45 protein-coding genes (2 of these 45 cut by a window edge) are annotated in these 57671 nt (G+C 35.0%); 32 read left to right on the top strand and 13 right to left on the bottom strand.

Features of this window, described 5'->3' with window-relative positions:
• From LNP23_RS11380 to uvrB, 10 genes are all read left to right on the top strand, one after another.
• Nucleotides 1-1259: the 3' portion of a TonB-dependent receptor gene (locus tag LNP23_RS11380; protein ID WP_230004978.1), read on the top strand. It extends 1123 nt beyond the left edge of the window; only the last 1259 of its 2382 coding nucleotides appear in the window; the start codon falls outside the window, past its left edge; the stop codon is at nt 1257-1259.
• Nucleotides 1260-1296: 37 nt separating this feature from the next.
• The gene (locus tag LNP23_RS11375) at nt 1297-2118 is read left to right on the top strand and encodes a DUF4249 domain-containing protein (RefSeq protein ID WP_230004977.1); all 822 of its coding nucleotides are present in this window, start codon (nt 1297-1299) and stop codon (nt 2116-2118) included.
• 11 nt (nt 2119-2129) lie between these two features.
• Nucleotides 2130-2612, top strand: a complete 483-nt coding sequence (locus LNP23_RS11370) for a GyrI-like domain-containing protein (RefSeq protein ID WP_047775426.1) — start codon at nt 2130-2132, stop codon at nt 2610-2612.
• A gap of 5 nt (nt 2613-2617) precedes the next feature.
• On the top strand, nt 2618-3070 hold the full coding sequence (locus tag LNP23_RS11365) for a DinB family protein (protein WP_230004976.1): 453 nt from the start codon (nt 2618-2620) through the stop codon (nt 3068-3070).
• 104 nt (nt 3071-3174) lie between these two features.
• Nucleotides 3175-3633 carry a RidA family protein gene (locus LNP23_RS11360; protein WP_230004975.1) on the top strand — a complete coding sequence of 153 codons (459 nt, stop codon included), beginning with the start codon at nt 3175-3177 and terminating at the stop codon, nt 3631-3633.
• Nucleotides 3634-3698: 65 nt separating this feature from the next.
• On the top strand, nt 3699-4361 hold the full coding sequence (locus LNP23_RS11355; RefSeq protein ID WP_230004974.1) for a thiamine diphosphokinase: 663 nt from the start codon (nt 3699-3701) through the stop codon (nt 4359-4361).
• A gap of 299 nt (nt 4362-4660) precedes the next feature.
• A complete protein-coding gene (gene rlmF / locus LNP23_RS11350) occupies nt 4661-5611 on the top strand; it encodes a 23S rRNA (adenine(1618)-N(6))-methyltransferase RlmF (RefSeq protein ID WP_230004973.1) in 951 nt (316 codons plus the stop codon).
• 182 nt (nt 5612-5793) lie between these two features.
• On the top strand, nt 5794-6483 hold the full coding sequence (locus LNP23_RS11345; RefSeq protein WP_230004972.1) for a DUF3800 domain-containing protein: 690 nt from the start codon (nt 5794-5796) through the stop codon (nt 6481-6483).
• Nucleotides 6484-6584: 101 nt separating this feature from the next.
• Nucleotides 6585-7523 carry an alpha/beta fold hydrolase gene (locus tag LNP23_RS11340; RefSeq protein ID WP_230004971.1) on the top strand — a complete coding sequence of 313 codons (939 nt, stop codon included), beginning with the start codon at nt 6585-6587 and terminating at the stop codon, nt 7521-7523.
• A gap of 82 nt (nt 7524-7605) precedes the next feature.
• Nucleotides 7606-9597 carry an excinuclease ABC subunit UvrB gene (gene uvrB, locus LNP23_RS11335; protein ID WP_230004970.1) on the top strand — a complete coding sequence of 664 codons (1992 nt, stop codon included), beginning with the start codon at nt 7606-7608 and terminating at the stop codon, nt 9595-9597.
• Here the strand turns inward: uvrB and LNP23_RS11330 are convergent.
• On the bottom strand, nt 9594-9995 hold the full coding sequence (locus tag LNP23_RS11330; RefSeq protein WP_047775411.1) for a TerB family tellurite resistance protein: 402 nt from the start codon (nt 9993-9995) through the stop codon (nt 9594-9596). The genes uvrB and LNP23_RS11330 overlap by 4 nt on opposite strands.
• A 56-nt stretch (nt 9996-10051) precedes the next feature.
• Here LNP23_RS11330 and LNP23_RS11325 point away from each other — a divergent pair, with 56 nt between their 5' ends.
• The 4 genes from LNP23_RS11325 (at nt 10052) to LNP23_RS11310 (ending at nt 13862) form a co-directional block, all read left to right on the top strand.
• Nucleotides 10052-10852 (top strand): alpha/beta hydrolase, encoded by an 801-nt coding sequence (locus tag LNP23_RS11325; protein ID WP_230004969.1) that lies wholly within the window; start codon nt 10052-10054, stop codon nt 10850-10852.
• 13 nt (nt 10853-10865) lie between these two features.
• Complete coding sequence (locus LNP23_RS11320; RefSeq protein ID WP_230004968.1) at nt 10866-11879, top strand: dipeptide epimerase; 1014 nt, start codon at nt 10866-10868, stop codon at nt 11877-11879.
• Nucleotides 11880-12028: 149 nt separating this feature from the next.
• Nucleotides 12029-13066: an aminotransferase class I/II-fold pyridoxal phosphate-dependent enzyme gene (locus LNP23_RS11315; RefSeq protein ID WP_230004967.1), complete on the top strand. Its 1038-nt coding sequence runs from the start codon at nt 12029-12031 to the stop codon at nt 13064-13066.
• 331 nt (nt 13067-13397) lie between these two features.
• Nucleotides 13398-13862 (top strand): DUF1456 family protein, encoded by a 465-nt coding sequence (locus LNP23_RS11310; protein ID WP_230004966.1) that lies wholly within the window; start codon nt 13398-13400, stop codon nt 13860-13862.
• 82 nt (nt 13863-13944) lie between these two features.
• On the opposite strand, the gene LNP23_RS11305 is transcribed toward LNP23_RS11310, so the two are convergent.
• Both LNP23_RS11305 and LNP23_RS11300 read right to left on the bottom strand, forming a co-directional pair.
• Entirely contained in the window at nt 13945-14649 is a 705-nt protein-coding gene (locus LNP23_RS11305) for a LytR/AlgR family response regulator transcription factor (protein WP_230004965.1), read from the bottom strand.
• 254 nt (nt 14650-14903) lie between these two features.
• Entirely contained in the window at nt 14904-15692 is a 789-nt protein-coding gene (locus LNP23_RS11300; protein WP_230004964.1) for a sensor histidine kinase, read from the bottom strand.
• Nucleotides 15693-15912: 220 nt separating this feature from the next.
• Here LNP23_RS11300 and LNP23_RS11295 point away from each other — a divergent pair, with 220 nt between their 5' ends.
• Nucleotides 15913-16713, top strand: coding sequence for a DUF5694 domain-containing protein (locus LNP23_RS11295; protein WP_230004963.1), 801 nt, complete (start codon nt 15913-15915; stop codon nt 16711-16713).
• A gap of 353 nt (nt 16714-17066) precedes the next feature.
• Here LNP23_RS11295 and sucC read toward each other — a convergent pair whose 3' ends face one another.
• Complete coding sequence (gene sucC / locus LNP23_RS11290; protein ID WP_047775398.1) at nt 17067-18263, bottom strand: ADP-forming succinate--CoA ligase subunit beta; 1197 nt, start codon at nt 18261-18263, stop codon at nt 17067-17069.
• Nucleotides 18264-18677: 414 nt separating this feature from the next.
• Here sucC and gltB point away from each other — a divergent pair, with 414 nt between their 5' ends.
• Both gltB and LNP23_RS11280 read left to right on the top strand, forming a co-directional pair.
• Nucleotides 18678-23195, top strand: coding sequence for a glutamate synthase large subunit (gene gltB, locus LNP23_RS11285; RefSeq protein WP_230004962.1), 4518 nt, complete (start codon nt 18678-18680; stop codon nt 23193-23195).
• Nucleotides 23196-23341: 146 nt separating this feature from the next.
• A complete protein-coding gene (locus tag LNP23_RS11280; protein ID WP_047775752.1) occupies nt 23342-24796 on the top strand; it encodes a glutamate synthase subunit beta in 1455 nt (484 codons plus the stop codon).
• A gap of 121 nt (nt 24797-24917) precedes the next feature.
• On the opposite strand, the gene LNP23_RS11275 is transcribed toward LNP23_RS11280, so the two are convergent.
• Together LNP23_RS11275 and LNP23_RS11270 are read right to left on the bottom strand one after the other, a co-directional pair.
• On the bottom strand, nt 24918-27470 hold the full coding sequence (locus LNP23_RS11275) for a TonB-dependent receptor (RefSeq protein ID WP_230004961.1): 2553 nt from the start codon (nt 27468-27470) through the stop codon (nt 24918-24920).
• A gap of 274 nt (nt 27471-27744) precedes the next feature.
• Nucleotides 27745-29877, bottom strand: a complete 2133-nt coding sequence (locus LNP23_RS11270) for a TonB-dependent receptor (protein ID WP_230004960.1) — start codon at nt 29875-29877, stop codon at nt 27745-27747.
• Nucleotides 29878-30010: 133 nt separating this feature from the next.
• On the opposite strand from LNP23_RS11270, the gene lysA reads away from it, so the two are divergent.
• From lysA to LNP23_RS11245, 5 genes are all read left to right on the top strand, one after another.
• Nucleotides 30011-31291: a diaminopimelate decarboxylase gene (gene lysA / locus LNP23_RS11265; RefSeq protein ID WP_255663877.1), complete on the top strand. Its 1281-nt coding sequence runs from the start codon at nt 30011-30013 to the stop codon at nt 31289-31291.
• A gap of 1412 nt (nt 31292-32703) precedes the next feature.
• Entirely contained in the window at nt 32704-33153 is a 450-nt protein-coding gene (locus tag LNP23_RS11260) for a hypothetical protein (protein WP_230004959.1), read from the top strand.
• Nucleotides 33154-33166: 13 nt separating this feature from the next.
• Nucleotides 33167-34084: a hypothetical protein gene (locus LNP23_RS11255; protein WP_230004958.1), complete on the top strand. Its 918-nt coding sequence runs from the start codon at nt 33167-33169 to the stop codon at nt 34082-34084.
• Between the two features lie 92 nt (nt 34085-34176).
• Nucleotides 34177-34542 (top strand): hypothetical protein, encoded by a 366-nt coding sequence (locus LNP23_RS11250; protein ID WP_230004957.1) that lies wholly within the window; start codon nt 34177-34179, stop codon nt 34540-34542.
• A 341-nt stretch (nt 34543-34883) separates the two neighbouring features.
• Nucleotides 34884-36065 (top strand): hypothetical protein, encoded by a 1182-nt coding sequence (locus LNP23_RS11245; protein WP_230004956.1) that lies wholly within the window; start codon nt 34884-34886, stop codon nt 36063-36065.
• 128 nt (nt 36066-36193) lie between these two features.
• Here LNP23_RS11245 and LNP23_RS11240 read toward each other — a convergent pair whose 3' ends face one another.
• The gene (locus LNP23_RS11240; protein ID WP_230004955.1) at nt 36194-36679 is read right to left on the bottom strand and encodes a hypothetical protein; all 486 of its coding nucleotides are present in this window, start codon (nt 36677-36679) and stop codon (nt 36194-36196) included.
• A 144-nt stretch (nt 36680-36823) separates the two neighbouring features.
• On the opposite strand from LNP23_RS11240, the gene LNP23_RS11235 reads away from it, so the two are divergent.
• From LNP23_RS11235 to LNP23_RS11210, 6 genes are all read left to right on the top strand, one after another.
• Nucleotides 36824-37177 carry an ArsR/SmtB family transcription factor gene (locus tag LNP23_RS11235; protein ID WP_255663875.1) on the top strand — a complete coding sequence of 118 codons (354 nt, stop codon included), beginning with the start codon at nt 36824-36826 and terminating at the stop codon, nt 37175-37177.
• Nucleotides 37167-37667, top strand: coding sequence for an SRPBCC family protein (locus LNP23_RS11230; protein WP_047778277.1), 501 nt, complete (start codon nt 37167-37169; stop codon nt 37665-37667). The genes LNP23_RS11235 and LNP23_RS11230 overlap by 11 nt, the downstream gene beginning before the upstream one ends.
• Before the next feature lie 177 nt (nt 37668-37844).
• Entirely contained in the window at nt 37845-38270 is a 426-nt protein-coding gene (locus LNP23_RS11225) for a DoxX family protein (protein ID WP_230004954.1), read from the top strand.
• Nucleotides 38271-38315: 45 nt separating this feature from the next.
• Nucleotides 38316-39185, top strand: coding sequence for a class I SAM-dependent methyltransferase (locus LNP23_RS11220; protein ID WP_230004953.1), 870 nt, complete (start codon nt 38316-38318; stop codon nt 39183-39185).
• Nucleotides 39186-39357: 172 nt separating this feature from the next.
• On the top strand, nt 39358-40965 hold the full coding sequence (locus LNP23_RS11215; protein WP_230004952.1) for an ABC-F family ATP-binding cassette domain-containing protein: 1608 nt from the start codon (nt 39358-39360) through the stop codon (nt 40963-40965).
• A gap of 46 nt (nt 40966-41011) precedes the next feature.
• Entirely contained in the window at nt 41012-41383 is a 372-nt protein-coding gene (locus LNP23_RS11210) for a nuclear transport factor 2 family protein (protein WP_230004951.1), read from the top strand.
• 308 nt (nt 41384-41691) lie between these two features.
• On the opposite strand, the gene LNP23_RS11205 is transcribed toward LNP23_RS11210, so the two are convergent.
• The 3 genes from LNP23_RS11205 to LNP23_RS11195 all read right to left on the bottom strand — a co-directional run bounded on the left by LNP23_RS11205 (nt 41692) and on the right by LNP23_RS11195 (nt 44391).
• Nucleotides 41692-43227 (bottom strand): YifB family Mg chelatase-like AAA ATPase, encoded by a 1536-nt coding sequence (locus tag LNP23_RS11205; RefSeq protein ID WP_230004950.1) that lies wholly within the window; start codon nt 43225-43227, stop codon nt 41692-41694.
• A 178-nt stretch (nt 43228-43405) separates the two neighbouring features.
• Complete coding sequence (locus tag LNP23_RS11200; protein ID WP_230004949.1) at nt 43406-43873, bottom strand: transcriptional regulator; 468 nt, start codon at nt 43871-43873, stop codon at nt 43406-43408.
• A gap of 5 nt (nt 43874-43878) precedes the next feature.
• Nucleotides 43879-44391 (bottom strand): hypothetical protein, encoded by a 513-nt coding sequence (locus tag LNP23_RS11195; RefSeq protein ID WP_230004948.1) that lies wholly within the window; start codon nt 44389-44391, stop codon nt 43879-43881.
• A 452-nt stretch (nt 44392-44843) separates the two neighbouring features.
• On the opposite strand from LNP23_RS11195, the gene LNP23_RS11190 reads away from it, so the two are divergent.
• From LNP23_RS11190 to LNP23_RS11180, 3 genes are all read left to right on the top strand, one after another.
• Nucleotides 44844-46271, top strand: a complete 1428-nt coding sequence (locus tag LNP23_RS11190) for a S41 family peptidase (RefSeq protein WP_230004947.1) — start codon at nt 44844-44846, stop codon at nt 46269-46271.
• A gap of 168 nt (nt 46272-46439) precedes the next feature.
• Nucleotides 46440-49436 (top strand): amidohydrolase family protein, encoded by a 2997-nt coding sequence (locus LNP23_RS11185; protein ID WP_230004946.1) that lies wholly within the window; start codon nt 46440-46442, stop codon nt 49434-49436.
• A 43-nt stretch (nt 49437-49479) separates the two neighbouring features.
• Nucleotides 49480-50787, top strand: coding sequence for an amidohydrolase family protein (locus tag LNP23_RS11180; protein ID WP_230004945.1), 1308 nt, complete (start codon nt 49480-49482; stop codon nt 50785-50787).
• 262 nt (nt 50788-51049) lie between these two features.
• Here the strand turns inward: LNP23_RS11180 and LNP23_RS11175 are convergent, their stop codons facing one another.
• Both LNP23_RS11175 and LNP23_RS11170 read right to left on the bottom strand, forming a co-directional pair.
• A complete protein-coding gene (locus tag LNP23_RS11175) occupies nt 51050-54058 on the bottom strand; it encodes a DEAD/DEAH box helicase (protein ID WP_230004944.1) in 3009 nt (1002 codons plus the stop codon).
• 221 nt (nt 54059-54279) lie between these two features.
• On the bottom strand, nt 54280-55290 hold the full coding sequence (locus tag LNP23_RS11170; RefSeq protein WP_047778259.1) for a PDDEXK nuclease domain-containing protein: 1011 nt from the start codon (nt 55288-55290) through the stop codon (nt 54280-54282).
• A gap of 760 nt (nt 55291-56050) precedes the next feature.
• On the opposite strand from LNP23_RS11170, the gene LNP23_RS11165 reads away from it, so the two are divergent.
• Nucleotides 56051-57367: an ammonium transporter gene (locus LNP23_RS11165; protein WP_230004943.1), complete on the top strand. Its 1317-nt coding sequence runs from the start codon at nt 56051-56053 to the stop codon at nt 57365-57367.
• 120 nt (nt 57368-57487) lie between these two features.
• On the opposite strand, the gene LNP23_RS11160 is transcribed toward LNP23_RS11165, so the two are convergent.
• Nucleotides 57488-57671, bottom strand: partial view of a protein-disulfide reductase DsbD family protein gene (locus tag LNP23_RS11160; protein WP_230004942.1) — the 3' end only. The gene runs 1910 nt beyond the window's last position; only the last 184 of its 2094 coding nucleotides appear in the window; the start codon falls outside the window, past its right edge; its stop codon occupies nt 57488-57490.

Below are 57671 nucleotides of genomic sequence, written 5' to 3'. Positions count from 1 at the left end.
ACTACAACATCAAATACGATTTCAAACATTATATTTCAGACAAGTTCAAATTGAATTATGGTATAAACGGAATCTACTACGGATTTAATCCCGGAACGATCAAACCGACCGGAACTACTTCAGGGATTAATCCTGATCAATTAGATAAAAAATATGCTTTTGAACCTGCGGTTTATATCGATGCCGAAAGTCAGTTTTCAAAAAGAATTACGGTTTCTTACGGATTGCGTTACAGCTTATTTTATCGTTTAGGCGAATCTACTATTAATTATTATGACAACGATAGTCCGGTTATTTTTGACTCTAATACGCAGATTTATAAAAAAGGAACTCCAATCTCAACGAAGTTTTATGGCAAAAATAAGGTTATTCAGAGTTACGATAATCTGGAGCCGAGATTCGCAATTTCTTATCAATTAAACGATGATGAGGCCTTAAAAGCCAGTTACAACAGAATGGCGCAATACCTTCAATTGATTTCGAATACCTCATCACCCACTCCGCTTGACGTCTGGATGCCTAGTGACAATTACATCAAACCTCAAATCGCCGATCAGGTTGCCTTGGGTTATTTTAGAAACATCAACAACGGAGCTTACTCGCTTGAAGTGGAAGCATATTATAAAAAAGTTCAAAACCGTTTAGACTATATCGATGGTGCAGATCTGATTGCCAATGATGCTATTGAACAGGTCATTCTAAACGGACGTATGAGATCGTATGGTCTAGAACTAATGCTTAAAAAAAATGAGGGTAAATTTAACGGATGGGTTTCTTATACCCTCTCCAAATCAGAACAACAAACACCGGGAAGAACTCCAGAAGAAACCGGAATAAACGATGGTCGCTGGTACAACTCTGTTTATGATAAAACACATAATTTAGCGGTTACATCGGCTTATAATTTAAACGAAAAATGGTCTTTTGGTGCTAACTTTACTTTACAGTCCGGACAGCCTGTTACCTATCCGAATGCGCAATACGAATATTTAGGAATAACGGTACCAAGCTACGGATTGAGAAATGAAAATCGTCTACCAGCTTACCATCACTTGGATATCTCGGCAACATTGACACCAAGAAAAAACAAAGACAGAAACTGGAAGGGAGAATGGGTTTTTAGTATTTACAACCTATATAATCGCCAAAATGCGGCTTCTATTAACTTCCGTCAAAATGTAGACACCGGTGCAAACGAAGCTGTGAAAACCTCCATTTTTGGGATGGTACCGGCAGTAAGTTACAATTTCAAATTTTAAAAATTATTTTCTTCCAAAGAAAAACAAAAGATAAACCATGAAAAAAGCAAGTTATTTAATCGTATTTTTTATATCCCTTTTCTTCACAAGCTGTGAAGAAGTTGTTGATGTAGAATTGGATACTGCACCTCCAAAATTAGTAATTGAAGCTGCCATAACCTGGCAAAAAGGAACCCCCGGGAATCAACAAATTATAAAACTAACCACTACAACGGGTTATTTTCAAAATGTAATTCCAACGGTTTCGGGTGCTGTTGTGTCTATAAAAAATAGCAAAAATGAACAATTCAATTTTATAGAAAGTCCTAAAAAAGGTCAATATGTTTGTACCACTTTTAAACCTGAAATTGAGGAAAATTATACTTTGACAGTAGTTAGTGGCGGAAATACGTATACGGCAAGTGAGATTTTAAAATCGGTAGCTCCGATCACTCGACTGGAACAAAACAACGAAGGCGGTATTACCCGAAAAGATATTGAAGTAAAAGCTTTTTATACAGATCCTGGCGACGCAGAAAATTATTATCTATTTAAATACACCTATTCCAGCAAAGTAACGTCTACCTTTTATGCTTCTGAAGATAAATTTTACCAAGGAAATGAAATTTTCAGCAGCTCGGATGATGATGAATTAAAACCCGGAGATCAAGTAGAAATTGTCCATTACGGAATCTCAAAATCGTACTATAATTATATGAATATTTTAGTGAGTATTGCCGGCAATAATAGCGGAGGCCCTTTTCAAGCTCCTCCTGCAACAGTAAAAGGAAACATCATTAATACAACCGATAAACCGAATTATCCTTTGGGTTACTTTTCTCTTACCGAAACGGATTCAAAAAAATATACTATCGAATAACACCCCGACAAATGGAAGCCAGAATTGAAATTGCAGCAGAAAAGAAACTCATCGGAAAATACATTGCCATGTCTTTCCTGGACAATAAAACCTTTCAGTTGTGGTCGTCTTTCATGCCGCATCACAAAGAAATAAAAAACAAAATTGGAACTGATTTGTATTCGTTGGAAGTTTTCCCCGTCGGTTATTTTAATGAATTTGACCCCAAAAATGATTTTGAAAAATGGGCAGCGGTTGAAGTTTCTAATTTCAGTGAAATACCGTCAGGAATGGAAGATCTCGTCATTCCTTCCGGACTATATGCTGTTTTTATTCATGAAGGAGAAAATACAAAAGCCCATAAAACCTATCATTCTATATTTGTAGAGTGGTTACCAAACTCGACTTACACGGTTGACGATCGCCCGCATTTTGCCATAATGGGAGAAAAGTATAAAAAAGACGATCCGAATTCGGAAGAAGAAATCTGGATTCCAATAAAAAATAAAATTTAGAAATCATGTCAATCAAAACACTACAATCACTTTTTGAACGGGATCTTACTAAATTGAAACTCGAAATTGAATCGTATCAGGATGAATCTAAAATTTGGGTCATCGATAAAAACATTCTAAATTCAGGTGGAAATCTTTGTTTGCATCTTATTGGAAACATCAATCATTTTATCGGTGCACAAATTGGCAAAACCGATTACATTAGAAATCGGGAGTTAGAATTTTCGCAAAAAGACGTACCAAGAACCGTATTGGTTCAAAAAATTAACGACACCTTAGCTGTAGTAAATCAAACTCTTGACACACTCGACGAAGCTGATTTAGAAACCATTTACCCGCTAATTGTTTTTGAAAAAGAAATGACAACGGACTTTTTTCTGGTGCATCTTGCGACGCATTTAGCGTATCATCTGGGGCAAATTAATTACCACAGAAGATTGCTGGATACAGCGAAATAAAAAAACAGGATTTCGAAAAAAAAATCTAAACCCTCAACCTATGTAAATGTTTTAAAAATTAGAATTAAGTAACCTTTGTCCTTCACAATTCTAATTTTTAAAACATGAAACATTTACTTTCAATCTTATTATTTATTTGGGGCTTATCTGCTAAAGCACAAACTTTCAAAAATCCTGAATCCCTATTTGACCCAACACCTTATGGTTTCAGTCATGCCTCTTCCGTAAAAGCAAATGGCAAACTCGTTTACATTTCGGGGCAAAGTGGCGGTCTAGGCAAGGAACATCATTTGAGTTCCGATTTCAGAGAGCAAGTTCAAATTGCCTTGAAAAATCTCACAACGGTTCTGGACAGTTACCATTTAAAACCGGAAAATGTCATGAAAGTGACCCTTCTGATCGTCGATCATTCTTCAGAAAAATTAAAAATATGGGAAGAAGAAATTCGCCAAACATGGAAAAACAAACCCTTTCCTGCCAGTACCCTAATTCCCGTCACCAAACTGGCAATTGACGGAATGTTAATTGAAGTAGATGCCGTTGCTTTCCAACCAATAAAATAAATTGGTACCCAGTCAAAGCCTATAACTTTCGTACATTTGCAGCACATTTCAAATCAAAACGCTAAATGTCTTCACACCATATCGTACGCGACGACCAGGAACCGGCTTTAATCATTGCTAACGGAGCAGCTTGCCATCCGGAATTATTAGGACAACTGCTCGAATGGTCTCCATTGGTAATCGTCCTGGATTCTGCCATCGAAAGAGTGATTGAATTAGGCATAAAAGTCGATGTCCTTTTAGGCGATTTTGATCGTGGTTTTGATCCTGAAATTTACAAAACCACTCAATATCCGATTGAGATTGTACACACCCCCGATCAAAACAAAACCGATTTAGAAAAAGCTTTTGACTATTTAATTGATCGAAAAATCCCTGCTGCTAATGTTGTTTGGGCCACCGGAAAACGTGCCGATCATACGATAACCAACTTAACCAATATTGTTCGCTATCGAAATTTGCTTAAAATCGTCATTCTCGACGATCATTCTAAGATATTTCTGCTTCCGAATAAATTTGAAAAATGGTATACGGCCAAAACACCCATTTCATTAATTCCGATTGGAGTTGTAAATAGTATTTTCTCCACTAATCTGAAATATCCATTAGAAAACGATACACTTACAATTGGTTACAGAACCGGCAGCAGCAATTCTGTTGCAAAAGACGGGTTGGTTACGATTACACATTCCGACGGTGATTTATTGCTAATGGAATGTATGGATTAATTTCCTTTAAATTGCATTGCTTATGTTACTGTGCTAATTACCGCAAGGCTCGCAAAGTTTAATTATAACATTATGACTCCTTTTTAATTTAGGCCTAGTTTTTTTTCACGCAGATTTAGCAGATTGCACAGATTTTTTATATGAGGTAAATAGATCAGCCTAATCTGCTAAATCTGCGTGCTTGAAAAAATCTTTGCGAGTCTCGTCTTTAATTTTTTAATCGCAACGTAAAGACAATCCTTTTCATAAGAGCATCTTCACAAAAAAGGAATGACTATCTTTGCACCCAAATTCACAAAATGAAAGCAATAGACAATTCCGAAAAAAACAACTTACATCCTAGAAATCTGCATCGCTCCCGATACGATTTCGAACTTCTTATTACCAATTGTCCGGAATTAAAAAAGTACGTGGCCGTAAATGTTCACGGAGTAGAAACTATTGATTTCAGTGATCCAAAGGCTGTAAAAGCGCTTAATAAAGCATTATTACAAACCTACTACGACATTCAGAATTGGGACATTCCTTCTGATTATCTTTGTCCTCCAATTCCGGGACGTACCGATTATATTCACTATCTGGCTGATTTATTAGCAGAAACGAATAACGGAATCATTCCTGAAGGAAATTCTGTTTTAGGTCTGGATATCGGAACGGGAGCAAATTGCATCTATCCGATATTAGGGAACGCTATTTACGATTGGAGTTTTGTGGGTACCGACATTGACCTAAAAGCAATTCAAAACTGCAGTAAAATTATCGAAGCCAATCCAAAACTTATTGACGCGATAAGTTTACAGCAACAAACGGAATCCAGATTTATATTCAAAAACATCGTCACACCGGAAGATCGTTTTACATTCACCATTTGCAATCCTCCTTTTCATGCTTCTGCCGAAGATGCCAATCAAAGCACCGTTAGAAAAGTTTCAAATCTAAATCCGAAAGAAAAAAAGAAAACAAATCCTGTTTTAAACTTTGGAGGTCAAAATGCAGAATTATGGTGCGATGGCGGCGAAATAGGTTTTGTCACACAGATGATTTATGAGAGTGCCAAATATCCAATGCAGTGTTTATGGTTTACTACTTTGGTTTCTAAAAGAGACAATCTTTCCAGTATTTACAGAACTTTAAATAAGGTAAATGCTGCTGCTATAAAAACAATAGATATGGCTCAAGGCCAAAAAACAAGTCGTATTATAGCATGGACTTTTTTGACTGAGGAACAAAGGAAAAACTGGAAAATATAAATAAAATTCTTACAAAATAACTTTTGCTTTGATTTTTATTATATCTTTGTATTCAAATAGGTAATACCTGTTCAAACGTGGCGGTGAAACATCTACCATAAATGTATTATTAATACATCGTTCACAGGGACTATTTTTTAACAAAAATATCTAAAAGGGCTTAGGCCCTTTTTTTTATACAGATGAAAATATACATAGATGAAAGTGGTGATTTGGGATGGACTCTTGATAAACCAAATAGACATGGAGGTTCAAGTAAGTACATTACAATTACCGGAATTATTATTTCTGCTAATGAGGAAAAATATATTTCGCGTTTCATCAATGGTATTTATAAAAAATACAACTTAACACCTAACATCGAAAAAAAAGGAGCCAATTTTATCCCTGAACACTCCTCTTATATCACTTCTCAATTAACTGCCAAAGTAATCAACAAAAGCTCTTCATTTAAAATAATTTCGATTACCGTAAATAAAACAAACATATACGAATCACTACAAAAAGATAAAAACATATTTTACAACTATGTTCTTGGATTATTATTAAAACCCGAAATTATTCAGCATAACAATATTGAAATTATATTGGATCGAAGAACTATAAAAGTCAGTCAGGGTGAAAGTTTTCCGGATTATATAAAAACAGAAATTTGGGGACAAGGCCATAATATAAATATCACATGTGAATTTTTAGAAAGCAGCAAGAATAAAATGATTTGGTTTGCAGATTGGTACGCTAATTTTATTTGGCGTAAACATGAGGATAATGAATCCAGTTCATATGAGCAATTAATAAATTTTCCCAAAGAACGATTTTTAGAGAAAAAACTCTTTTTTGAACTAAAACACACAAAGTATAAAAAAGTATAATTGTACTCCTAAAACCTTATAATTATGATAGTTTAAAATAAAATTCTAATACGATAATCCATTCCATCAGCGTAACTTTATAGGATATTGAATTTTTCATTATGCTAAAACTATCTCTACAATTTGCGTTATTATTTTTATTGGTCGGCTGTGCTTCTTCCAAAAAAGTAAAATTTGATGATTATATTTTTCAAACAAAAACGGAAAAGAGTGCTTACATCAACTCCTACGACAAAGCTTTAAAACTTTGGGATGTTCCGTATACGGAAGAAAATATTCAAACTGATTTTGGAATTGCTCATGTTATAATAGCCGGACCCAAAAATGGAAAAGATTTGGTTTTGCTACACGGCATGGATGCCAGTTCTACCATGTGGTATCCAAATATAAAAGTTTTAGCAAAAACACATCGTGTCTATGCCATCGACTTTCTGATGGAACCCGGCAAATCAACTTTAACAACAAAAGCACTTTCATCAGAAGAGATCGTGGTTTGGTACAATCAGATTTTCACTTATTATAAATTAAAAAACTTCGATATTGTCGCCGCTTCACGTGGGGGCTGGACGGCGACATTATTAGCTACTCAAAAAGAAAATTCAATTGACAAAATAGTTTTATTAAGTCCTGCACAAACGTTTAAATCTATTGATAAAATGAGAAAAACGACTTCTGCCTTACTGCTTAAGCTGTTCCCCAATGAAAAAAGATTCACTAAAACACTAAACGCCTTTGCTACACATCCCGAAAACATAAATCCTGCTTATAAAAGACAATTTTATCTGGCGAATAAATATGCCAAATCGAATTCAAATATGCTCAATATGCGACCTTTTTCGGATGACGAATTGAAGTCGATTCAAAATCCAGTTTTAGTTTTAATTGGAGATCATGACGTTATCAATTCTGATGAAAGTTTAAAACGTGCACAGAAACATTTAGTTAATAGCAAGACTAAAATCATCAAAGATGCCGGACATTTCTTAAGTACTGATCAGCCTAAAGTTGTAAATGAGGCTATTATTGATTTTTTGAAATAGCTTAAATTTTTAATTTCAAGTGACTCTCTTATAGCATTCAAACTTTGTATCTTTACAACACTAAAATTTTCATCAGACAAAAATGGAGTTTCAAGTTTCCTCAGATTATAGTCCAAAAGGCGATCAGCCGCAAGCCATTCAAAAACTCACACAAGGAGTTGTTGATGGCGAAAAATATCAAACTTTATTAGGAGTTACAGGTTCAGGAAAAACGTTTACTGTAGCCAATGTTATTCAGGAAGTGCAAAGACCTACTTTGGTTTTAGCGCATAACAAAACTTTGGCAGCCCAGTTGTATTCCGAATTCAAGCAGTTTTTCCCTGATAATGCGGTTGAATATTTCGTTTCTTATTACGACTATTACCAACCCGAAGCTTTTATGCCCGTAACCGGAGTTTTCATCGAAAAAGATTTATCTATCAATGAAGAACTGGAAAAAATGCGTTTGAGCACTACCTCTTCCCTACTTTCAGGTCGACGAGATATTTTGGTTGTGGCATCCGTTTCTTGTTTATACGGTATCGGAAATCCGGTTGAATTCCAAAAAAACGTAATTGCAATAGAAAAAGATCAGGTTATTTCCCGTACCAAATTATTGCATAGTTTGGTTCAGAGTTTATACGCCCGAACTGAAGCCGATTTTACACCCGGAACTTTCAGAATCAAAGGTGACACTGTTGAAGTTTATCCGAGTTATGCCGATGATGCTTTTAGAATTCACTTTTTCGGAGACGAAATCGAAGAAATAGAATCTTTTGATGCCAAGACTTCTCAAGTAATAGAGAAATTCAATAAACTGACGATTTATCCCGCCAACATGTTTGTGACTTCTCCGGATGTTTTACAAGGTGCTATCTGGGAAATTCAACAAGATTTAGTAAAACAAGTCGATTATTTTAAGGAAATCGGAAAACATCTGGAAGCAAAACGTTTAGAAGAACGTACCAATTTTGACTTAGAAATGATTCGGGAATTGGGTTATTGCTCCGGAATTGAGAATTACTCGCGTTACCTTGACGGAAGAGATGCCGGAACAAGACCTTTCTGCTTACTGGATTATTTTCCAGACGACTATCTGATGGTAGTGGACGAAAGTCACGTAACGGTCTCGCAAGTTCATGCCATGTACGGAGGCGACAGAAGCCGTAAAGAAAATTTGGTAGAATACGGTTTCCGTTTACCAGCTGCAATGGACAACAGACCTTTGAAATTCGAAGAATTTGAAGCCATGCAAAATCAAGTCATTTATGTTTCTGCAACTCCCGCCGATTATGAGTTACAAAAATGTGATGGTGTTTATGTAGAACAAGTTATTCGTCCGACAGGATTGTTGGATCCTATTATAGAAATTCGTCCAAGTTTGAATCAAATCGATGATTTAATCGAAGAAATTCAGGTGCGTTGTGAATTAGACGAAAGAGTTCTGGTCACTACTTTAACCAAAAGAATGGCCGAAGAATTGGCCAAATATTTAACCAAAGTGAATATTCGTTGTCGCTACATTCACTCCGATGTTGACACTTTAGAGCGAATCGAAATCATGCAGGATTTGCGAAAAGGTATTTTTGATGTTTTAATTGGAGTCAACTTACTTCGTGAAGGATTGGATTTACCTGAAGTCTCCCTGGTTGCCATCCTTGACGCTGATAAAGAAGGATTTCTGCGAAGCCACAGATCGTTGACACAAACTATTGGTCGTGCGGCAAGAAATCTAAATGGTAAAGCCATTATGTATGCGGATAAAATCACTGCCAGTATGCAAAAAACAATTGACGAAACCAACTATCGAAGAACCAAACAGATCAATTTTAATACTGAAAACAATATTATACCACAGGCCTTAAAGAAAAAAATCGAAAGTGCCTTTACTAAAAATCCGTTGGTGGAATATGAATTGGGGCATACTCTGACTACTGCAGCAGAACCTAATACGGCTTATATGTCTAAGGCTGATTTAGAAAAAATGATTCGCGAGAAACGAAAATCAATGGAAAAAGCAGCCAAAGATCTGGACTTTTTACAAGCAGCCAAATTGCGTGACGATATCAAAAAACTACAGGAACAATTGCCTTAATTGTGTTGTTCCTGAAAAACTTTTAGCAACACTTTAGGATCAATCAAAGCGTTTGGTGCTTTTTGCATCAGATCTAAAATTCGTTTTGTTGCAATTGGATTCAAACCCATCTCAATTGCGATCTGCTGTATTGCTGATGCTTCCTTTTCGTGTAAAACGCCATCACAATGCATAATCAAAGCCAACCTGTAAAATTGCTGAATACGCTGAAACTCCGATTTTATGGCTAACGGTGAAGTTTCCTGATGAAATAAATCCTGAAATTCTTTTTTATCGATATTCAATTCCTGCGCTACCAGCCACAAAAACTCCAATTCGCGTTTGTGCAACTGACCATCAACTGTTGAGAACGCAATCATTTCTAAAAGTAAACTTCTCTTTTGTTCTTCGGTATTCATCAATTTATTATTTTTAGCTAAATTATTGTTTTTAAATCTAAAACACAAAAAAACACATGATTCGGCTATTCTTCTTTTTCATTTTCCTTGGGACAATCTCTAGCAGTAATGCGCAAGAAAGCACGGCATCAAAAAATGTTTCGACTTTCACGATTGAAGCTCCTCAGCTAAAAACCACCAAAAAAATATGGATTTACTTACCTGAAAATTATTCCACTTCAATAAAGAAAAAATATCCGGTACTCTACATGCATGATGCTCAAAATTTGTTTGACTCCAAAACTTCCTACGCAGGAGAATGGAATGTCGACGAAAAACTGGACAGCCTAAAAGCCCAAGTGATTGTTATTGGAATTGAACATGGAAATGACAAACGAACAGACGAGCTAACGCCTTATAAAAATGAAAAGTATGGAGGCGGAAATGCCGATAATTACCTTGAATTTATCGTTAAAACCCTAAAACCATATATAGATAAAGAGTACAGAACCAAGCCCGATGCTAAAAACACCACTATTATGGGAAGCTCCCTTGGTGGATTGGTTTCGTATTATGCGGCATTCCAATATCCGAAGGTGTTTGGGAAAGTAGGCGTTTTTTCACCTTCCTTTTGGTTTTCGAACGACATTTACACTTTAACAGAAAAAGCACCTAAAATAAAGACCAAATTTTACTTTTTATGCGGTGACAACGAAGATGAAGATATGGTAAAAGATATGACTAAAATGGAGCGGTTGCTGGACAAAAACCGTTGCTACTGTCTGCATCTTACACGATCAAAAATTGTGAAAGGCGGCCAGCATAATGAAAAACTCTGGCGGGATAATTTTGTGACCGCTTTTTTATGGTTGAATTAAAAAAACACAGCATATGGAATTGATTTTAAGAGCATACGACCTAAAACTAAAACACACCTTTACCATCTCCAGAGAATCAATTGATATTCAACCTTCGTTGATTGTCGAACTAAAAAGTGATGGTTTTTCGGGTTTTGGAGAAGCAACTTCGAATCCGTATTACAAAACGACAGTTCCTGTAATGATAGCGGATTTAGAAAAAATAAGAGCTGTTATCGAAGCCACAGAAAACGAAACTCCCGAAGTATTTTGGGCAAAAATATATCCTTATCTAAAACAGGATATGTTTGCCTTATGTGCTTTAGATTTGGCTTATACGGATTTATATGCCCGTAAAAAAGGCAAAAAACTGTATGACTTATGGGGCTATTCTATCGACAAAAACCCAATGACAGATTACACAATCGGGATTGCTTCTATCGAAAAAATGGTCGCCAAAATGCAAGAACTTCCATGGCCAATTTATAAAATTAAGCTGGGAACCAAAGAAGATATTGCCATCGTAAAAGAACTTAGAAAACATACCGATGCCATTTTCAGAATCGATGCCAACTGCGATTGGGACGTTGACGAAACCATCAATAATTCGATCGAATTAAAAAATTTAGGTGTTGAATTTCTCGAGCAGCCCATAAAAGCCGATAATTGGGAGGGCCACCGAGAGATTTTCAAACACTCAGCCTTGCCTGTAATTGCTGATGAAAGCTGTATCCTTGAAGAAGATGTAGCAAAATGTCACCATCATTTTCACGGAGTAAATGTCAAATTAGTAAAATGCGGCGGACTAACTCCGGGCAAACGTATGATTGAAGAAGCCAAGAAACTAGGCCTAAAAACAATGGTAGGCTGCATGACCGAATCTACAGTGGGAATTTCGGCCATTGCTCATTTATTGCCGCAACTGGATTATGTTGACATGGATGGCGCATTGCTTTTGGCACAAGATATCGCCACCGGAGTAACTATAAAAGAGGGTGTTATTCAATATTCTGAACTCAATGGAACAGGTGTAAAATTAATTCGTTAAACAGAATAATTTAACACATAGACACATAGCTTTTATGAATTTATAAAAAGGCGTTTCACTTGTTTGGAAGACACATAGCTGTATGTTCGAAAGAAGTATATTATTTTTCACTAAATCGCCCAAGAAATCAACTAAAAATATAAAGTTCAATGAAAGTCAATCAATTTCCGGATCGAATTATTGAGATAGACCAAGAATCGTATTTGTATTTTGGCGGAACAGCTTATCTCGGTTTATCTGTTCATAAATCTTTTCAGGACTTGGTAATTAAAAACATTCTGAAATGGGGAACTACTTACGGAAGTTCCAGAAATGCAAACGTTAAACTCACCGCTTATGATAACGGTGAACTTTTTTTGGCGAAACATATTAAAGCTAAAGCTGCCGTAACAGTCTCTTCGGGAATGCTGGCCGGAAAAATTGTAATCGATGAATTGAATAAAGAAACGGATTGTTATTTTCATTTCCCGGATGCGCACCCTGCAATTAAAGCCCATAACAGCCTTCCTGTTTTTATTGATGCTAAAATCAATCCGAGATTAGTAGATGCAACGCCGGAACGCATTACGATTCTTACGGATGCAGTTCCTTCTTATCAAACAAAAGCGATTGATTTATCGATTTTAAAAGAAATTCCAAATCATAAAGCCATTACTTTGGTTGTCGACGAATCACATTCTCTCGGCATTTTAGGTAAAAATGGCTCGGGAATTTACTCTGAAATACAACTTCCGATTAAACGCAAAATTTTGGTTTCTTCTTTAGGAAAGGCTTTTGGTTTGACGGGAGGAGTTATTGCGAGTGATTTAGCATTCATCAATCAAATAAAAAAACTGGACACTTTTATTTCAGCCGCCGGAATGAATCCTGCTTTCGTACAAACGCTAGCGGAAGCTGCTGCAATTTATCAAAGTCAGCATGAAAAACTTTTAGACAATCTGAGTTATATTGATTCCAAACTCCTTAAAAACGAAACGATAAAGTTCAACAAAACCTATCCTTTATTATACATCGAAATTGACAGGATAACGGAAATACTTAAGGAAAATAAAATTATTATTGCCAATTTCAAATATCAGGAAAACGCCAAAGATATCAATCGCATTGTGATTACAGCGAATCATTTGAGATCAGACTTAGACCGGATAATTAATGTTTTAAATGACTATAACTCTTATTCAAAGTAAAAAAGAGTTTGACACGAATTGCACTAATTTTCACTAATTGCTTTGCGCTAAAATTTAATTCGTGCTAATTCGTGTAATTTGTGGCAAAAAAATAATAAGTCTAATTCAATAGCGCAGATCAAATAATTAACGTTTTAAACGACTACAATTCAGATTCAAAGTAAAAAAATCTAACACGAATTACACTAATTTTCACTAATTGCGTTGCGCTTAAAATTTAATTCGTGATAATTCGTGTAATTTGTGCAATTCGTGTCAAAAAATCATAAGCCCAATTCAATAAATTGCAATCTGATTGTTTTTAAAACGTACCTTTGTAAAAAATTAAACGATGACGAACAACGATATCCTAAAAAAACTTCGTGTAGCTTTAATGCTGCGTGATGACCAAATAGTTGAGATTTTAGAATTAGTAGATTTTAGAATTTCAAAATCAGAATTAGGTGCTTTTTTTAGAGCCGAAGATCATGAGAATTACATGGAATGTGGTGATCAGGTTTTGCGTAACTTCTTAAACGGGTTAGTAATTCATTTAAGAGGAACGAAAGAAAATCCGAAAAATCCAAACGACGTTTTAGCGAAACATAAAGCTGAAATTCCAAAGAAAGAAAATACTAAAGACAGACCTGAATTTAAGGCTGCCCCGAAAGACAGTGAAAGAGCGAGAGGTGATCAAAAACCTTCAAAAACCGGAGCTGCTAAAAAGCCTTTCAAGAAAAACAATACCAAAACTGCTCCTAAAGTACAGGTGGTAGAGAAAGTAATTTACAAAAACGGGAAGAATAAAAATTCTTAGGTTTGTGAGCTGTGAAATGTGTTTCTTTTTGCGTTTTACAGATGATTTCAAAAAAAATCCATTCATTGCGAATGGATTTTTTTTATATTTTGTTTTCTTCTATTTTCTCAAAAAAAGCCTCTTTAAAAGTCGCTCCAATTGGTAGTTCTTTACCATTCATGAAAACCGAAAAACTATCGGTAGATTCAATGTGTTTTAAAGCTACGACATAGGATTTATGAATTTGAATAAAGTCATTTCCGGGCAGTGATTCCACTACATTTTTTAAAGATGAATGGGTAATAATCTGCTCCTTTGAAGTATGAATACAAACGTAATTCTGCAAACTTTCGACATACAGCATATCGTTCAAAAGCACTTTTTGGAACTTATTTTTTCCATCTGTTTTTACAAATATAAATTCCTTCTGACTATTAGGTACAATTTCTGTTTTAACCTCAGCATTGAGTTTTGAAACGGCTTGATAAAAACGTTCAAAAGCGATTGGTTTCAGTAAATAATCTACAGCATTCAATTCAAAACCTTCTAATGCAAAATCAGGATATGCGGTTGTAAAAATCACTTTTACCTCTTTAGAAATAATTTTGGAAAGCTGTAATCCTGTGAGTTGAGGCATTTGAATATCCAGAAAAATAACATCCACTTTATTGGAATTCAGAAATTCTAATGCTTTTAAAGAGTCATTGAAAATTCCTACTTCTTCCAAAAAAGAAACTTTCTCCACATAATTTTTAAGAATTCGTGTTGCAGGCGGTTCATCATCAACAATTATACACTTAAAAGCCATAACTATTTTTTTAAAGGGATTTTCAGATACACTTTAAAGGTATCATTATTTACTGTTTTTTCGAGTATAAATTTGTCTTTATAAGCATATTCCAAACGTTTCATCAGATTGTCAAATCCAATTCCTGTAGAATAGTAATTTTCTCCTTCAATGCTATAATTAAAGGTTTCAATTTCTAAAAAATCTTCTTTTATTTCAATCGAAATTATCGCGCTTTTCTTGAGATCATTTAATTTTCCATGTTTGAAAACATTTTAAATAAAATGAATTAAAACGGATGGCAGAATCTTCTCAATTGTATAATCACCGTTGACAGAGAATATCAAATACAACTGATCTTCAAATCTTTTTTGCTGTAAATGAATGTAATTTTTAATGAACTGCACTTCTTTTGAAAGCAAAACTTCTTCTTTATCCGTCTCTGTGATAACATAACGAAGCAAATCCGACAACACCAAAACATCTGAAGCCATTTCGTCATCTTTCCCGATTAGCTGGCTGTAAAACGAATTTAGCGTATTAAACAAAAAATGCGGACTAATTTGGGATTTCAGTATTTGAAATTCGGCTTTTTTGTTTTCCAAAAGCAATTCTTGGTTTTGTTTCTGTGTCTCCTGAAACTGCCAGAACAAATAACTAAAAAAACTTAAAATCACTGCCGGTGAACCAAAGAAAAAATTGTCTCTGATGTAAAACCCTACTTCTCTTGATTCTTCTACATAATTATGAATCCCGGTAATTTCAAAAATAATTATTTCCTCAAACACATATCGAACTCCCGAAAAAAGAAGCAAGGAAACCGGAATGGTCAACAAATAAAAAAAGAATCTTTTTTTATTTAAAAGCCAAGGACAAAAAATATAGAAATTTAAAGTGTAAATAGCAAAAACAGCCAGCAAGTGACTGAACGAGAATAAGAAAAGCATCTTATCGAATATAAAAGTTTCGTATTTCTTGCCGACACCAATACCCCAGAGGTAAAAAGTAACAAACAAACCCAAAAACAAAATAATATGATAATAGAAAGGGACTTTTAGTTTCATAACAACTTTTTAATAGTTCCAAAAATACAATTATACCTTTTAACGAAGCTATTATTTATATGAAACTGCCATTTCTAATGACGAACCTCTAAAAACGTTATATGACTTTTTTGTGACCTCAATTCGACTAGTTCGTAATTCAGAATAACGTGTTCATCAAAAATTAAAAAACTGGCTGTACTTCCCGTCTACTTTTGCATCGAATTTAAACCAAACCATCATGCAAAAAATCATTTTATTAGCCATTTTTCTTTCATTGAATCTTATTACGGCTCAACCAAAAAAGAAACAAATCTTATTAATCGGAACCTTTCATTTTGAAAACCCGGGTCTTGATGTAGCTAAAATCAATACTTTCGATGTAATGAGCGAAAAAAGTCAAAAGGAATTAGAAAACATCACTAATAAAATTAAAGAATTTGGTCCGGATAAAATTTTCGTCGAATGGGGTTACCAAAAACAGGACAAACTGGATAAATTCTATGCTCGAAATACGGATAGTTTACTTCATAAAAAAGCGGATGAAAGAGTACAACTAGCCTTAAGAGCAGCTAAAAAACTAGGTCATAAAAAATTATTTGCCATTGATTATAATCAAACTCGTTTTCCTTACGATAGTTTAACCAAAGGTATGAAAGAAGCCAATCAACTGGATTTATTAAAAAGCAATGACGAGGAAATGAAAATTTTCGAGCAATCGCAAAACGAAAAAATGAAAAAATATAATCTAACGGAACTTTTAATAGACTATAATTCAAACCAATCAAACAAAGAAAATGTGGAATGGTATCTTGGCACCGCAAACAGGGCCGGGAAAAACGATAATTTCGTAGGTGCCTTTTTGGTTTCTGAATGGTATAAAAGAAATCTTTATATGTATTCCTTAATTCAAAAACTAACAGAAAGTAAAGATGATAAGATAATGGTCTTACTTGGAGCGGGACATACTGCTATGATTCGCGAGTTTATAAAATACGACCCTAATTTTGAAATTGTAGAACTGGCTACGATTCTGAAATAACAGACAGCGGGGGCTTTTAACCGCAAAGTGCGCAAGGGTTTTATTTTTATTTTGAACGCAAGGTTCGCAAGGCTATATCAATCATCATGGCTTTGTGGGCCTTGCGTTTTTATCGTAGAGATGCACAGCAGTGCATCTCAACCTACATATATAACATAAAAAAAACCATTCGCAGAACGAATGGTTTTCCTGTTTTTATCGATATTGTTGCCGTGGAGATGCACTGCTGTGCATCTCAACCTACATATATAACATAAAAAAACCATTCGCAGAACGAATGGTTTTTCTATTTTTATCGATATTGTTGCCGTAGAGATGCACTACTGTGCATCTCTACAACGCACGATATTGTATTATTTAGATAATGCAGCTTTAACTTGGTCAGCAGCTTCTTGGAATTGAACAGCTGATAAGATTGGCATACCTGAATTGTCAATTAATTCTTTTGCAATTTCAGCATTTGTTCCTTGCAAACGAACGATAATTGGCACATTGATAGCATCACCCATATTTTTGTAAGCGTCAACAACTCCTTGCGCCACACGGTCACAACGAACGATTCCACCAAAAATATTGATCAAAATTGCTTTTACGTTTGGATCTTTTAAGATAATACGGAAAGCAGTTTCAACACGTTTTGCATCTGCAGTTCCACCAACGTCTAAGAAGTTAGCAGGCTCAAATCCAGCGTATTTAATTAAATCCATAGTTGCCATTGCAAGACCAGCTCCGTTTACCATACATCCAACTGTACCGTCAAGATCTACGTAATTTAAACCTACTTCTTTAGCTTCTACTTCAATTGGATTCTCCTCACGGATATCACGCATTTCAGCATATTTAGGTTGTCTGTATAAAGCATTATCATCGATATTTACTTTAGCATCAACAGCCATAATTTTGTTGTCAGATGTTTTTAAAACCGGGTTGATTTCAAACATAGAAGCATCAGAACCAATGTAAGCATTGTATAAAGCATCGATGAATTTAATCATTTCTTTAAAAGCATTTCCTGAAAGACCTAAATTAAAGGCAATTCTTCTTGCTTGAAAACCTTGCAATCCAACATTAGGATCAACTTCTTCAGTAAAGATTAAGTGAGGTGTGTGCTCAGCAACTTCTTCAATATCCATTCCACCTTCAGTAGAATACATAATCATGTTACGACCTGTAGCTCTATTTAATAAAACAGAAACATAAAATTCAGACGTTTCACTTTCACCAGGATAGTATACATCTTCTGCTACTAAAATTTTGTTTACTTTTTTACCTTCAGCAGAAGTTTGAGGTGTAATCAATTGCATTCCGATAATTTGTTCTGCAATCTCTTCAACTTGTTGTAAGTTCTTAGCTAGTTTCACTCCACCACCTTTTCCACGGCCACCTGCGTGAATTTGCGCTTTAATCACGTGCCATCCTGTACCAGTTTCGGCAGTTAATTGTTTTGCAGCAGCTACAGCTTCAACTGCATTGTTAGCCACAATTCCGCGTTGAATGCGTACTCCGTAACTCGCTAAAATTTCTTTTCCTTGATATTCGTGTATGTTCATAATATAGAATTTGTCTGGTTCTGAATTTATTTCAGAATAAAAGTGCGACAAAAATAGCAAAATTCAACTGAATAGTAAAATCTTTTTCAATTAAAAATGTCTCAAATTTATATTAAGGAGTTATTCCTTTTTAAAGCAAATTAATCGTTAAACAATTGCTTATAAATTGTGAAGAGAAAAATACTATATCGTTTGAGTTTTAACAAAAATACCAACGGTATCAATAGCTTAGCGACGATTTTTCTTAAAATATCTTAAAGCCGATTATGATTTTGATAATTCGCAATGCTTTAAATAATAATATTGACATTTTAGAACCCTTTTTCTAATATTACAACAAAAATGTAAGTCAAACAACTAATTCAATGAATTATATTTAACGAAATCTTTATTTTTGTAGAAAAAATATCAAGAATGAGAGTTAAAGAACAAGGGCTTTATTTGCCTGAATTTGAACACGACAATTGTGGTGCAGGATTTATTTGTAATTTGAATGGTATTAAATCTAATGACATCATTCACAAAGCATTGGATATCTTAATAAAATTAGAACACCGTGGTGCCGTTAGTTCTGATGGAAGAACCGGAGACGGAGCCGGAATTTTATTTGACATCCCACATGATTTTTTTAAGAAAGTATGTGATTTTGAAATCCCTGAAACACGTGAGTATGCAGTAGGAATGGTTTTTTTGCCAAAAAGTAAAAACCAGGTTTCTTTTTGTATGAATGCGTTCGAAGCAACTATTAAAGATCAAAATTTAAAGATCTTAGGTTGGAGAGATGTACCCGTTGACGTTGAAAATTTAGGGCAGATTGCCGCAGAAAAAGAACCAACCGTTAAGCAGGTTTTTGTTAGCAAAAACAATCAGGATTTAACGGAACAAGAATTTAATGCAAAACTTTTTGCAGCTAGAAAAATTGCTGAACATGCGATAAGAGGCTCTAAAACCTCCGAAAGTCATATGTTTTATTTTACTAGCCTATCGACCACTACTATAATATATAAAGGTCTCTTGATGCCGGAAGACATCAGCCGCTATTATATTGATTTGAAAGATCCCGACTTGGTGACACGTTTAGCGTTAGTACACCAACGTTTCTCTACCAATACTTTTCCTTCCTGGGATTTGGCACAACCCTTCAGATACATGTGTCATAACGGGGAGATCAATACCCTTCGCGGAAATGTCAGCAGAATGCGTGCCCGTGAAGAACTAATGGAAAGCAAAATTTTTGGTGATGATATCAAAAAATTATTCCCGATTATCTTAGAAGGAAAATCAGATTCTGCTTCGATGGATATGGTTGTTGAACTTTTATTAATGACCGGTCGTTCTCTGCCTGAAGCCATGATGATGGTCGTTCCTGAAGCTTGGGAAAAACACCAGTCTATGTCGGAGGAAAAGAAAGCTTTCTACGAATACAACGCTTGTATCATGGAACCTTGGGACGGCCCTGCTTCTATTCCGTTTACTGATGGAAATGTAATTGGAGCATTATTGGACAGAAATGGTTTGCGTCCTTCCCGTTATACTTTGACAAAAAGTGGTTTCGTAATCATGTCATCAGAAATTGGTGTATTGGATATCGAGGCGGAAGACGTAATTCAGCACGGTCGTTTAGAACCAGGGAAAATGTTCTTGGTTGATATGAATGAAGGTCGTATCATTGAAGATGAAGAGATCAAAAAAGCCATCGTAACCAAACGTCCTTACAAAGAATGGGTTGAGGCTAACTTGCTTCCTTTGTCTAAAGTTCCTTATACCAACAACCCTACTCCGGTTGAGAAATTGGATTTCCAGACCAGACAACGTTTGTTTGGTTATACGATCGAGGATTTAAAAACAATTATCAACCCAATGGGATCAGATGGCGCTGAAGCGATCAGTTCTATGGGTAACGATACTCCATTGGCCGTTTTATCAGATCAGCCACAATTATTATACAACTATTTCAAACAATTGTTTGCTCAGGTTACCAACCCGCCTTTGGATGGTATTCGTGAGGAGATTATTACCGATATCAGTTTAGCCATTGGTGGTGATTTTAATATTTTTGATATTGAAGCAAAACAATGCAAAAAATTAAAAATCCAAAACCCTGTTATCTCCAACGAGGATTTAGATAAAATTAAAAATATAGATCACGAAGATTTCAAATCGTCGACTATTTCTACCTTATATAAGATCGAAAAAGGAGTTAACGGTTTAGAGCGTGCTTTAGAAAAATGTGTTCAGGCTACTTACAAAGCAGTTTCTGAAGGCCATAACATTATCATTCTTTCTGACAGAGGTGTTAGCGAGCAATTAGCTCCGATCCCGATGTTATTGGCTTGCTCTTACATTCACCACTCTTTAAACATTTTGAAAGTTCGTTCTAAATTCGGAATCATAATCGAATCTGCAGAACCGCGCGAACCACATCATTTTGCTTTATTGTTTGGATATGGAGCCAGTGCAATCAATCCATACATGGTCAATGAGATCATTCACGATCAGGTAAACCAAGGTTTTATTACCAAAGTTAAAGCTGATTATGCTATTATCAACTATAACAAAGCGATTGCAAAAGGGATCTTAAAAATCATGAATAAAATCGGAATCTCTACTTTACATTCGTACAGAGCGGCTCAGATTTTTGAGATTTTAGGTTTAAATAAAACATTCTCTACGAAATATTTCCCATACACTCCTTCCAGAATTGAAGGAATTGGTCTGATGGAAATTGAAAAAGAAGTAAAGAAAAGATTCCAGAAAGCATTTCCAAATTCAAAAATCGCCAACTTATTGCCTTTAGAAATTGGAGGTATTTACAGATGGAGAAGATCCGGAGAAAAACACATGTTCAATCCGACTACGATTTCTAAATTACAACAAGCCGTTCGTTTGAACAGTCCGGAAAGTTATAAAGAATACTCCGATATGGTCAACGAGCAAAGTGAAAACTTAATGACCATCAGAGGTTTATTCGAATTCAATAATTTAGATCCGATTTCTATTGATGAAGTAGAACCTTGGACCGAAATTGTAAAAAAGTTCAAAACCGGAGCAATGTCTTACGGATCGATCAGTAGAGAAGCGCATGAGAACTTAGCGATTGCAATGAACCGAATTGGCGGAAAAAGTAATTCGGGAGAAGGCGGAGAAGATCCAAAACGTTTCCAAAAAGAAATTAACGGTGATTCCCGAAACAGTGCCATCAAACAAGTCGCTTCAGGAAGATTTGGTGTTTCGATCAATTATTTGACAAACGCTAAAGAAATCCAAATTAAAATGGCTCAGGGCGCTAAACCTGGTGAAGGTGGACAGTTACCGGGAGAAAAAGTAGTGCCTTGGATTGCTGAAACCAGAAACTCTACCCCTTATGTAGGTCTGATTTCGCCACCGCCGCACCACGATATTTATTCTATTGAAGATTTATCGCAATTGATTTATGACTTAAAAAATGCCAATCGTGAAGCTCGTATCAACGTAAAACTAGTTTCTGAAGTAGGTGTTGGGACCATCGCTGCCGGTGTAGCCAAAGCCAAAGCAGATGTTATCTTAATCTCAGGTTACGACGGAGGAACAGGTGCAGCACCATTGACTTCTTTACAACATACCGGTATTCCGTGGGAACTTGGCTTGGCCGAAGCACAACAGACTTTAATCTTAAATGACTTAAGAAGTCGTGTGGTTTTAGAATGTGACGGACAGTTAAAAACAGGTCGTGACGTTGCTATCGCAGCATTATTAGGTGCCGAAGAGTTTGGTTTTGCTACCGCTCCATTAGTAGCCTCCGGTTGTATCATGATGAGAGCTTGTCACTTAAATACTTGTCCGGTTGGTATTGCCACTCAGGATCCTGAATTGAGAAAAAATTTCAAAGGAACTCCGGAGCACGTAATCAACTTCATGTATTTTATTGCTGAGGAATTAAGAGAAATCATGGCACAATTAGGTTTCAGAACCTTAAAAGAAATGGTAGGTCAGTCGCAAAAATTAAATGTGAACAAAGCGATCAAACACTACAAAGCAAATGGTTTAGATTTATCGTCCATTTTATACAAACCGGAAAAAGCCAAAACGGTTCCAAATCACAATACGACAGAACAAGATCACAACCTTGAAAACGTATTGGATTTCGCAATCATCAAAGAGGCAATTCCATCTATTTACAGAAAAGAAAAAACAAGAGTTACCTTTAAAATTAAAAATACAGACCGTTCTGTAGGTGCCATTTTGAGTAATGAAATCTCAAAAATATATGGCGCACAAGGTTTACCCGATGACACTATTTTAGTTGATTTTGAAGGTTCTGCCGGACAAAGTTTTGGTGCATTTGCAACAAACGGATTGTCATTTAAAATTCACGGAAACTGTAATGATTATTTAGGAAAAGGACTTTCGGGAGGAAAATTAATTATCAAAGTACCTCCTACTGCGACTTTCAAACCTGAAGAAAATATCATTATTGGTAACGTTGCCCTTTATGGTGCTATTACCGGAGAGGCTTACATCAATGGTATGGCCGGAGAGCGTTTTTGTGTGAGAAATTCCGGAGCAACTGCGGTTGTAGAAGGAATTGGAGATCACGGATGTGAGTATATGACGGGTGGTACAGTCGTAGTTTTAGGAAAAACAGGCCGAAACTTCGCAGCAGGTATGAGCGGCGGCGTGGCTTATGTTTACGATCCGAAGCAGCAATTTGATTCGAAATCCTGCAACATGGAAATGGTCGCTTTTGACCCAATCGAAACTGCCGATATCACAAAACTAAGACGACTGATTAAAAACCATTCTTTGTACACCAACAGTCCATTAGCCAAAAGAATTTTAGCAGATTGGGAGAATCAACAAAACCACTTCGTAAAAGTAATGCCAACTGATTACAAAAAAGCATTACAAAGAATTGCAGAAGAAAAGAAAATAGAAGAATTAATAGCAGATTAGATGATTTTAGAATTCAGATTTTAGATTTTAGATTATTTCAAATTTGACCACACCGCTTTGCTAGTCTTGCGGTTAAAAAGTTTGGAATTTGGAATTTAAAAAATTGGAATTTGGAATTCAAAAAATTGGAATTTAAAGAAAAAGTCATGGGTAAAATAGGCGGATTTAAAGAATATAGAAGAGCCGACGAAAGTAATATTGAAGTTATAGAACGTGTTAGCAACTATAATGAATTTACGATTCCGTTAGCAAAAGAGCAAATAAAAGAACAAGGTTCTAGATGTATGGATTGTGGTATTCCTTTTTGCCACAGTGCCTGTCCGTTAGGAAATTTAATTCCTGATTTTAATGACATGGTACATCAGGAAGAATGGCAAAGTGCCTTAGATATTTTACAATCGACTAATAACTTTCCGGAATTTACAGGTCGTTTATGCCCTGCTCCATGTGAGAAATCATGTGTATTGGGAATCATTAAAGAGCCTGTTGCGATCGAAAATATTGAAAAAAACATTATCGAAAGAGGTTTCGCAGAAGGCTGGATCAAACCACAGACTCCTAAAAAAAGAACCGGAAAAACGGTAGCCGTTATTGGTTCCGGTCCTGCAGGTTTGGCAGCAGCACAACAATTAAACAGAGCCGGACATACGGTAACTGTTTTTGAAAGAGATAATGCTATTGGAGGTTTATTGCGTTACGGGATTCCAAATTTTAAACTAGAAAAAGGAATCATCGACAGACGTGTAGCGATCCTTGAAGCAGAAGGAATCACTTTTAAAACCAATGTTAATGTTGGCGTAAACTTTAGCGTAGACGAACTAAATGCTTTTGATTCTATCGTATTATGCGGCGGAGCAACCGAAAGAAGAAGTTTGCCTACTAAAGGAATCGAAAGCAAAGGCGTTGTTCAGGCTATGGATTTCCTGACGCAGCAAACCAAAGTATTGTTCGGAGAATCAATTCCGGATCAGGTAATGGCTACCGGTAAAGATGTTATCGTGATTGGTGGTGGAGACACCGGTTCAGATTGTATTGGAACTTCTAACCGACACGGTGCCAAATCGGTTACCAATTTCGAAATTTTGCCAAAACCACCCGTTGGAAGAAGCGAAACAACTCCTTGGCCTTTCTGGCCGTTGCAATTAAAAACTTCCTCTTCACACGAAGAAGGTTGTAACAGAAACTGGTTAATCAACACCAAAGAATTCTTAGCAAACGAAAAAGGAGAATTGGTTGGATTAAAAACAGTCGAAGTGCAATGGAAAATGACGCCGGGACAAAGACCTGAATTAATCGAAAAAGAAGGTTCAGAAAAAATCTGGCCTTGCGATTTGGCTTTATTGGCCTTAGGTTTTACAGGTCCGGAGAAAACATTAAGTGAACAATTAGGGCTTGAAATTGACATGAGAAGCAATTATAAAGCTAAAAATTATCAAACCAATGTTCCTCATATTTTCACTGCCGGAGACATGCGTCGCGGACAATCTTTAATTGTTTGGGCTATTTCTGAAGGTCGTGAAGCAGCAAGAGAGGTAGATTTATTCCTAATGGGTTCTACTAATTTACCAACCAAAGGAAATGGCGATTTACCAAGTTTATAAATCATAAACGAATCTATTTTATAAAACAAAACCCCCTTTTTCAAAATTAAAAAAGGGGGTTTGTTATTTAATATCGGAAATTGATCCTAAAAAATAGGCTGTTTCTAAGCTGTGACGCTACTTAGAACTTAACTTCCATACCTAAACGGATTGTTCTTCCAGGTACCGGCATTGTGATAACTGTACCTACATCATAAGTATAACGGTCAGTTACATTGCCTATGTTCAAATTCATAATAAAATTATCATTAAAACGATACATTCCGTACACATCCAAAATATAATCTGCCGGAATGGTCGTAGCAACAGAAGAAGCACCTGTACCTTCTAACCAGTCTTTTGGATTTTCTTTCAAACTGTGCCATCTTAATCTACTTCCAACGGTTAGTTTTTTATCCTCTGTACTTCCTCCAATTTCAGCCATAAAAGATTGTTTCGGCGGGATTCTTGCCGGTAAAAGACTCCAGGCAAAACCAAGTGAATTGGTTGGATTTGTTCCATCCTGAGCACCCAAAATATTAGAAGTTACTACTGCATCTCTATACAAAATAGCAGAAGCATTTAAAAAGAATTGACGGGAAATATACCCTATTGCCAATTCCAATCCTTTTAATTTAAAACGATCATAATTTAAAAATATAAAATCATAATCCGGCATCATGGTTGCCGCTGAGATATATCCTCTTGTATTATTCTGAAAAACAGTGGCACCAAAATTAAAGTGATCATCCTCCAAAAGCAGGTTGTCAAAATTGCTTTCAAACCCAAGCTCAATAGTGGTTGTTCCCTCTGCTCTTAAAGGGTATTTTTCATTATAACTAAAAGTCTGAATTGATTCTGTCGATTCATACAAACTTGGGTTACGGTACGTATTAGACGCTTTTGCGAATAGGTTAAGTTGTTGGATCGGTGTATAAACCACTTTTCCACCAATGTTCAATTTGGCATCGTATTTCAAATCTCTATCAGCATTGTAATCGGATACTTTTGTTTCATGCACTCTCATATTGGCCTGAAACAAAAACTTATTTACTACTAAGTCTCCAGCTACAAATGCACTGTATTCCTCTCTCTTACCATTACGCGAAGATCCCGTTCTACCCTCAGGCACATCTTTGGGAACGATTTTTTCTATCTGTGTATTGATCCCGTATTGCAGCGTAAGTGGAATTCCGGAAAACTTGGTTTGATTTGAAATTAAAGCTCCTTTTCTATCATTTGTAAAACGATGTAAATACTGATCCCCATTGCCCGCACCCGGCGTTTGAATTAAACCGTTACGTTGAAAAAAATTAGCCTCATTAGCAAATACCGAAACATTTAAATGAACCAAATCATTAGGGTTAAAGGTGTAATTTACGGTATAATTATTCAATTCAGCAGTACCCAATGCCCATTGCGGCACACTTTCTACATCATCCGGAAGATCCTTAAAATTTTTGTCATTGTTGTTTTTATACCAATAAGCCGCTAATACTTCACCTGCTTTTTGCTTGTGATAACGGTAATTAAACTCCACACGGTGATGCGGTGCAATATTCCATCCTAATTTTGCAAGAGCCGACTGACTTTGATAACTGGTATTTACGACCTCTTCTCCGGGTTGTATTACCGGTTTTTTATATTTATCACTATTTTCAGGGTCAAAAGTATCGTAGTAAATTGGATCGTAGCCATATCGGTCAGCACCGTTTTCTCCTGCAAAATAATTCCCTTGTGTATGCACATTATAAGCAACAAGTGCGTCAAATTTTTTGTCCTTGAAAGCTATTGCTGCTGTAGCACTTCCGTTATTAATTCGGTCACGTTTAGAATTGTCCTGCAAAATATAATATACCTGATCATCCTCATCCTTTGGAATAGTAGGAAGCTGACTGTTATTAAAAATATTTCCTTTTATATATACTCCAAACTTCTTATTGCCCGATACTACATCTTCAGCGTCGATTGTTTCCATTTCAACAAATCCACCGGTAGCACCAATGGCGTTAGGATTAGTACTTGAGCCTTTATCTACTTTGATTTTTTTAACCAAATCCATATCGATATACGTTCTGTCGCTAGACCCCATGTATCCTCTGAAGGTCTGTGCAGATTGTAAACTCCCATCTACCATAATAGGCACCCTTCCATCTCCTTGCAAACCACGGATACCAATATCCAAAGCACCGGCTTCGTTTCGTATGTTGTTTACGGAAATACCCGGAATACCGTTCAAAACATCTCCATTGGCAGTACCTCTGTTTCTATTGATTTCGTTTTTTCCTATTTCTATACTCCCTGATGTTTTTTTTGATCCTGTAACAACGACTTCTTTCAATTTTTTTGCTTCTACACTCAATTGCAGATCTAACGTTGTGGTTTCGTTTTTCTTAATTTGAAATTTATGTGTAACGATTTTATAATTTAACATCGAAACATGTAAAGTATACTCCCCTTCTTCTAAATTTTCAAACTGATAAAAGCCATCTCCATCCGTAATACGATGTTTCTTTAACTCATTAATATAGACCGAAACTGAGCCCGCTGGTGCTCCGTCGCTTGTTGTTATGTGACCGCTTAGTGTGCCTTTATCTTTTTCATTTCCTCCTTCATTTTCATTTTCTGCCGCCGAGGCGATCATAAATGAGGTCATGAAGCAGGCTCCAATTATTGTTTTTAGCAATTTTTTCATTCCTTAGTTTTAGTTGTGTTTAATTTGTATTCGTAATTATAGGGTATTATAAATTTTACAGACCTTAGTTTTTATGCTATGAATTTCAATCTGTATTTATCTTTATTTTCTTAAAAAAATCCTGTTATTTTTTCAAAAAAGACAGTAAGAAACTACCCCGCAACTGAGTTCCGAGGTAGTAAGTCTAAAAAGTTGTTTATTGTAGTGGTAAAATCTCAGGTTTTCAATCAGTCCTGATTCAAAACAGTATTTTGAAGATTAAACCTGAAAGAAATTAAAAGTTGTATTGAACTTGTACGGTAGCACGTCTTCCCGGAGCGTTAACAAAATCTTTGTCTCTCGCTTGCCACCATGCCATATTTGGAGAATAATCTTTATTAAATAAATTCTCAACCCCTAATCCTAATTTTAATGATTCGCCAATAAGATAAGAACTGCTTAAATTAAAAACAGTATATTTTTTTACAGGTCCTTCATTAACACTATACAAATTTGTTGTTGGGTTAGGATCAAATCGGTTTCTTTCAAAATTATGCAGACTGCTTAATTCTACATCTAATTTTTTTGTTGGACGTACTTGAATATAAGTTGTAAGTTTTGGAGCCATTATACGAGAACCGTTAATGTACTTTTCGTATGTTCCGTTATTATCATTATCCACTTTTCCTTCCAACCAAGCGAAGGCTCCTCCGAAACTTAAAACCTCCAATGGTTTCAAATTTAAGACTACCTCATATCCCCAAATATTCTCCGGAGCACGCTGCATCGCAAAAGAACCATTTGGCAACTGAACAGAGGTCGCTCCCAGTTTTGAAGTACTCCAAAAACTCGTTAGCTCATAGTTGATCCATTTTTTAATAGTTCCCGCCACACCCATTTCGTAATTATTTACAATGATCGGATCAGTTGGTAATTTTGAAATAACACTTTCTGTAGAAGTTCTCAAAATACGTCCTACTTCATTGATCGAAAAAGACTGAGAATAACTGGTAAAGACATTTACCTCCGGCATAATATTATATCGCAAACCAATATTGCTCACAAAAGCATTATATTCTAAATCACCCCCTTGTACAAAAATACTATTGTTGTAGGTATTGTTTTTAGCATTAAGTACTGGCAATGTATAAAAATCATCTGCTTTAACTTTGATGTTTTCGTATCGCGCTCCCGCTTTCAAAGTAAATTTTTCCCAAGCATCAAATTTAATTAAGACGAATGGGGCTGTATTTTGCATTTTCATTTGTGGAGTCCAGAAACGTCCATCTTCTAATTTTTGAACAGTCTCATCCTGAAGAATATCTACTCCATAAATCAAATCTGCTTTATAAGTATCATTTGAAAAAAGACGGGAATCAAAATTCATCCTAAGTCCTAATTTCTTTGAAGCCACATTGGACTGTCCACCATTTAAAAATTGATCTCTGTCATATCCGTAAACCGTTCTGAAATCCTGTGAGTAGATGTTTACATTTAATGCTGTATTGTTCCAAATCTCTGAATTGGTATAAGAAAGTCTAAAATTATGATTTCTTGGAGTTCCCTCCGGAGTTCCTAATCTCCTTTCAGACTCAACTCCAATAGTAGGAATCTCGCCCCACTTACCAATCTTAACATCCTGATCTAAAAAAGATCTGGAAGCATACCCAATATACGAAAACTCGAATCTTTGTTTGTCGGTTAATTGATAGCCTATTTTTAATAAACCATTATAGGTGTCTAAATTTGATAAACTGTAAAAAGGAGAAGTATTAACCGAATTAGCATCTTTTATTACTCCCGTTCTTTCTTTAGTAAACCCTACAACATAATCAAATCGCTCTATCTTTCCGGTAAAAGAAGCCGATCCTCTGTATCCAAATGATTCTGCAAACGTTTTAGGTTGTGATATAAGACCTAATTGTGCAGAACCTGAAAATGGCCTTTCCTTATGGTTTTTCTTTGTAATATAATTGATAATCCCTCCATCGGCTCCATTACCGTAAATGGATGTTGCTCCTTTAATTACTTCGACTCTTTCAACAGAAAAAGGATCAATAACCTGTAAATCTCTTCCTCCGTTTCGCAATGGCGTAGATTGAGGCACTCCGTCAATCATAACCAAAAAAGGTCTTCCTCTTAAAGTCTGCCCGTAATTTGAAGTTTGATTTCCGGCAGTAGCTAAACTCGGAACCGTATATTGTAGAATATTACTAATATTTGAATTAATTATAGTCTGGCTTTGAATTTTCTTTTCTCCTACTATAGTAATCGAAGAAACAACTTCTTTTATGCTCTCTTTTTTCCGGCTTGCCGTTACAATAATATCATCTAAATTATTTGTCGCTAAACTGTCTTTCGTCTTTTCTTGAGCAAATCCTATTGAAACTATAAGGTTTAATAGGCAAAATGTAGTAATTTTTTTCATAAATAATGATTAAAATGCAATTTTTGGGCAAATATAATCTTTATTTATTCTAAATAAGAAGTATTTATGTCGAAAAGTTACATTTTATTCAATTGTTGGTTTTATAACAAATTGTTATGATTTGTTATTTTTCATTTTAAAATTTGTCAATCCCCAAAAGAGTAATAAGTTTGCCAAAAATAGTTTACAAATGCAAGCAAAAGATCTACTGCAGTTAGCAGACCAATTTGGAAGTCCATTATACGTTTATGATGCCGAGAAGATTCAGTCTCAGTACAATCGATTAACTAAAGCTTTCTCTAAGGTAGAAAACTTAAGAGTTAATTATGCTATGAAAGCATTGTCTAACGTTGCCATTCTCCAGTTATTAAAAAACATGGGATCTGGCTTGGATACCGTATCCATTCAAGAGGTTTTATTAGGGCTTCATGCCGGTTATGACCCTGAAAAAATCTTTTTTACACCAAACGGAGTTTCTTTGGAAGAAATCGAAGAAGTTGCCGCAATGGGTGTACAAATCAATATCGACAATTTATCTATTCTGGAGCAATTCGGAACAAAACATCCTCATATACCAGTATGTATTCGTATCAATCCACACGTAATGGCGGGAGGAAATGCTAATATTTCTGTAGGACACATTGATAGTAAATTCGGAATTTCTGTACATCAGATACCCCATATATTGCGAATTGTTGAAAACACAAAAATGCACATTGTAGGTATTCACATGCACACCGGTTCTGATATTTTAGATATCGAGGTATTCTTGTATGCGGCCGAAATTTTGTTCGATACTGCAAAACACTTCAAAGAATTAGAGTTCTTAGACTTCGGAAGCGGTTTCAAAGTACCTTACAAAAAAGATGATATCGAAACAGACATTGAAGAATTAGGTAAAAAATTATCCAAAAGATTCAACACTTTCTGTGCTGAATATGGCAAAGATTTAACCTTGATTTTTGAGCCTGGTAAATTCTTAGTGAGTGAAGCCGGATTCTTCCTGGCCAAAGTTAACGTAGTAAAACAAACAACGTCAACCGTTTTCGCCGGAATCGATAGTGGTTTCAACCATTTAATTCGTCCAATGTTTTATGGTTCTTCACATCATATTGAGAACATCTCAAACACAAAAGGGAAAGAACGTTTCTACTCTGTAGTAGGATACATTTGCGAGACCGATACTTTTGCAAACAACCGCAGAATCCACGAAATTACCGAAGGGGATATTCTTGCTTTCAGAAACGCAGGAGCATATTGTTTCTCAATGGCATCCAACTACAACTCCAGATACAAACCTGCTGAGGTATTGTGGATGAACGGTCAGGGAATCTTAATCCGTGAGCGCGAAACTTTCGAAGATTTGCTTAAAAATCAAATTTCGTTACCACAAGAAGCTGCGGTAACGGCTTAAAATAAAAAAATATCATGCTAAAAATCCCGTTTCTTAATTGAGACGGGATTTTTTTATTGTAGATTTTAGAGTTCAGATTTTAGATTTATAACCGTCTGTCAGGCTGAGCGAAGTCGAAGCCCTCCCCGTCAATTCGTGGAAATTCGTTCAATTCTTTGCGATTACTTTACATATAAGCACGCAGATTAAACAGATTAAACAGATTTTCACTGATCTTTTCTTCTAACCTTTTTTGTCAGGCTGAGCGAAGTCGAAGCCCCTTTTTTGTGTCCTTTCGACGAAGGAGAAATCTTCGTTTGCTGAATCTACAATCTGGTACTTTCTTTGTGGAGCTACTTGTGAAGATTTCTCCTTCGTCGAAAGGACAAGATTGCGGACAATTGAAATCGAAATACACTATCGTTTGTTTAAACCGTGTACTATCACGCTAATCTGCCGATTTGTGAAAATTCGTTCAATTCTTTGCGATTACTTTACATATAAGCACGCAGATTAAACAGATTTTCACTGATCTTTTCTTCTGCCCTCTTTTGTCAGGCTGAGCGAAGTCGAAGCCCCATTTTTGTGTCCTTTAGACGAAGGAGAAATCGCATTCTATATTCCATAACAGTGCGTGCTCAACTTGTGTGATTTCTCCTTCGTCGAAAGGACAAGATTACGGGTAATTGAAATCGAAATACATTGTCGCTTGTCTAAACCGTGTACTATCACGCTAATCTGTCAATTCGTGGAAATTCGTGCAATTCGTTGCGATTACTTTACATATAAACACGCAGATTAAGCAGAATAAACAGATTTTCACTGATCTTTTCTTCTATCCATTTTTGTCAGGCTGAGCGAAGCCGAAGCCCCATTTTTGTGTCCTTTCGACGAAGGAGAAATCTTCGTTTGCTGAATCTATAATCTGACACTTTCTTTGTGGAGCTACTTGTGAAGATTTCTCCTTCGTCGAAAGGACAAGATTGCGGACAATTGAAATGGAAATATACTATCGTTTGTCTAAACCGTGTACTACCACGCTAATCTGTCGATTCGTGGAAATTCGTTCAATTCTTTGCGATTACTTTACATATAAGCACGCAGATTAAGCAGATTAAACAGATTTTCACTGATCTTTTCTTCTACCCTTTTTTGTCAGGCTGAGCGAAGTCGAAGCCCCATTTTTGTGTCCTTTCGACGAAGGAGAAATCGCATTCTATATTCCATAACAGTGCGTACTCAGCGTGTGTGATTTCTCCTTCGTCGAAAGGACAAGATTACGGGTAATTGAAATCGAAATACATTGTCGTTTGTCTAAACCGTGTACTATCACGCTAATCTGTCAATTCGCGAAAATTCGTGCAATTCGTTGCGAAAATTTCATTACATAAATCAAATAAAAAACCTATTTTAGCTTATCAAATCTAAAAACCATGAAACTTACGATTCCCCTGTCGGCACTATTCCTTTTACTTACTACCAATTTATTCAGTCAGACGATCGAAGACTTAAAACTAAAAAACAAAGAAATTCCCAAAAGTTATATCGTAAACCAAGGCAATGTTTGTATTTCTCCTCAGGCTTGTACTTTTTATAATGATATTGAAACTTACAGCAACATTGTTGGAAAATTAAAGAGCAAACAAATTCAAAGTTTTAAAAGTAAAACAGACAGTGGGTCTATTATGTATTTCGAATTTGAACAAGTATTCAAAGGCGACAGGTTTCTGCAAGGAATGCTATGGAGAAAAGACGGTGAACCAACAGAGGAACATCCGGAAGAGTATCTTGCAAAAGGAAAATTTTTAATCATTTGGAGTTTTCATTCTGACAGTCCAATTAAGGAAAAATCAGAAACCAAAGTAGACGCTATTTTGCAATAAATAACAAAACCAAATGAGAAGAATATTTTTTCTACTACCCTTTTTACTATTATTCCAAACATCATACTGTGATATTGTTCCGGAGAATTCACATTTTGTTCAGAAGTGTGTCAAAATAACCAATATAAAAGACTTTCCAAATTTTAGTATCGTAGCTTGTACACAGCGTCCAATGGAAAGAATAGTAGAATCTTACATTTTAAATCCGAATGATTGTATCGAAAAAGGGTACAAATTCAATAGACTTTATATAATGGCTACTAGAAGAAGTTATCTCGAAAGCAGGCCTAAAGGCTCGATAGACTGGCTCAATGATAGAAATATCATAGAATCCTCTATCTCAATTGATAGTGGCGGTGGTAATGTAAGTAATGATAATCCTATGTCTTCTGTAGAAGAATATTATGAAATTGTAGAAATCACAAATACTAATTTCGTGATTTATAAATGCAAAGAACTCATACGCTATAATGATGGAAGACCTATTACACTAAAAAAATATCCTTTCCCTGAAGTTCGTAGAAAACCTAAAAATCATAAAACCGACGAAATACCTGAGATTTATCCTCATACAGAGATCTTCAACTTTTTAAAAGTTCTGCTACTTACCGTATTTATAGAAACCATCCTTTTATTTCTTCTTTTCAAAACTAAATACAAGACATTACAAATAGAAAATAAGCTTTTATTATTAACAGGAGCTACAACTTCATTTTTGACTTTACCCTATGTTTGGTTTGTGTTTCCGGCATTCATTCAATCTAGAATTCCCTATATTTTATACAGCGAATGTTTTGCTGTAGTAATAGAATCTGTCCTGATTTATAAATTATTAAAAATAGAATACAAAAAAGCATTATTAGTATCTATTCTCTGTAATGGAATTTCATTTTTAATTGGGTTAATTCTAAATTCAATGAGCTTCTTATAGAATTAAAATCGCCTACTATCTTGTTAAGAAAATGGATATTAATCAAAGCTTCATCTTTAATTTGTAATTTCGACAACTTAAAAAACATAAAAATGAAACCACAAATACGAATCCTAATTTATTCTCTATTATTCTTCACTTATAGCTTTTCGACTACGTTACTACTCGAACTAGGCGAAAAACTAAAGGATCACAGATTTATAACTTTAGGCTGCGGTTTCCTTCTTATAAATCTCATTTTTTCATTTTTTGTATTAAAATGGAGTCCTTTATTAAATATAGTCTCTTCCATTTTAATTGCTGCTTTGGCGCTATACTTGGCGTTAAGGGTTGGAGATTTGCACCTGTTTAGAAAATATGATGCTTATGGGATCAAAACCGCATTAATGGCCAATGCCCTTTTTTCAATTTTATTTTGGGAAATTGTTTACCAGATAAGGCGTAAAAAACAATTGTAGAGACGCACTGCTGTGCGTCTCTACGATGAATTTAATCCATCGATCAAAAAATTCAGCTTAATAAATATCGAATAAGTACCATTACGGAACGAATTTTAATCTCCGAAAAAAGGCATCTCATCAAATTTTCTGATGAAAAATAAATTTCTAATCTAGCCCCGATAGAGCCGGTATCCTCGAAGTGAAACGCAGAGATAAAGGCGAAAGCGGGACTGCGGGTCATTTTGAAAACAAAAATTTCTGCTTCTGAAATTTGAGAAAAATCAAAAATTAATTTCCAAAAAAAGGCATAGTTGTTGAAAGTTAAAAGAGATATCTTTACACCTTCAAAAGTTACACCCATGCAAAAAATTACATTACTTGTTTCTATTTTATTTCTGGCGTTCTCTTGTGGCGTAAAAACGACACAATCGCTGATCAGTGACGGGGATTACGATGGTGCTATAAATCGTGCTGTCGACGCGTTAAGAACCAAAAAGGATTCTAAAGGAAAGCAGGATTATGTGTATTTACTCGAAGAAGCTTATGCGAAAGCCAAAGACCGGGATTTACGCAATCTTGAAATGATGGATAAAGAGAAAAATCCCGCCAATCTGGAGCGTATCTATAACACCTATGTACAGTTAAATAATCGTCAGGAGAAAATCAGACCTTTATTACCGCTTCCTTTATTAAAGCAAAGTAAAAATGCCAGTTTTCCATTTGACAATTATTCTACTCAGATTGCAAGCAGTAAAATCGCTTTGTCAAAATACTTGTATGATAATGCGCAAATTCTTCTAAAATCAAAAAACAAACTAGATTCCAGAAAGGCTTATGATGATTTGGCTTTTATCGAAAGTATCAATCCAAATTACAAGAATGCGAAAAAAATGATGGACGATGCACAGTTTAAAGGAACTGATTTTGTAAACGTTTACGCTACAAACGAAACCAATATGATCATTCCGATACAATTGCAGAATGATTTATTAGATTTCAGCACTTATGGATTAAACGACAAATGGACGGTTTACCATAGTATCAAACAAAAAAATGTGAAGTATGATTATGGTCTGATCTTAAATTTCAGAGAGATATTCATTTCACCTGAACAGATTAAAGAGAAAGAATTCATTAAAGAAAGACAAATTAAAGACGGTCTTAAAACGCTTTTAGACAGTAGAGGAAGACCCGTAAAAGACAGTTTAGGACGTGCCATAAAAGTAGATAATTTTAAAACACTCAAAGTTAACATCTACGAATACAGACAATTTAAGTCTTGTGAGGTAACGGCGAAAGTAGATTACGTTGATTTAAAAACCAATCAACTTATGCAATCCTTTCCTATTACTAGTGAGTTTGTTTTTGAGAACATTTATTCGACCTATCGCGGTGACAGAAATGCCTGTGACGAAAATTATTTAGGCTATTTTAACAAACGTGCCGTGCCGTTTCCGAACAATGAACAAATGGTGTTTGATACCGGAGAAGATCTAAAAGCCAAATTCAAAAATATCATTGTCCGAAACAGATTCAGATAATCCGTTAAAAACAACATTCCGATCCCATTTGTTCAAAGCAAATGGGATTTTTTATTGTGTTTTTCGCACCAAAATTCCATTCCAAATAGCTCTATTTTCTATTCTCTATTATCTTATCCTACTACTCTTCAATAAATCCGGTTAAAGGTTTTTTTTGATCTCAACTTCTTATTTAATCCTAAATTTAGAATCAAAAACAACTGTTGCAACGTCAACAGATAACAGCCGTATTGCAAGTATTCGAAGTAGGAATAGGTAAACTCAAAAAGAGATGCTAAAGCTATAACACATAAAAAAAACACCTTTTTATAGCGGTACTTATAAAAGTAAACAAACTGTAATAAAATAGAAACCGGTAGTGCCAAAACGATAAGAATACCCAAAACTTCTATATACGGAAATCGATAGGGAGGCTTGAAATTGCTAATAAAATTGTAACAATCCTGAAAATAATTAACGGAAAAAGAAACTGAATTATTGTCGGCATTATTTACATTTCCGATCTGATCGGAAGCAAAAAGGAAATCCATCGTAAACGGAAGAAATAACAATAAAAATCCACCTAAGATAATTAGAAGGAACCCTTGTCTATATAAAAACTCATTTTTAATCATCTTGGTTTTTTGCCTAAAAATGACCTAAAGATAAGGTATTAATTCACAATTGTCATCATCAAATTCATATCAAAACTCTTTATCAATTAAAAAAAAAGTAAAAAAAACAATGCGAAACCAAAAAGTTGCGTATATTTGCAACTGATTGATTGCGTATTTAAACAAATAAAAATGAAACGAGATGTTTTTCAGGCCATTGCCGACCCAACCCGAAGAGCTATATTAGTATTAATTTCTTCCAGTGCATTAACCCCAAATGCAATTGCAGAACAATTTAATACTACAAGACAAGCCGTTTCTAAACACATTAAAATCCTTAATGAATGCGAATTATTGGAGGAAAAGAAAATGGGAAGAGAAATCTATTATCAGCTTAAAATTGATAAAATGAAGGAAATAGATAAATGGTTAGAACAATTTAAAGAGATCTGGGAAAATCGTTTCAATCAACTGGATCAAGTATTAATGAATTTAAAAGCTAAAGAAAATGAAAACTAATCTTTTAATGGATTTTACCGTTGACAAAGAAAATTGTACGGTAAACGTAAAACGTGAATTTAATGCTTCAATCGCAAACGTTTGGTCTGCCTGGACAGAAGCTGAAATCTTGGATCAATGGTGGGCGCCAGCTCCATACAAATCCAAAACAAAAAGCATGGATTTTAAAGTTGGAGGCCACAGACTATATGCAATGGTAGACCAAGAGGGCAAAGAAGGTTGGGCTTTGGTTGATTATATTTCGATTTCGCCAAAAAGCAATTTTAAAACTCTCGGAGCATTTTGTGATAGTGAAGGGAATATCAATCCTGATTTTCCTCGTTCTAACTGGAGTGTCTCCTTTTCTCAACAAGGTGATATTACAATTGTTGATGTGGTTATTAAACACAAACAATTGTCAGATATAGAAAAGTATATTGCAATGGGTTTCAAAGAAGGATTTACAAGTATTCTTGAGAATTTAGATAAAATCTTTGAAGCAAAAAAATAATTGTACATGCAATCCGTGGAGATGCACAGTAGTAGAGATGCACAGTAGAGATGCACAGCAGTGCATCTCTACAAAATAATTTTGCAGAATATCATTAAATAAGTTTCAACAGTTTTGTACATAGAAGCTTTGTTTTCCTTAAATTCGTTTACGTTACTAATTTAAAAAAAACGTAATATGAATTCAAAACTAGTCAAACTCTTTTTACGTCTTGCGATCTCGGCAGGATTTCTTTCTGCTGTTGCAGATCGATTTGGATTATGGAGCAAAGAAAATTCGGTTTGGGGAAATTGGGAAAACTTTCTTGCTTACACAAAAATATTGAATCCACTGATTCCAGATAGCTTGTTATCACCTGTCGGAGTTATTGCAACTGCACTTGAAATCATTTTTCCGGTTTTTCTTTTAATTGGTTTTAAAACCGAATTGTTTGCCAAACTGAGCGGGTATTTGCTATTGCTTTTCGGATTATCAATGGTATTTTCTGTCGGAATAAAAGCACCTCTTGATTATTCGGTTTTTACCGGTGCCGCCGCCTGTTTTGCACTGAGTTTACTTAAAGAAAAGTATCTGGAGCTTGATACTGCGATTGCAAACAGATAAAAATGTTTCCGTTTTTTTTGATTACTGATACCTTAAAACTAAATCATGAAAGCCAACAAAACAAGCCGAACTGCACAATATATGGCACTGTTCAGAGCATTAGAAAGTCAGCGTAATTTAAATGACAGACTATTTTCTGATCCTTATGCCATTTATTTTTTGGATCCTAAACTTAGACTAACTGTACATTTATCTAAAAACAAACAGGTTAGTAAATACATCAGCACTACGATTCAGAATAAAATTCCGGGTGCCTTTTCGTCGGGATTGGCGCGGACAAAATATATTGATGATTTACTTCAATCCACTATTTTGGGAGGTGTTACGCAAGTCTTTATTTTAGGTGCTGGTTTTGACACCAGAGCTTTACGTCTTGATTTTCTAAAATCAGTCTCTGTTATAGAAATCGATCACCCCAACACCTCAAATTTTAAAATTGGTACCTTCAAAAAACGAATTGGAAAACCGCTGGAGAACATCACCTACTGCCAAATTGATTTCAACAAACAAAGTCTTGATGAATTGGCAGTACAATATCATTTTGATTTTACAAAACCGACAACCCTGATTTGGGAAGGCGTTACCAATTATTTAACAGCAGAAGCAGTAAGCAATACATTTGCTTTTATTTCTAAATTTCCAAAAGGCAGCTCCATTATTTTTACTTATGTACACCAGGAAATCCTTACCAACCCTTCTTCTTTTTTAGGAGGTGAAAAACTTTTAAAAGATTTAGAAAAACTGGAAGAGCATTGGACATTTGGTTTTCTTCCGTCTGAACTGCCCGATTACTTAAAACAATTTAATCTGAACCTCATCGAAGATTTAGGTGCAAAAGAATATCGCGAAAAATATCTGCCCAATCGAAATGAAAAAGGCTATGAATTTTATCGTGTCGCTATTGCCAAAAAATAACGCATTGTCAACGCACCGGCATGGTGCTTTTCAGATTTCAGAAAAACATTTGTATCTTTGCAGCAATTAAACTAAAAAGGTAATTCTTATGTGAAAAATAATTTCTTCCGGAAAAAATAGATAGAAAACCCAATGTGGTTCGCTATGATTATTCACCCTTAAAGAAGAAATTATGCTTACTTTACAAAACATTTCATACCTACATACGAACAAGGACTTACTGTTCGATAAAATTAGTTTTACAGCCAACCGTCAGGACAAAATTGCTTTAATCGGCAATAACGGCAGTGGAAAATCTACCTTATTAAAAATTATTTCAGGCGAATTACAAGCTTCAGAAGGCTTATTGAAATCTAATTTAAAGCCCTATTATGTTCCGCAGATTTTTGGGCAATTTAATCATCTTTCCGTTGCTCAGGCCTTACAAATTGACGATAAACTAAATGCTCTCAATGAAATTCTTCAAGGAAATGTAACCGAAAACCATCTAAACATTCTTGGTGATGACTGGACCATTGAAGAGCGTTGTGCCGAAGCACTTCAATACTGGCAATTACAAAACTTAGATCTAAATCAAAAACTGGAGCATTTAAGTGGCGGTCAAAAAACTAAAATTTTTCTTGCCGGAATTTCAATTCACAAGCCCGAACTTGTGCTGCTGGATGAGCCAAGTAATCACTTAGATTTAGCAGGACGAACATTGTTATATAATTTCATTCAGAATACCTCATGCACCTTAATTGTGGTAAGTCATGATAGAAAGTTATTGAATCTGCTGGACATGGTTTATGAATTAACCAAACGCGGCATTACGGTTTACGGAGGTAATTATGATTTTTATGCCGAACAAAAACAGGTCGAAAGCAATGCCTTAAATCAGGATATTCACAGCAAAGAAAAAGCATTGCGAAAGGCAAAAGAAAAGGAACGTGAAACTTTGGAACGCCAGCAAAAACTCGATGCACGTGGAAAAAAGAAACAGGAAAAAGCCGGAATTTCCCGTATCATGATGAATACCTTGCGGAACAATGCTGAAAACAGTACTTCAAAAGTCAAAAACAATCATGCCGAAAAAGTCAGTGGTATTTCCCGGGAGTTACAGGAATTGCGTTCAGGTGTAGCCGAAATCGATAAAATGAAATTCGGATTTGATACTACTAACTTGCATAATGGCAAAACATTATTTACCGCAATCGACATTAATTATACTTTTAAGAATCGGTATCTTTGGAATAAGGATCTGAACTTTCAACTTTTAAGTGGTGAACGAATTGCTTTAAAAGGAGCAAATGGCTCGGGTAAAACAACTTTAATTAAAATAATCACCGGAATGTTGATTCCGCAGCAAGGAAGCATTTACAGGGCGGAATGCAAATCCGTTTATATTGATCAAGATTATTCTTTAATTGACAATCGCCTTTTAGTTTATGAAATGGCCGAGAAATTCAATACTTCCGGTTTGCAGCAACACGATATCAGGATGAGACTTAATCGTTTTTTATTTTCTCAAAATGAATTTGACAAACCTTGCAGCGTACTAAGTGGAGGAGAAAAAATGCGCTTACTGCTTTGTTGTCTGACGATAAACAATCAATCGCCTAATCTTATTATTCTGGATGAACCGACCAATAATTTAGACATTCAGAATATCGAAATTCTTACCGCTGCCATTAATGAATATCAGGGAACTTTGATTGCGATCTCACATGACGACTCTTTTTTAGAACAAATAAACATTCAAAAGACAATTGATCTTGACCACCAAAAAACTCGTATTTAATTTTTAAATTAGCTTGAATTAGCCGAAATTAACCTTAACTATTTTGATGATGAGTGTAAATAAAGAAACCATAGAAGAATATATGAACGCCTTCAAGGTGAGCGATCACGAGAGAGTTCTTGCTTGTCTTACTGACGATGTTGTCTGGGAAATGCCCGGGATTTATCAGCATGTTGGCAAAGAAGCATTTGATAAAGAAATTGAAAATGAAAACTTTATCGGCAGTCCAACGATTCAGATTTTAAAACTGATTGAAGAAAACAATATCGTTATTGCAGAAGGCGCCGTACAGGGCATGATGAAAAACGGAAATATACTAGATGCTGTTTTTTGCGATGTTTTTGAAATGGAAAAGGGAAAAATAAAAAGGCTAACCTCCTATCTCATGTCAAAAAATGCCTCCTTAAAATTCGAATAACAAAGAAATGCAAATTCCAAATTTTTTAAATTCCAAATTCCAATGTTGGGGTTAACTGTTGGAGTCACAAAGCTAAAACTTTGTTTTATTTGATAATAAATAGTTGTCTTTTTGTAACGTAAAGCCTTTTTGCGAACTTAAAATATTCACAAAGTATTTCAAAAAACAACCTTGCGAACTCCTATGTTTAACTAGGTAAACATAGGAGTTCGCAAAGGTTTGACCTAGATTTAAATAAAAAAATCTAAAGTCTAAAATCCAAAATCTACAATCTAAAGTCTACAATCTAAAATCTGCAATCTAAAGTCTTACCCCAGCCAGCCTTCCCTATCCAGACTTCGGTACTGAATTGCTTCGGCTATGTGGGACGAAATTACGGTTGGTGCGGCCTCTAAATCGGCGATTGTGCGTGCTACTTTCAGGATCCTGTCGTAGGCACGGGCAGAGAGGTTAAGGCGTTCCATCGCTGTTTTTAATAATAGTTTTGATTGTTCGTCGAGTGCGCAAAATTCTCTGATTTGCTTGGTGTTCATTTGAGCATTGTAATGAATATTAGGCAGCTGATCAAAACGAATGGATTGCAGTTCCCGCGCTGCTGTTACACGTTTTCGAATTTCGACACTGCTTTCTGCTTTTCTGTCGTCTGATAATTTTTCGAAAGGAACAGGAGTTACTTCTATATGAATGTCAATCCGGTCTAATAAAGGACCAGAAATCTTACTCAGATACCGTTGCATTTCATGCGGTGACGAAGTATTTGGTACACTTGGATCGTTAAAAAAGCCACTTGGACTCGGGTTCATACTCGCCACCAACATAAACGACGACGGATAAGTGACCGTAAACTTAGCCCGTGAAATTGTTACTTCACGATCTTCCAGCGGTTGACGCATCACCTCGAGAACATCCCGTTTGAATTCAGGTAATTCATCCAGAAATAAAACACCATTGTGCGCCATCGAAATTTCACCGGGCTGAGGATAACTCCCTCCTCCAACTAAAGCTACATTAGAAATAGTATGATGCGGACTCCTGAAAGGCCTTTGATTCATTAGCCCCACTTCTTTTAATTTTCCAGCAACACTATGAATTTTAGTCGTTTCTAAAGCTTCACGCAAAGTCATGGGTGGCAGAATGCTGGGCAATCTTTTGGCCAACATTGTTTTTCCAGCTCCGGGCGGGCCGATCAAAATAATATTATGTCCCCCTGAAGCTGCAATTTCCATACATCGTTTTATGCTTTCCTGTCCACGGACGTCTGAGAAATCAAATTCTGGAAAATCGAGTGTTTTATAAAATTCAGCTCTGGTATCAATTGTGGTGGGTTCAAGCATGCCTTTTCCTTCAAAGAAGTCAACTACTTCTTGCAGGTTTTCAACACCATAAACATCTAAACCTGCTACAATTGCAGCCTCTTTTACATTTTGTTTTGGTAGAAAAAAACCTTTGTACCCTTCTTCTTTAGCTTTTATGGCAATTGGTAAAGCTCCGTTTATAGATTGCAAACTTCCGTCAAGCGAAAGTTCTCCCATAATTATATATTGATCCACATCAAGTGCTTTTATCTGATGTGATGCTGCCAAAATCCCAATCGCGAGTGTCAGGTCATAAGCGGAACCTTCCTTTCGTAAATCGGCCGGTGCCATATTGATGGTGATTTTTTTTCCCGGAAAAGTATATGCATTATTCTTTAATGCCGCCGCAATGCGATAACTGCTTTCTTTTATGGCATTATCGGGTAAACCAACCAAATGATACCCGATTCCTTTATCCATATGAACTTCGACCGTAATTGTTGTAGCTTCTACTCCAAAAACGGCACTTCCGTAAACTTTTACTAACATAAACGCTTTTCATTAAATGTTTTTAAAGCTAATGAAAACAATTTAATTGTAGCTTTTTTATTACATATTTATTTTTTTGAAATTTGCGATTTGATTTCATCTTAAAAAATAAAATCCCAAACAATTTAAAGAAAAAAGCCCTGTAATCAGAGCTTTTGTATATGATGATACCAAATTTTTAAATTGAATCGACTAAATGACGATAATCGTACTTTTCATACTCTTTAGTATTAGCCTTTTCCTTATTTAACTCCATCATTTCATTTTTTAGTTGAACCTTATACCATTGTTCGGGTTTAGTATGAGAAAATGTACTAAGCTTTAATACTAACTTTGCATTTAATTTTCTTTCCCCTATAAGATATTTATGTAGATTACTGTCTTTCATATCAAAGTAAGTTGCCAATCTTTTTTTCGAAAGATTAAGTACTTTCAAATACATCTTAACAAAATCAAGGATTTTTAAAATCTCTGTATCGTTTTCATTCTGAATATAGTCTTCTAATTTGTATTGAATAGAAAGTAATTCATTCTTTAATACCTGCTCTTTTGATTGTTTAGAAGAATGAGATACTATAATTTTCTTTAAATCATCTTTCTTTTTATCATTCCAAATGTCATTGATTTGAATTTCTTTATTTCTCATATCTTTTAATTTAAAAACTCGGTAATTAATTTCTCTCCTCCTTCGGGAACTATTATCATAGTTGTTTCACCGTATCTTAGTGCGTAGTACTTGATTGAATATAATGCCATTAATTTAACTTCATCTTCTTTATTCTCCTCTAAAACATCAAATACCAAATAGCCTTTGTACGGCTCATTCGCTTTAATAAAACTTAACCTGCAAGCAAATGCAATCAAACAACCAGCAATTCTTTCATATCTTTTAATAGAATCTTTATTATGAGGTGCTACTTCGATAAAAGCCATATAGGGTTCTACTTTGCCTTTCATTTCAAAAATCAAACAACCTTCAATTATATCAGGTGTTTCATCCGACACTAAAATATAAGCTTCATGATTATACTCTTTTGCCTGTTTTTTAAAATTAAATCTCCAGCCGTCACTTATAGAAGGCAAATTTAATTTTGTTGATTTTGCATTTAAAATCTTAGCGTCAACTAACTCATTTTTGCTAATTCTTAATATTCTCACATTCATTAGTCCGTCATTCAAATATACTAAAAATAATTATACATTTTGTATAATAAATTCACATTATTAATATGAATTTACTATACCTTTATTTAAGTTTATTTGACTTATTAATGCAGATACTTTTTCTATAAACCATATTCATTAAATGTTTTTAAAGCTAATGAAATAATTTAATTGTAGTTATTTTATTACAAATAAATATTCAAAATACTTTGCATTTAACTTTAACCTCTGCATTTTCTACAAATTCATACAAATCTCAATTCTTCTGTTATATCCGAAATCATTCTTCTATTACCTCTTATCTACGAACATCCGTCATGTATATTCGCAAGCTGGCTTAACAAAAAAAAATCGATAAATCACTAAATAACAACTCACTCTGCTATTTTTTCATCAAAAATTTGCAATAAAATTCTATATTAGCGCTATCCAAAAAAAATCCAAAAACCACTATGAATCACACCTCAAAACCAATTCAAAACAAAGCTTTTTCTTTTAGTCGGCAGCTTGTTTTTATGCTACTTCTATCTTTTGGTATTGTCCTGCAAGTAAACGGCCAGCAAAAGAAAATAACTGAAAAATTTAAAAAGGAAACTGTTTTAAAGATAGATTCCCTTCTTCAAAAAAACTATATCTTTCCTGAAAAGGCAAAATTGATCGGAGCACATTTAAAAGGGGCATACAGAGACGGTAAATTTAAAAAATACGAACTGTTAGATTCTTTTTCAACAGCACTGACAAAAGAAGTAAGATTCATTAACGATGACAAACATTTGGGAATCAAGCCAAGATTTATTCCCACAAAGGAGAAAACAGAATCAAACCAGGATTCTTATGAAATTTACCTTCATAACTTAACCGATGATCGTAAGCTGGCAAATGGTTTTAGAGAAGTCAAAATAATCGATGGTAATATCGGGTATCTTAATTTTAATTTTTTCATACACGAAACGAATCAAACCATCGATTCCTATCTGTATTTACTAGAAAAAACGGACGCCATCATTATTGATTTAAGAACCAACGGCGGCGGAAGCCCAAAAACGGTTCAATATTTATGCAGTTATTTTCTTAAAGCCCCTTTACTATTAAATACATTGTATTTTAGAAAAGACAACTATACAGAAGAATTTTGGGTAAAAGAGGTAAACGGAAAAAAGAGACTTGATGTTCCTTTGTTTATTATTACCGGCGCAAAAACCTTTTCGGGAGCTGAAGAATTCAGTTACAATATGCAAACTCAAAAAAGAGCGACATTAATCGGTGAAACAACCGGTGGTGGCGCCAATCCCGCTGAGTCATTTGAAATTAATTCCCTTTTAGAAATATTCATTCCTACCGGAACTGGTATTAATCCCGTTACAAAAACAAACTGGGAAGGAATTGGTGTAATCCCGGAATACAAAACAACCAAAGACATGGCCTACGATAAAACTTTAGAATTAGCCACTAAAGCTGCCGAAAACTACAGAACCAAAAACGCAGCGGAATCGAAAAAACTGTATCAGCAACTACAGACCTCTATTGACCAACAAACAAAACCACTCAACGAAGGTGATTTGGCTAAAATGGATCAGCAACTATTCCAGGTGATAAAAAAAATGACCGAATCTGATTTATTTAATGAGGGTGACATCGATGTTTTATCAGCTGACTACACCAAAACAAAACCATATATTGCAGAGTCCATTTTAAAAAGCAATGCCGAACTACATCCAAAATCTCCTATTGCCTTTTTAAAATACGGAGATCTTTTGGAGCAAAACGGAAAAAAAGGCGACGCAACAGCTGTCTTAAAAAAAGCAGTAGAAGTTGCAACAGAAATCAAAGCGCCTTATCTGGAAGGATTAAAAAACCGCTATGAAAGCATTTTAAAATAAAAAACAAAACTTAGAATGAACCAGTCCAAAAACATTCTAAAATGACAAGCCAAAAAAGCCAGTACCTCGCTCAGTAGCTTGTAATGCCATAATTAGTATAATTTTTAATTTAAAACTTGTTCAAATATTAATATTTGTTATTTTTATTAAAAATTATACTAATTATCCATGAAAAAAACCTTACTACTGTTCTTTTTGACTGTTTTTTTAACAAAAACACAGGCACAAAGCTATTTCCCCGTTAACGAAAGTGTACAAAACAAAAATAAAAACTACACGGTTTTTACTAATGCTACCATTTATGTTACCCCAACTCAAAAAATCGAAAAAGGAACTTTACTTGTTCAGGACGGTAAAGTCGTTGCGGTAGGTAATGCTGTTTCGATTCCTAAAAACAGCATCGTTGTTAATCTTGAAGGTAAAACCATCTACCCTTCCTTTATTGATATTTATACCAGTTTTGGAATTGAAAAACCAAAAAGAAATCTAAGCTCGGGAGGCGACCGTAGCCCGTTATATGATACCAAAAGAGTCGGCTACTACTGGAATGAAAGTGTTCGCTCTGAATTAAACGGTTCCGAAACGTTTAAATACGATACTGCAAAAGCAGAGGAATTATTAAAAGCCGGTTTTGGAGTTGTTGGTACCCATATACCTGATGGAATCGCACAGGGAACCGGAATATTAGTTGCTTTGAACAATACTGAAAACAGTAAACAAATTATAGCAGAGAAAATTACCAATCACTTTGCTTTTACCAAAAGTAACGTGACCAACCAAGCCTACCCTAGTTCTTTAATGGGTTCGATGGCCTTGTTGCGTCAGATGTATTTAGATTTGGATTGGTACAAAAAAGGAAATTCAGAAACCAAAGATTTATCCTTAGAAGCATTGGCTGCTAACGAAAAACTAATTCAAATATTTGCTGCAGAAGACAAACTAAACAGCTTGAGAGCGTCTAAAATTGCAAAAGAATTCGGATTGAACTACGTTTTGAAAGGAAGCGGAAATGAATTTGAAAGAATTCAGGAAATCAAAAACACTAATGCTAAATTTATTATTCCAATTAGTTTCCCGGAAGCTTATGATGTTTCTAACCCTTATTTATCGAATCAGGTAGAATTAACAGACATGCGTTTTTGGAATCAGGCACCGACCAACCTTAAAGTCCTTTCAGACAATGGAGTCGTTTTTGCTTTGACAACAGACAAACTAAAGAAAACGGAAGACTTTAAAACTAATTTATTAAAAGCCATAAAATTGGGCTTTGATAAAACAAAAGCTTTAGAATCATTAACGACAATTCCTGCTGCTATTCTAGGAAAAAGCAATGAAATTGGAAGTTTAAAAACAGGTGCTTATGCCAATTTTGTAATTACATCAGGTGAAATTTTTGATGAAAAAACAATTTTGTATGAAAACTGGGTTCAGGGAACTAAATACATCGTTAATGACATCAATGCAAAAGATATTCGTGGCAACTACGATTTAACCATTGGAAACGATACCTACAAATGGAAAATTGCAGGAACTGAAACGACTCCAAAATCTGAAGTTACTACAGCTGCTGCTGCCAAAGTAAACAGCACTTTAAACGTTTCTAAAAATTGGATTTCTCTTGTCCTTAAACCAAGTGATACAACGAAATCTAACTACACCCGTTTAACCGGATTTGTAGAAAACCCGGAAAATCTATCCGGAAAAGCAGTCCTTTCAAACGGAAATGAATTGATTTGGAACGCAAAAAGAACGAGTCCTTTTACAGCTGTAAAAGACTCTTCCAAAGTAGAAAAACCAAATGTAATTATTCCGACCACCTACCCTAACGTTGCTTTTGGTGACTCAAAAAAGTTAACAGCTCAAACCCTGCTTTTCAAAAACGCTACGGTTTGGACGAATGAAAAAGAAGGAATTTTAACGGAGACCGATGTCTTAATCAAAAACGGAAAAATTGCTGCCGTTGGTAAAAATCTTTCTGATGCATCCGCTGTTAGTATCGATGCCAAAGGAAAACATATCACCAGTGGTATTATTGACGAGCATTCGCATATCGCGATTTCAAAAGGGGTAAACGAAAGCGGACACAATTCGACTGCAGAAGTTACGATTCAGGATGTTGTAAATTCGGAAGACATTAATATCTATAGAGATTTAGCCGGAGGAGTTACGATTTCACAATTATTACACGGATCTGCAAATCCAATTGGAGGACGTTCTGCTATTGTAAAATGGAAATGGGGTTCTTCACCAGAAGAAATGCTGTATAAAAATCAGCCTAAATTTATCAAATTTGCTTTAGGAGAAAACGTAAAACAAGCTAATTGGGGCATTCAGAACCCTACTCGTTTCCCACAAACCAGAATGGGAGTTGAACAGGTTTTCACTGATTACTTTCAACGTGCCAAAGAATATGACGAAAGCTGGAAGACTTTTAATTCCGGTTCTAAAAAAGGAAAAGCACCAAGAGTTGATCTTGAATTACAGACTTTAGCCGAAATCATTAATAAAGACCGTTTTATTACTTGCCACTCTTATGTTGAATCGGAAATTTTGATGTTGATGAATGTTGCGGAGAAATTCAACTTCCGTGTCAACACGTTCACTCATATTCTTGAAGGCTATAAAGTATCTGATAAAATGAAAGAACATGGCGTTGGAGCTTCGACGTTTTCAGACTGGTGGGCTTACAAGTTTGAGGTTAATGATGCCATTCCATTCAATGGTCCAATCATGCACAACCAAGGTGTCGTAGTTGCTTATAATTCTGATGATGCCGAAATGTCCCGAAGATTAAATCAGGAAGCAGCAAAAGCAGTAAAATACGGGAATATTTCTGAAGAAGATGCTTGGAAATTTGTCACTCTTAATCCAGCAAAATTATTGCATATCGATGATAAAGTAGGAAGTCTTAAAGTTGGTAAAGATGCCGATGTGGTTTTGTGGAGCGATAATCCTTTATCTATTTATGCTAAAGCAGAAAAAACAATTATCGAAGGAGTTGTTTATTTTGATATTGAAAAAGATGCCGACAAACAACTTGCAATCACTAAAGAAAGAAACATCCTGATCGGTCAGATGTTACAAGAAAAAAACAAAGGAGCAAATACACAGAAACCTACTAAAAAAGAGAAGATAGAGTATCACTGTGACACTTTAGAACAATAATCAAAGCACCTTTAAAAAACTTGTAAAGTTAAAAACAGATAAAATGAAAAATAAAAACATCTATATATTGCTGCTCTTATTTTGTGCATCATTTCAAATAAAAGCACAGCAAATACCAGCGCCAAAACAAACAAAATCAATTTTAATTTTAAACGCAACAGCACACTTGGGTGACGGGACTGTGATTCAAAACAGCGCCGTTGGATTTAAAGACGGCAAAATCACTTTAGTATCAGATGCCACCACGATAAGATTGGCTACTGATGCCTACGACACTACGATCGATGCCAGTGGCAAACATATCTATCCGGGCTTTATCGCTCCAAACTCTACTTTGGGTTTAGTAGAAATTGATGCGGTAAAATCTTCCGATGATATGGAAGAAATTGGAAGTTTTAACCCGAATGTAAGAAGTATTATTGCTTATAATTCAGAATCAAAAGTGGTTGAAACCGTACGTCCAAACGGTGTTTTAATGGCGCAGATAACGCCACGAGGAGGCACTATTTCAGGTACTTCTTCTGTTGTTCAATTAGACGCATGGAGTTGGCAAGATGCTATTTTAAAAGAAAATGATGGAATCCATCTTAATTTCCCTTCCAGTTTTAAAAGATCAGGATCTTGGTTTGAACCGGGCGTAATTGAACCTAACAAAGACTATCCAAAACAAGTTGAAGAGATAAATGCTTTTTTGGTCAATGCTAAAGCTTACAATCAAACTCCTGCAAAAGAAAGGAATGTAGTTTTAGAAGCTACCAAAGCTCTTTTTGAGGGTACACAAACGCTTTACATACATGCAGATGAAGAGAAACAAATTATAGACGCCATACAACTTGCCCTTAACAACCAAATTAACAAGATTGTTATTGTGGGTGGATTTGAAGCTTATAAATCAGCCGATTTATTGAAAAAACATAATGTTGGTGTATTACTAAGACGTGTTCATGACATGCCGACAAACGACGATCAGGATGTAAACCTGCCTTATAAAATGGCTAAGATCTTAACAGACAAAGGCATTATTGTTGGTCTTGAAAACAGCGGAGATCACGAACGTATGAGTGTACGAAATCTGCCTTTCCTGGCAGGAACTTGTGCTGCTTTTGGTTTAGATAAAGAGAAAGCTTTACAGTTGATAACTTCAAATACAGCCAAGTTATTAGGCATTGAATCTACCTGTGGCACCTTAGAAACAGGTAAAGATGCCACGTTATTTATTTCTGAAGGTGATGCTTTAGATATGAGAACAAACAAACTGACAGCTGCTTTTATTCAGGGAAGAACAATTAATTTGGAAACGTTTCAAACCAAATTGAATGATAAATTTAAAGCAAAATTCAATCAGAAATAATTAGATTAACTCTAATCAGTTTAAGCGCCAATTGAGAAATCAGTTGGCGCTTTTTTTATTTAAAAGTTTTCAAAAAAAAAGTCGTATCGATTGAATACTAAGCTTTTATAAAGATTACCAGAAAAGTCAGGTAACGATTTGGTAACGGTGCTTATTGCTTTGCTTTTCAACGTATTTCCGTTAGTTCATAGTAAAAATGATAGTGTACTATAAAATATCGTTTCCAAATTATTACCCAATCACTCGTGTAAATTGCTATTTCTTAGATTATCCGTTCTTCCAGCAATCCTTTCCAAATTATAAATCCTTTATTGTCGTCTGAATAATCATGAACAATTCTTGAAAAATTTTGTGGATTGGTTTCCAAATAGACTTGTCGTCCTTTTTCTCTTATGATTGTTAGTTCTTTTTCGATTTGTTTTATGATGTCAATCAGTGCAGATTTTTTTTTATCTGTATGCCAAATATAGGTTGCTTCCTCGGTATCTAAAGTTTCTAAAATGATGTGATAATTCTGTTCTCCTGCAATTAAAAACACAAATGAAAACGGCTGTAAAACAAACCGTAACTTCATTACGTTTCGTTCGTGCCTGTCAGCCAAAAACTGAATGTGTTTGGAGTGTTTGTGTTGTTTTCCTTTTAACAAATCCATCAAAATACTTTCAGCATTGGTGTAAATATTTTGATTATTTGGAAGTTCGTTTGTTGTAAAAATATTTTGTTTCGATGTCGGAATCTGACCGACGAAACTTTTGTTCAAAAACTCAAATTTCACACTTTCAACCATTTCTTTATTGATGTTCTCAATATCGGCAGAAGTTGCTAATTGTGATAAGATTACTCCGCTTTCTATTTCAGCATAAATATTAATCGCAACAGATTTTGATTTTAAAACCTTTATAAAATAAGGCTTCAACACTCCAAATTCAGGTCTGAATTCTTCGTTTTCAATTTCAAAGTCAAAACGTTGGTTGCTTTCTTTATCAATGTATTCAAAACCAACATTACCATATCTAAAATCCAAATCTTCTATCGCTATTTTGATTTGTTTTTCAATGATTAAATTTTGTCTTTCTGGAATAAGTTCGGTTGGCTCATCAAACAAACTTGCTTGCCTAACTATCTGACTATAATACGCGTTTCTCTTTAAAAATAGTTTGTTTAGGTAATCAATTTTTATGTCTCGATAATCATAGATTGTCGGATTGATTTCCGAGCGTTGCACACGACCTATATATTGAATCAGTTTACCTTTGAAAGAAAAAGGATAAACCAAAAACAAGGAACTGATATTGGATAAATCCGAACCTTCTCCAAAATATTGTCCCGTGGTTATCAATACCTCAAAATTGCCTTGTTGTAAAGCCTGCCATTTGGATTTTTTATTGTTGTCTGAATCATCTCCGCTTAGGGTAATAACTTCGTAAGATTGTTTCAGAAAAAGGTAAAGCGTATCAATATGCTCTTTTCTTTCTGTAATAATAGTAATTCTTTTTCCGTACGAAAGTTCCTTTTTTATATCTTCCAGAATGAGTTTATTACGTTCTGAATCGTGAACTAAAATCTTTGAAAGAATTTCAAAATTATCTGTTTTAGAATTGAAAGGAACATCCAAATTGGTGTTTCTGACAATAATTTGAGCGTGTTTGAATTTTTCAATTTCTATGGTCAATACTTCTGAAATCACATCGCCCAAATAAGCAAAAATAAGCTTATCGTCATTGTATTTTCTGAATGGTGTTGCTGTCAAACCATACAAATGAAACGTTTTCAGCTTTTCAATCGTATTACGAAATGTTTCCGCAGGGATATGATGACATTCATCCACTAGAATTGTTCCGAATTGGTTTTTGATTTGCTCAATTTGTTTTGGTAAACTTTGAATGGTAGCGATTGTGACTTGCTTTCCAATTTTAGCCTTCCCTTGACCGATAATCCCGATTTCGTGTTTAGGAATTCCAAGAAATGCTTGAACTCGTTCTTGCCATTGTTCCAGTAGTTGTTTGCGGTGGACAACGATTAAAGCTGCTTGTTTTTTCTCTGCAATAATTTTCAATCCCATAATTGTTTTGCCCGAACCAGGCGGAGCAACGATAACTCCAAAATCCTTTTTTGAAACAGCTTCAATAATCTTTTCTTGATGAATTCGTAGAACAGCATTGAATGTAATAGTGATTTCCTCTTTCAATTTTCGCTGGTCTTGAAAATCAAAATCCAATTTTTGTTCTTTGCAAAACCGAAGTAATTTCCCGATAAAGCCTCTTGGAATGATAATTTCATTTTCTGTTTCTTCAACGAGTTTAAAATACCGTTCTGTTCCAAAAGTATTTTTACCTAATTTCTTCTTGATAAAGAATTCTGAATTCGCAAAATTCAATTCTTCTTTCAGGAAATTGATTAATGGAGTAACCAGTCCGTTTCTTTTAACACGAATATTTTGTTGGAGTGTAATTGATAATTTACCATTGGTGTTTTTGCGAATAGGTAAATTATGGGTTGTTGAAATTTCTTGATACAATTGATCCAATACGTCAATCGAAACTCTTTCAATTTCATTCAAAAATTGCCATTGATTTGAATAAGGTTCGAAAGTTTCTGGATTGACAAAGCAACTATTTCCATTTTCCATTGCTGGCTTGAAAAATGGCAGAGCAATTAAATTGCCTAAACCTTTACCCGAAAGAAAATCCTGATTAGGAAACAGTCGGTCAAAACTGGAACCTTTATCAAACATTGAGAATGCTCCTGATTGTTCCAAAATAGAAATGAAAATTTTTCGGCTTCGGATTGCAGGATAAAGGTTCCCAAAAAAAATCCAAACGTGTCCACCATTTCCAGAACGGGAGCGTTCTAAATAAGCAGGGATATTTTTCTCTTTACAGGTGTTTAAGAAGTCTACCGATTCTTCATTCCAGTTTTGTTTATCAAAATCAGCTACTAAAAACCCAGAAGTATTGTCTTGCAACAAAGGATATACACCAATTTGCTGAATACCGTTTAAATGTTTTCGGATCTCATTGTCACTAAGTGGCAAATAAGTTTTATGTGGATAATTTTGAAAAGTTCCACCATTCATTTTATGTACCCGATAATGATATAGGTCGTATTGATAGGCAGGCATATAACCTGATTTTCCTGATTTTTCCCAACGAATGGCAAATACGTCTTCACGACCTTTGAATAAGGAACGGAACTGATTGATGTCGTTGGGAGTAAACTCATTCATCATTACTAATTTTCTTCTTTGTGGTTTATCTACTACTCTTCTCAATCTTGGTTGGATCTCGACAGTTTTCTCCAAATGCTGTGAGCTAACTCTATTTCCCTTATTTATCAAGATTCGTCAAGCCGTAATGTTGTTTTAAGATTACTTCGTTAATGATTTTTACAATTTCTTCAATGTCCGTTTTATTACCAATATTTGCTAAATCCCTCTGAAATATTCTGATGGGTCGTGAGTAGTAATATATTTAAATGTCTTTTTAATTCATTTTAATCGCTATCCTTCTCTTCAAAACTCTCCAGCTCTTTATTTACCTCATCCAAAAGCTGTTTTTCAGTTGGCAGGTAAAGTGTATACTGGCTGGTAATAATTTGTTTTTGCTCTTCTGGTAGCGTGAATTTTACTACCGCATCATTTTTATTTGCACAGAGTAAAATACCAATGGTTGGGTTTTCGTGAGGTAATATTTCTATGCGGTCATAATAATTCACATACATCTGCAATTGACCAATATCTTGATGCGTTAGTTTATGTGTTTTGATTTCAATAATTACAAAACATTGCAAAAGACGATTGTAAAATACCAAGTCTACAAAAAACTCATCGCCATCAATATGTATTCTTTTCTGCCTTGCTACAAAAGAAAACCCGTTACCCAATTCCAATAAAAAGTCTTGCAAATGTGTGATAATGGCACTTTCTAAGTCCTTTTCGTAGTATGACGCTTCTCTTTTTAACCCCAAAAACTCCAAATACATCGGGTCTTTAATAATTTCTTTAGCATCGGAAGGTTGTTTTTCATTTTGGGCTACTGCCAATACATTTTCTTTATCATTACTCAATAAAAGGCGCTCATACAAACTGCTATAAATTTGCCTTTCCAACTGCCTTACTGTCCAATTATTCTTTACCGTTTCGGCAATATAAAAAGCTATTTTATCTTGATTATCAATCCTTATGAGTAATTTATATTGGCTCCAACTCAATTGCGAATACAGTGTATTCGTAATTGGGAAATTACGATAGAACTGCCGAAACAGTTCTATCTGTCTTTTTGAAAAACCACTGCCATATTCGGGTTCTAATTCATTTGCGATATATTCGGTGAGGTATTTACCATAATCTGCACGATCTTTTCCTTCTTGTTCTTCTTCAAAAATACGTTTACCAATATCCCAATACATCAGCGTTCGATGATGGTCAACGGAACGGATTGCCTTGTCTTTTGACTGGGCAACAATGGTTTTTATATCTGATATTATAGATTGGTTTACAAGCATTTGTTTAGTATGAGAAAACTATTTTTCACAAAACAGTAAATATACAAATTAAGGCAATATTTATTCTTTTGAAATCGATTAGAAATACAAAATTATCGTGTTAATTATACTTGTTAATATACTTCCCATAAAGTAACAATATAAATATTCCCCAACTCTCTGTGCATACTTTTTAAGGTAGAATAGTATCTTAAATGTTGATCTTTATGTCGTTTCCATAACTCACAATTTCTTAATGTTAGAATTAAAATTTATCGAGCTGGGAAACAATACGAAAAACAACACAATAATCTTAAAAACAGCAAATTGTAAATAATTCAGGGGTTTTTAAAAGTAACGATTTAGTAGCCTAACTTTTCTAATCCCTTGCTTCTTCCTGCTTTTAACTGCTATACCAAAAAACGAAAAACAATTGTAAATCCTTTATTTGCAACTATTTTACCTGTTATATATCTTTGATGTGTTTTATCTAATACTTTATTTAAAAAAATCATTTTTGCAGAAAAACTATTAAAGATTTCTACGCAAAAAGATTTAAAGTCAGATTATTTCTCTCATTTTATGTTAAGATCACCTCAATACACTTCATTTCGTAGCTTTCAAATTAACAAATTGAAAATTTCACCACCTCATAAAGATTATACGCTAAAAAACAGGGGGTCAAAATAAAAAATTAGCAAAAATAAAGAGCATGACCCTATTTTTTATACGGGTATTGAATCATTTTATATTTTTATAAAAAATTTAAAACGAATTAACTATGCGAAAAATTATTTTAAGTGTGATTCTTATCACTATTTTAGTACTAACCTTTGTCTCGAATTTTATGCTATCAGATAACCCAATTCCTGCTGAAGCTGTAAAGTTTGATACAGGAGATACAGCCTGGATGATTGTAGCAACTGCCTTTGTATTGCTTATGACACCTGGATTAGGATTTTTCTACGGAGGCATGGTCGGTAAGAAAAACGTAATCAGCACCATGCTACAAAGTTTTATGGCCATGGTTATTGTTACTCTCCTATGGGTTTTCGTTGCTTTTGGGCTGGCATTTGGGCCAACTATTGGAGGAATTATCGGTGATCCAATGCCTAATTTATTCTTTCAGGGGGTTGGTACTAATACCGCATGGAGTCTTGCTCCTACGATTCCTTTTATGTTATTCGCATTATTTCAGGCTAAGTTTGCCATCATAACCCCTGCTTTAATTACAGGTGCTTTTGCAGAACGCGTACGTTTCTGGGCTTACTTATTATTCATGGTTTTATTCATATTACTTATATATGCCCCATTGTGCCACATGACTTGGCACCCGGAAGGTATTTTCTTTAAGATGGGCGTATTAGACTTCGCCGGAGGAACAGTTGTACATATGAGTGCCGGCTGGGCTGCATTGGCAGGAGCCATCTTTTTAGGCAAAAGAAAAATTCAAAAAGTAAATCCTGCAAGAATTACCTATGTATTATTAGGGACTGGTTTATTGTGGTTTGGATGGTTTGGTTTTAATGCCGGTTCAGCTTTAGGCGCAAACGGACTAGCAGTACAGGCTTTAGGAACCACAACTGTCGCCGCTGCCGCTGCCGCAATGGCTTGGGTTTTCCTTGACAAAATTCTAGGTCATAAATTATCTGCTTTGGGAGCTTGTATCGGAGCTGTGGTAGGACTTGTTGCCATTACACCTGCTGCCGGTTTTGTAAGCATTCCGCATGCTATCTTTATTGGTCTTTTTGCTGCTATTGTGAGTAACCTTGTTGTCAGCAAATTTCCTAAAGGTAAAATCGATGATGCATTGGATGTTTTTGCCTGCCACGGTGTAGGTGGTATGGTAGGAATGTTATTAACCGGAGTTTTCGCTTCTAAAGCAATCAATCCGGCAGTTGGAGATAATCAAGGCCTAATTTTCGGTTCACCTACCTTGTTCATAAACCAATTAACTGCTTTAATAGTAGTTTCGCTTTTTGCTTTTGTAGGTTCATATGTACTATTTTTCGTTGTAAATAAAATCACTCCGCTAAGAGTTACGGAAGAAAAAGAAGAACTAGGTTTGGACATCTCTCAACACGGAGAATTTTTATAATAATTAATCCCTTCATTTTCCTAAACAAAAAATCCCTCCAGGTCTTAAACCAGAGGGATTTTTACTTTGAATTAATTCAACCTAATACTATATTTTCCTGTTCTCAGAACAAACGAACCCCTATTTAAAATTAGTGATCCCTTCTTTTAACCATTTCAAATACTCATCAGCACCAACATAACTAATAGTTGGTTTATCATTATGTAAATTTTTACCATTTAAATCTGTAATAATGTATAATGGCTGTGTATTGGTTTTATACTTTGAAATCATAAAATCGGTCCATTTATCACCAACTGTAATG

This window comes from Flavobacterium cupriresistens, from assembly GCF_020911925.1.
Lineage (GTDB): Bacteria > Bacteroidota > Bacteroidia > Flavobacteriales > Flavobacteriaceae > Flavobacterium > Flavobacterium cupriresistens.
This window is presented reverse-complemented; position numbering and strand designations above follow the sequence as displayed.

Excerpts from the sequence above, each read along its gene's own strand:
- LNP23_RS11310 (WP_230004966.1), top strand. The coding sequence starts at position 13,398 with ATGACGAACAACGATATCCTAAAAAAACTTCGTGTAGCTTTAATGCTG.
- LNP23_RS11230 (WP_047778277.1), top strand. The coding sequence starts at position 37,167 with ATGAAAACTAATCTTTTAATGGATTTTACCGTTGACAAAGAAAATTGT.
- LNP23_RS11375 (WP_230004977.1), top strand. The coding sequence starts at position 1,297 with ATGAAAAAAGCAAGTTATTTAATCGTATTTTTTATATCCCTTTTCTTC.
- LNP23_RS11205 (WP_230004950.1), bottom strand. The coding sequence starts at position 43,227 with ATGTTAGTAAAAGTTTACGGAAGTGCCGTTTTTGGAGTAGAAGCTACA.
- rlmF (WP_230004973.1), top strand. The coding sequence starts at position 4,661 with ATGAAAGCAATAGACAATTCCGAAAAAAACAACTTACATCCTAGAAAT.
- LNP23_RS11280 (WP_047775752.1), top strand. The coding sequence starts at position 23,342 with ATGGGTAAAATAGGCGGATTTAAAGAATATAGAAGAGCCGACGAAAGT.
- LNP23_RS11370 (WP_047775426.1), top strand. The coding sequence starts at position 2,130 with ATGGAAGCCAGAATTGAAATTGCAGCAGAAAAGAAACTCATCGGAAAA.
- LNP23_RS11225 (WP_230004954.1), top strand. The coding sequence starts at position 37,845 with ATGAATTCAAAACTAGTCAAACTCTTTTTACGTCTTGCGATCTCGGCA.
- gltB (WP_230004962.1), top strand. The coding sequence starts at position 18,678 with ATGAGAGTTAAAGAACAAGGGCTTTATTTGCCTGAATTTGAACACGAC.
- LNP23_RS11365 (WP_230004976.1), top strand. The coding sequence starts at position 2,618 with ATGTCAATCAAAACACTACAATCACTTTTTGAACGGGATCTTACTAAA.
- LNP23_RS11185 (WP_230004946.1), top strand. The coding sequence starts at position 46,440 with ATGAAAAAAACCTTACTACTGTTCTTTTTGACTGTTTTTTTAACAAAA.
- LNP23_RS11190 (WP_230004947.1), top strand. The coding sequence starts at position 44,844 with ATGAATCACACCTCAAAACCAATTCAAAACAAAGCTTTTTCTTTTAGT.
- LNP23_RS11165 (WP_230004943.1), top strand. The coding sequence starts at position 56,051 with ATGCGAAAAATTATTTTAAGTGTGATTCTTATCACTATTTTAGTACTA.
- LNP23_RS11300 (WP_230004964.1), bottom strand. The coding sequence starts at position 15,692 with ATGAAACTAAAAGTCCCTTTCTATTATCATATTATTTTGTTTTTGGGT.
- LNP23_RS11250 (WP_230004957.1), top strand. The coding sequence starts at position 34,177 with ATGAAACCACAAATACGAATCCTAATTTATTCTCTATTATTCTTCACT.
- LNP23_RS11260 (WP_230004959.1), top strand. The coding sequence starts at position 32,704 with ATGAAACTTACGATTCCCCTGTCGGCACTATTCCTTTTACTTACTACC.
- LNP23_RS11295 (WP_230004963.1), top strand. The coding sequence starts at position 15,913 with ATGCAAAAAATCATTTTATTAGCCATTTTTCTTTCATTGAATCTTATT.
- sucC (WP_047775398.1), bottom strand. The coding sequence starts at position 18,263 with ATGAACATACACGAATATCAAGGAAAAGAAATTTTAGCGAGTTACGGA.
- LNP23_RS11255 (WP_230004958.1), top strand. The coding sequence starts at position 33,167 with ATGAGAAGAATATTTTTTCTACTACCCTTTTTACTATTATTCCAAACA.
- LNP23_RS11180 (WP_230004945.1), top strand. The coding sequence starts at position 49,480 with ATGAAAAATAAAAACATCTATATATTGCTGCTCTTATTTTGTGCATCA.
- LNP23_RS11200 (WP_230004949.1), bottom strand. The coding sequence starts at position 43,873 with ATGAGAAATAAAGAAATTCAAATCAATGACATTTGGAATGATAAAAAG.
- uvrB (WP_230004970.1), top strand. The coding sequence starts at position 7,606 with ATGGAGTTTCAAGTTTCCTCAGATTATAGTCCAAAAGGCGATCAGCCG.
- LNP23_RS11330 (WP_047775411.1), bottom strand. The coding sequence starts at position 9,995 with ATGAATACCGAAGAACAAAAGAGAAGTTTACTTTTAGAAATGATTGCG.
- LNP23_RS11220 (WP_230004953.1), top strand. The coding sequence starts at position 38,316 with ATGAAAGCCAACAAAACAAGCCGAACTGCACAATATATGGCACTGTTC.
- LNP23_RS11360 (WP_230004975.1), top strand. The coding sequence starts at position 3,175 with ATGAAACATTTACTTTCAATCTTATTATTTATTTGGGGCTTATCTGCT.
- LNP23_RS11355 (WP_230004974.1), top strand. The coding sequence starts at position 3,699 with ATGTCTTCACACCATATCGTACGCGACGACCAGGAACCGGCTTTAATC.
- LNP23_RS11340 (WP_230004971.1), top strand. The coding sequence starts at position 6,585 with ATGCTAAAACTATCTCTACAATTTGCGTTATTATTTTTATTGGTCGGC.
- LNP23_RS11240 (WP_230004955.1), bottom strand. The coding sequence starts at position 36,679 with ATGATTAAAAATGAGTTTTTATATAGACAAGGGTTCCTTCTAATTATC.
- LNP23_RS11315 (WP_230004967.1), top strand. The coding sequence starts at position 12,029 with ATGAAAGTCAATCAATTTCCGGATCGAATTATTGAGATAGACCAAGAA.
- LNP23_RS11325 (WP_230004969.1), top strand. The coding sequence starts at position 10,052 with ATGATTCGGCTATTCTTCTTTTTCATTTTCCTTGGGACAATCTCTAGC.
- LNP23_RS11245 (WP_230004956.1), top strand. The coding sequence starts at position 34,884 with ATGCAAAAAATTACATTACTTGTTTCTATTTTATTTCTGGCGTTCTCT.
- LNP23_RS11210 (WP_230004951.1), top strand. The coding sequence starts at position 41,012 with ATGATGAGTGTAAATAAAGAAACCATAGAAGAATATATGAACGCCTTC.
- LNP23_RS11195 (WP_230004948.1), bottom strand. The coding sequence starts at position 44,391 with ATGAATGTGAGAATATTAAGAATTAGCAAAAATGAGTTAGTTGACGCT.
- LNP23_RS11345 (WP_230004972.1), top strand. The coding sequence starts at position 5,794 with ATGAAAATATACATAGATGAAAGTGGTGATTTGGGATGGACTCTTGAT.
- LNP23_RS11275 (WP_230004961.1), bottom strand. The coding sequence starts at position 27,470 with ATGAAAAAATTGCTAAAAACAATAATTGGAGCCTGCTTCATGACCTCA.
- LNP23_RS11305 (WP_230004965.1), bottom strand. The coding sequence starts at position 14,649 with ATGGCTTTTAAGTGTATAATTGTTGATGATGAACCGCCTGCAACACGA.
- LNP23_RS11320 (WP_230004968.1), top strand. The coding sequence starts at position 10,866 with ATGGAATTGATTTTAAGAGCATACGACCTAAAACTAAAACACACCTTT.
- LNP23_RS11270 (WP_230004960.1), bottom strand. The coding sequence starts at position 29,877 with ATGAAAAAAATTACTACATTTTGCCTATTAAACCTTATAGTTTCAATA.
- LNP23_RS11215 (WP_230004952.1), top strand. The coding sequence starts at position 39,358 with ATGCTTACTTTACAAAACATTTCATACCTACATACGAACAAGGACTTA.
- LNP23_RS11170 (WP_047778259.1), bottom strand. The coding sequence starts at position 55,290 with ATGCTTGTAAACCAATCTATAATATCAGATATAAAAACCATTGTTGCC.